The 57,281-nt window shown below is 62.7% G+C and carries 49 protein-coding genes, 2 tRNA genes and 1 pseudogene (2 of these 52 running past the window's edge); 19 read left to right on the forward strand and 33 right to left on the reverse strand.

What is annotated here, in order from left to right:
* The 17 genes from ACK4FJ_RS01715 to ACK4FJ_RS01795 form a co-directional block, all read right to left on the reverse strand.
* Positions 1-853: the 5' portion of an oxaloacetate decarboxylase gene (locus ACK4FJ_RS01715; protein ID WP_409763081.1), read on the reverse strand. 29 nt of this gene lie to the left of the window's left edge; 853 of the gene's 882 nt are visible here — the first part of the coding sequence; it begins with the start codon at positions 851-853; the stop codon falls past the left edge of the window.
* Positions 850-1,371: a 3-isopropylmalate dehydratase gene (locus ACK4FJ_RS01720; RefSeq protein WP_409763083.1), complete on the reverse strand. Its 522-nt coding sequence runs from the start codon at positions 1,369-1,371 to the stop codon at positions 850-852. The genes ACK4FJ_RS01715 and ACK4FJ_RS01720 overlap by 4 nt, the downstream gene beginning before the upstream one ends.
* Entirely contained in the window at positions 1,368-2,651 is a 1,284-nt protein-coding gene (locus tag ACK4FJ_RS01725; RefSeq protein WP_409763086.1) for a 3-isopropylmalate dehydratase large subunit, read from the reverse strand. Before ACK4FJ_RS01725 ends, ACK4FJ_RS01720 begins: the two co-directional genes overlap by 4 nt.
* Position 2,652: 1 nt before the next feature.
* Positions 2,653-3,354 carry an ABC transporter ATP-binding protein gene (locus tag ACK4FJ_RS01730; RefSeq protein WP_409763089.1) on the reverse strand — a complete coding sequence of 234 codons (702 nt, stop codon included), beginning with the start codon at positions 3,352-3,354 and terminating at the stop codon, positions 2,653-2,655.
* Positions 3,347-4,099 (reverse strand): ABC transporter ATP-binding protein, encoded by a 753-nt coding sequence (locus ACK4FJ_RS01735; RefSeq protein WP_409763092.1) that lies wholly within the window; start codon positions 4,097-4,099, stop codon positions 3,347-3,349. Before ACK4FJ_RS01735 ends, ACK4FJ_RS01730 begins: the two co-directional genes overlap by 8 nt.
* On the reverse strand, positions 4,092-5,072 hold the full coding sequence (locus ACK4FJ_RS01740) for a branched-chain amino acid ABC transporter permease (RefSeq protein WP_409763095.1): 981 nt from the start codon (positions 5,070-5,072) through the stop codon (positions 4,092-4,094). The genes ACK4FJ_RS01735 and ACK4FJ_RS01740 overlap by 8 nt, the downstream gene beginning before the upstream one ends.
* A gap of 5 nt (positions 5,073-5,077) precedes the next feature.
* Positions 5,078-5,950, reverse strand: coding sequence for a branched-chain amino acid ABC transporter permease (locus tag ACK4FJ_RS01745; protein ID WP_409763098.1), 873 nt, complete (start codon positions 5,948-5,950; stop codon positions 5,078-5,080).
* Between the two features lie 55 nt (positions 5,951-6,005).
* Positions 6,006-7,241: an ABC transporter substrate-binding protein gene (locus ACK4FJ_RS01750; RefSeq protein ID WP_409763101.1), complete on the reverse strand. Its 1,236-nt coding sequence runs from the start codon at positions 7,239-7,241 to the stop codon at positions 6,006-6,008.
* Positions 7,238-8,086, reverse strand: coding sequence for a GntR family transcriptional regulator (locus ACK4FJ_RS01755; RefSeq protein WP_409763104.1), 849 nt, complete (start codon positions 8,084-8,086; stop codon positions 7,238-7,240). Before ACK4FJ_RS01755 ends, ACK4FJ_RS01750 begins: the two co-directional genes overlap by 4 nt.
* A 254-nt stretch (positions 8,087-8,340) precedes the next feature.
* Positions 8,341-8,712 carry an oxalurate catabolism protein HpxZ gene (gene hpxZ, locus ACK4FJ_RS01760; RefSeq protein WP_409763107.1) on the reverse strand — a complete coding sequence of 124 codons (372 nt, stop codon included), beginning with the start codon at positions 8,710-8,712 and terminating at the stop codon, positions 8,341-8,343.
* 7 nt (positions 8,713-8,719) lie between these two features.
* The gene (locus ACK4FJ_RS01765; RefSeq protein ID WP_409763110.1) at positions 8,720-10,108 is read right to left on the reverse strand and encodes an AtzE family amidohydrolase; all 1,389 of its coding nucleotides are present in this window, start codon (positions 10,106-10,108) and stop codon (positions 8,720-8,722) included.
* 11 nt (positions 10,109-10,119) lie between these two features.
* Entirely contained in the window at positions 10,120-10,308 is a 189-nt protein-coding gene (locus ACK4FJ_RS01770; RefSeq protein ID WP_409763113.1) for a DUF4089 domain-containing protein, read from the reverse strand.
* Positions 10,305-11,345, reverse strand: coding sequence for an oligopeptide/dipeptide ABC transporter ATP-binding protein (locus ACK4FJ_RS01775; RefSeq protein WP_409763116.1), 1,041 nt, complete (start codon positions 11,343-11,345; stop codon positions 10,305-10,307). The genes ACK4FJ_RS01770 and ACK4FJ_RS01775 overlap by 4 nt, the downstream gene beginning before the upstream one ends.
* The gene (locus tag ACK4FJ_RS01780; protein WP_409763119.1) at positions 11,342-12,313 is read right to left on the reverse strand and encodes an ABC transporter ATP-binding protein; all 972 of its coding nucleotides are present in this window, start codon (positions 12,311-12,313) and stop codon (positions 11,342-11,344) included. The genes ACK4FJ_RS01775 and ACK4FJ_RS01780 overlap by 4 nt, the downstream gene beginning before the upstream one ends.
* Positions 12,310-13,194 (reverse strand): ABC transporter permease, encoded by an 885-nt coding sequence (locus ACK4FJ_RS01785; RefSeq protein ID WP_409763122.1) that lies wholly within the window; start codon positions 13,192-13,194, stop codon positions 12,310-12,312. Before ACK4FJ_RS01785 ends, ACK4FJ_RS01780 begins: the two co-directional genes overlap by 4 nt.
* Positions 13,191-14,201 (reverse strand): ABC transporter permease, encoded by a 1,011-nt coding sequence (locus tag ACK4FJ_RS01790; RefSeq protein WP_409763125.1) that lies wholly within the window; start codon positions 14,199-14,201, stop codon positions 13,191-13,193. The genes ACK4FJ_RS01785 and ACK4FJ_RS01790 overlap by 4 nt, the downstream gene beginning before the upstream one ends.
* Before the next feature lie 27 nt (positions 14,202-14,228).
* A complete protein-coding gene (locus tag ACK4FJ_RS01795; RefSeq protein ID WP_409763128.1) occupies positions 14,229-15,854 on the reverse strand; it encodes an ABC transporter substrate-binding protein in 1,626 nt (541 codons plus the stop codon).
* Positions 15,855-16,184: 330 nt separating this feature from the next.
* On the opposite strand from ACK4FJ_RS01795, the gene atzF reads away from it, so the two are divergent.
* Positions 16,185-18,014: an allophanate hydrolase gene (gene atzF / locus ACK4FJ_RS01800; protein ID WP_409763131.1), complete on the forward strand. Its 1,830-nt coding sequence runs from the start codon at positions 16,185-16,187 to the stop codon at positions 18,012-18,014.
* On the opposite strand, the gene ACK4FJ_RS01805 is transcribed toward atzF, so the two are convergent.
* The 3 genes and pseudogenes from ACK4FJ_RS01805 to ACK4FJ_RS01815 all read right to left on the reverse strand — a co-directional run bounded on the left by ACK4FJ_RS01805 (position 17,999) and on the right by ACK4FJ_RS01815 (position 19,760).
* Entirely contained in the window at positions 17,999-18,679 is a 681-nt protein-coding gene (locus ACK4FJ_RS01805) for a GntR family transcriptional regulator (protein ID WP_409763134.1), read from the reverse strand. The genes atzF and ACK4FJ_RS01805 overlap by 16 nt on opposite strands.
* Positions 18,680-18,757: 78 nt before the next feature.
* Positions 18,758-19,047, reverse strand: a pseudogene (locus tag ACK4FJ_RS01810) (cysteine hydrolase family protein).
* Positions 19,048-19,683: 636 nt separating this feature from the next.
* Positions 19,684-19,760, reverse strand: a tRNA-Arg gene (locus tag ACK4FJ_RS01815).
* A 265-nt stretch (positions 19,761-20,025) separates the two neighbouring features.
* Between ACK4FJ_RS01815 and ACK4FJ_RS01820 the strand changes: the two genes are divergently transcribed.
* Positions 20,026-21,252, forward strand: coding sequence for a hypothetical protein (locus ACK4FJ_RS01820; RefSeq protein ID WP_409763137.1), 1,227 nt, complete (start codon positions 20,026-20,028; stop codon positions 21,250-21,252).
* Between the two features lie 94 nt (positions 21,253-21,346).
* Here ACK4FJ_RS01820 and ACK4FJ_RS01825 read toward each other — a convergent pair whose 3' ends face one another.
* The 6 genes from ACK4FJ_RS01825 to ACK4FJ_RS01850 form a co-directional block, all read right to left on the reverse strand.
* The gene (locus tag ACK4FJ_RS01825; RefSeq protein WP_409763140.1) at positions 21,347-22,861 is read right to left on the reverse strand and encodes an ABC transporter substrate-binding protein; all 1,515 of its coding nucleotides are present in this window, start codon (positions 22,859-22,861) and stop codon (positions 21,347-21,349) included.
* The gene (locus ACK4FJ_RS01830; protein WP_409763143.1) at positions 22,858-23,919 is read right to left on the reverse strand and encodes a P1 family peptidase; all 1,062 of its coding nucleotides are present in this window, start codon (positions 23,917-23,919) and stop codon (positions 22,858-22,860) included. Before ACK4FJ_RS01830 ends, ACK4FJ_RS01825 begins: the two co-directional genes overlap by 4 nt.
* A 74-nt stretch (positions 23,920-23,993) precedes the next feature.
* Entirely contained in the window at positions 23,994-26,120 is a 2,127-nt protein-coding gene (locus ACK4FJ_RS01835; RefSeq protein WP_409763145.1) for an NAD(P)-binding protein, read from the reverse strand.
* 59 nt (positions 26,121-26,179) lie between these two features.
* Entirely contained in the window at positions 26,180-26,668 is a 489-nt protein-coding gene (locus tag ACK4FJ_RS01840; RefSeq protein ID WP_409763148.1) for a class I SAM-dependent methyltransferase, read from the reverse strand.
* Positions 26,669-26,676: 8 nt separating this feature from the next.
* Positions 26,677-27,132, reverse strand: a complete 456-nt coding sequence (locus ACK4FJ_RS01845) for a cyclic nucleotide-binding domain-containing protein (protein WP_409763151.1) — start codon at positions 27,130-27,132, stop codon at positions 26,677-26,679.
* A 39-nt stretch (positions 27,133-27,171) separates the two neighbouring features.
* Positions 27,172-29,826: an ABC transporter transmembrane domain-containing protein gene (locus tag ACK4FJ_RS01850; RefSeq protein ID WP_409763153.1), complete on the reverse strand. Its 2,655-nt coding sequence runs from the start codon at positions 29,824-29,826 to the stop codon at positions 27,172-27,174.
* A gap of 173 nt (positions 29,827-29,999) precedes the next feature.
* On the opposite strand from ACK4FJ_RS01850, the gene ACK4FJ_RS01855 reads away from it, so the two are divergent.
* From ACK4FJ_RS01855 to ACK4FJ_RS01905, 11 genes are read left to right on the forward strand one after another with little or no spacing between them, the layout of a single operon-like run.
* A complete protein-coding gene (locus ACK4FJ_RS01855) occupies positions 30,000-31,223 on the forward strand; it encodes a glycosyltransferase family protein (RefSeq protein ID WP_409763156.1) in 1,224 nt (407 codons plus the stop codon).
* A gap of 29 nt (positions 31,224-31,252) precedes the next feature.
* Positions 31,253-32,491, forward strand: coding sequence for a glycosyltransferase family 4 protein (locus tag ACK4FJ_RS01860; RefSeq protein WP_409763159.1), 1,239 nt, complete (start codon positions 31,253-31,255; stop codon positions 32,489-32,491).
* Between the two features lie 14 nt (positions 32,492-32,505).
* Positions 32,506-33,645 (forward strand): glycosyltransferase family 4 protein, encoded by a 1,140-nt coding sequence (locus ACK4FJ_RS01865; RefSeq protein ID WP_409763162.1) that lies wholly within the window; start codon positions 32,506-32,508, stop codon positions 33,643-33,645.
* Positions 33,642-34,232 (forward strand): histidine phosphatase family protein, encoded by a 591-nt coding sequence (locus tag ACK4FJ_RS01870; RefSeq protein ID WP_409763164.1) that lies wholly within the window; start codon positions 33,642-33,644, stop codon positions 34,230-34,232. Before ACK4FJ_RS01865 ends, ACK4FJ_RS01870 begins: the two co-directional genes overlap by 4 nt.
* A complete protein-coding gene (locus tag ACK4FJ_RS01875) occupies positions 34,229-35,383 on the forward strand; it encodes a glycosyltransferase family protein (protein WP_409763167.1) in 1,155 nt (384 codons plus the stop codon). The genes ACK4FJ_RS01870 and ACK4FJ_RS01875 overlap by 4 nt, the downstream gene beginning before the upstream one ends.
* On the forward strand, positions 35,380-36,195 hold the full coding sequence (locus ACK4FJ_RS01880) for a polysaccharide deacetylase family protein (RefSeq protein ID WP_409763170.1): 816 nt from the start codon (positions 35,380-35,382) through the stop codon (positions 36,193-36,195). The genes ACK4FJ_RS01875 and ACK4FJ_RS01880 overlap by 4 nt, the downstream gene beginning before the upstream one ends.
* Positions 36,192-36,698 carry a hypothetical protein gene (locus ACK4FJ_RS01885; protein WP_409763173.1) on the forward strand — a complete coding sequence of 169 codons (507 nt, stop codon included), beginning with the start codon at positions 36,192-36,194 and terminating at the stop codon, positions 36,696-36,698. The genes ACK4FJ_RS01880 and ACK4FJ_RS01885 overlap by 4 nt, the downstream gene beginning before the upstream one ends.
* Positions 36,695-38,602 carry a dipeptide ABC transporter ATP-binding protein gene (locus ACK4FJ_RS01890; protein ID WP_409763176.1) on the forward strand — a complete coding sequence of 636 codons (1,908 nt, stop codon included), beginning with the start codon at positions 36,695-36,697 and terminating at the stop codon, positions 38,600-38,602. Before ACK4FJ_RS01885 ends, ACK4FJ_RS01890 begins: the two co-directional genes overlap by 4 nt.
* Positions 38,599-40,503 carry an ABC transporter substrate-binding protein gene (locus tag ACK4FJ_RS01895; RefSeq protein ID WP_409763179.1) on the forward strand — a complete coding sequence of 635 codons (1,905 nt, stop codon included), beginning with the start codon at positions 38,599-38,601 and terminating at the stop codon, positions 40,501-40,503. The genes ACK4FJ_RS01890 and ACK4FJ_RS01895 overlap by 4 nt, the downstream gene beginning before the upstream one ends.
* Positions 40,504-40,518: 15 nt before the next feature.
* Positions 40,519-41,544, forward strand: a complete 1,026-nt coding sequence (locus ACK4FJ_RS01900) for an ABC transporter permease (protein WP_409763182.1) — start codon at positions 40,519-40,521, stop codon at positions 41,542-41,544.
* A gap of 7 nt (positions 41,545-41,551) precedes the next feature.
* Positions 41,552-42,715, forward strand: coding sequence for an ABC transporter permease (locus ACK4FJ_RS01905; protein ID WP_409763185.1), 1,164 nt, complete (start codon positions 41,552-41,554; stop codon positions 42,713-42,715).
* On the opposite strand, the gene ACK4FJ_RS01910 is transcribed toward ACK4FJ_RS01905, so the two are convergent.
* Positions 42,712-43,569, reverse strand: coding sequence for a class I SAM-dependent methyltransferase (locus ACK4FJ_RS01910; protein ID WP_409763188.1), 858 nt, complete (start codon positions 43,567-43,569; stop codon positions 42,712-42,714). The genes ACK4FJ_RS01905 and ACK4FJ_RS01910 overlap by 4 nt on opposite strands.
* 26 nt (positions 43,570-43,595) lie before the next feature.
* Positions 43,596-44,429, reverse strand: a complete 834-nt coding sequence (locus ACK4FJ_RS01915; protein WP_409763191.1) for an MBL fold metallo-hydrolase — start codon at positions 44,427-44,429, stop codon at positions 43,596-43,598.
* A 125-nt stretch (positions 44,430-44,554) separates the two neighbouring features.
* On the opposite strand from ACK4FJ_RS01915, the gene ACK4FJ_RS01920 reads away from it, so the two are divergent.
* Positions 44,555-45,310: an enoyl-CoA hydratase/isomerase family protein gene (locus ACK4FJ_RS01920; RefSeq protein ID WP_409763194.1), complete on the forward strand. Its 756-nt coding sequence runs from the start codon at positions 44,555-44,557 to the stop codon at positions 45,308-45,310.
* Positions 45,311-45,316: 6 nt separating this feature from the next.
* Here ACK4FJ_RS01920 and ACK4FJ_RS01925 read toward each other — a convergent pair whose 3' ends face one another.
* The 5 genes from ACK4FJ_RS01925 to carA are packed head-to-tail and all read right to left on the reverse strand — an operon-like array spanning position 45,317 to position 51,851.
* Positions 45,317-46,009 carry a response regulator transcription factor gene (locus tag ACK4FJ_RS01925; RefSeq protein ID WP_409763197.1) on the reverse strand — a complete coding sequence of 231 codons (693 nt, stop codon included), beginning with the start codon at positions 46,007-46,009 and terminating at the stop codon, positions 45,317-45,319.
* A 12-nt stretch (positions 46,010-46,021) separates the two neighbouring features.
* Positions 46,022-46,882: an alpha/beta hydrolase gene (locus tag ACK4FJ_RS01930; protein ID WP_409763200.1), complete on the reverse strand. Its 861-nt coding sequence runs from the start codon at positions 46,880-46,882 to the stop codon at positions 46,022-46,024.
* 28 nt (positions 46,883-46,910) lie between these two features.
* Positions 46,911-47,384, reverse strand: a complete 474-nt coding sequence (greA, locus tag ACK4FJ_RS01935; RefSeq protein ID WP_409763203.1) for a transcription elongation factor GreA — start codon at positions 47,382-47,384, stop codon at positions 46,911-46,913.
* Between the two features lie 30 nt (positions 47,385-47,414).
* A complete protein-coding gene (gene carB, locus ACK4FJ_RS01940) occupies positions 47,415-50,648 on the reverse strand; it encodes a carbamoyl-phosphate synthase large subunit (protein ID WP_409763206.1) in 3,234 nt (1,077 codons plus the stop codon).
* Positions 50,649-50,675: 27 nt separating this feature from the next.
* Complete coding sequence (gene carA / locus ACK4FJ_RS01945; RefSeq protein ID WP_409763209.1) at positions 50,676-51,851, reverse strand: glutamine-hydrolyzing carbamoyl-phosphate synthase small subunit; 1,176 nt, start codon at positions 51,849-51,851, stop codon at positions 50,676-50,678.
* A gap of 316 nt (positions 51,852-52,167) precedes the next feature.
* Here carA and ACK4FJ_RS01950 point away from each other — a divergent pair, with 316 nt between their 5' ends.
* The 5 genes from ACK4FJ_RS01950 to ACK4FJ_RS01970 form a co-directional block, all read left to right on the forward strand.
* Positions 52,168-52,626, forward strand: a complete 459-nt coding sequence (locus tag ACK4FJ_RS01950) for a GatB/YqeY domain-containing protein (protein WP_409763212.1) — start codon at positions 52,168-52,170, stop codon at positions 52,624-52,626.
* A gap of 70 nt (positions 52,627-52,696) precedes the next feature.
* Positions 52,697-54,523 (forward strand): DNA primase, encoded by a 1,827-nt coding sequence (dnaG, locus tag ACK4FJ_RS01955; RefSeq protein ID WP_409763215.1) that lies wholly within the window; start codon positions 52,697-52,699, stop codon positions 54,521-54,523.
* Between the two features lie 61 nt (positions 54,524-54,584).
* Complete coding sequence (gene rpoD, locus ACK4FJ_RS01960; protein ID WP_409763218.1) at positions 54,585-56,639, forward strand: RNA polymerase sigma factor RpoD; 2,055 nt, start codon at positions 54,585-54,587, stop codon at positions 56,637-56,639.
* Between the two features lie 75 nt (positions 56,640-56,714).
* Positions 56,715-56,791, forward strand: a tRNA-Ile gene (locus ACK4FJ_RS01965).
* A 274-nt stretch (positions 56,792-57,065) separates the two neighbouring features.
* Positions 57,066-57,281: the start of a hypothetical protein gene (locus ACK4FJ_RS01970; RefSeq protein ID WP_409763221.1), read on the forward strand. It continues 285 nt past the right edge of the window; only the first 216 of its 501 coding nucleotides appear in the window; the start codon lies at positions 57,066-57,068; the stop codon falls past the right edge of the window.

A 57,281-nucleotide genomic window follows, 5' to 3' on the forward strand; every position in this document is an offset into this window, starting at 1 on the left:
CATACTGGCGGCCCTGGGCCAGCAATTCTGGCGTACCGATCAGGGCATTGAGAGCGGCGAAATCCAGCATCTGGTCGCGGAACGGCGCCGTGGTGCCGTTCTGCTTCAGCGATGCGAAATAGGCTGTCATGCAATGGGCCAAAGCACGGGTCAGGCCACCTGGGAAGATCACCAGACGATAACCGATCTCGGCCAGGTCGGTGGCCGAGAGCAGCGGCGTCTTGCCGCCTTCCACCATATTAGCCAGCAGCGGCACGCGGTTGCCGAAACGGCTGGTGATGGTGCGCATCTCGTCCACGCTCTGCGGTGCTTCGACGAACAACATGTCGCAGCCGGCTTCCATGTAGCGCGCGGCGCGCTCCATCGCAGCATCGAAGCCTTCCACGGCGATGGCATCGGTACGGGCAACGATCAACGTCTGGTCGGATGTCCGGGCATCCAGGGCGGCCTTGATCTTGCCGACCATCTCGGCCGGAGACACCAGCGTCTTGCCATCCAGATGACCGCAGCGCTTCGGACTGGCCTGATCCTCAAGCTGGATGCCGGATGCGCCGTTGCGCTCGAACAGCCGCACGGTGCGCTGCACGTTCAGCGCATTGCCAAATCCGGTATCAGCATCGACGATGATGTCGGTCTCTACCCGCTCGCGGATGGCGCCCAGCGTGTCGGCTACCTCCGTCATCGAAACCAGACCGATATCCGAGCGACCGAACCGGGTATAGGCAATGCTGGCGCCGGATAGGTACAGCGCCTCAAAACCTGCCTGGGTGGCGACCAGCGCGCTCAGGCCATCATAGACACCCGGCGCGACGACGATCTCGCCGCTCCGCAAACGTTCGCGCAGCTTACTCATGCCTGCGCCTCCTTTGACCGTTGAATTTTCAGTTTCTTTTCCAGATGGGGCAGCAGACCGCCATCGGCGATCATCTGCAGCAGATGCGCCGGCAGCGGTTCGCAGGCATAAGTCTTGCCGGTTTCGATATCGCGCAGCTCGGCACGATGAGCATCCACTGCCAGAACAGAGTCGGCGCGAATCTTGCCGGCTTCCGGGCAGACCAGCGCCAGCAGGCCCAGATTGAGGGCGTTGCGATAGAAGATCCCAGCAAAGCTGGGGGCCACCACGGCGCCGACACCCAGTTCGCGAAGCGCCATCACCGCCTGCTCGCGCGATGAACCCATGCCGAAATTGCGCCCGCCCACCACGATATCGCCGGGCTTCACCTCCCTGGCGAAGCGCGGTTCCACCGCTTCCAGGCAATGTTTCGCCAGTTCGGCCAGCGGGCTTTTCATATACAGGCCGGGCGCCAGCACGTCGGTGTCGATATTGTCGCCGAATTTCCAGACCCGGCCGGTGTTACTTGTCGCCGTCATGACAGGAATTCCCGCGGATCGGCGATGCGTCCGGCCACGGCCGAAGCCGCGACGGTATAGGGCGAACCGAGATAGACCTTCGACGAACCGGCTCCCATGCGGCCCTTGAAGTTGCGGGCCGTGGAGGCGATGCAGGTCTCGTTCTCGGCCAGCACGCCGGCGCCATAGCCGGCACAGGCACCGCAGCCAGACGACAGCAGGATGGCGCCGGCTTCGGTCAGCGTCGCCAACGTGCCATCGGCGGCGGCCTCCGCCGTGGTGCGCGCCGAGGCCGGCGCAATCAGCAGCCGCGTGCCGCCAGCCACCTTCCGTCCCTTCAGCACGCTGGCCGCCATGCGCAGGTCATTGATCTTGGCCCCCGTGCAGGCCCCGATATAGGCCTGGTCGACGGGCACATTTCCGTGTTCGGTGACGGCCGCGCTGTTGGCCGGGCTGTGTGGCGCCGCCACCATGGGCGACAGGCCGGCGGCGTCGAAATCATGGCGTTCGGTCGCCAAGGCATCCTTGTCCGTCTGCCAAGTGGCAAGATCGATGTCGGACGCGGGCACGCCGACGCCCATCAGGTAGTCCTTCGTCACGGCATCGGGCGCAATCATGCCGGCCTGGGCGCCCAGTTCCGCCGCCATGTTGGACAGCGTCATGCGCTCCTGCATGGCCAGCGTGGCGATGGTGTCGCCGGCATACTGAATGGCCTGATAGCGGCCGCCATCCATGCCCAGCCTCGCGCACATGGCCAGGATCATGTCCTTGGCCACGACGCCAGGGCCGAGTTTGCCGGACCAGTGCAGCAGGATGGTTTCCGGCACACGCAGCCAGATTTCACCGGTGACCAGAACGCCGCACATCTCGGTGGCGCCGACGCCGAACATATAGGCCCCGAAGGCACCGCCGGTGGGCGAATGGCTGTCGCCGCCGACCACGAACATGCCCGGCCGCAGATGGCCGCGCTCGGGCAGCACCACATGGCAGATGCCCTGCATGTCGTGGAACTTGGTCACGCCGGCGGCCTTCACCCATTTGCGGGTGAGATCGAGAATGCCGGCGCTCTCGGCATCTACCGCCGGCACGTAATGGTCGGAAATCACCACCACACGATCAGGGTCCCAGAGCTTCGCCTGCAAACGCTCCAGCATTGGCGCCACGCGGCGCGGTCCACCGGAATCATGCATCATGGCGAGGTCGACCCTAGCGGTGACCACCTCGCCCGGCCGCACGCTTTGCAGGCCTGCCGCACGGGCGACCAGTTTCTCGGCGAGAGTCATGGGATGCGTGCCGGTCATGTCACATCCCCAGATACGAGGCCTTCAGCCCCGGATCGTTCATCAGCACCACGGCCGGACCGGACAGCGCGATCAGACCATGCTCCAACACAAAGGCGCGATGCGCGATGGCCAGAGACTGAACCACATTCTGCTCCACCAGCAGGATGGACAGGCCATCGCGGTTGAGTTGCTGGATCAGGCCGAACATCTCCTCCACCAGTAGCGGCGACAGGCCGAGAGAAGGTTCATCGAGGATCAGCAGTTCCGGCTCGGCCATCAGGCCGCGACCGATGGCCAGCATCTGCTGCTCGCCGCCCGACAATGTGCCGGCCAACTGGCCCATGCGCTCCTTCAGGCGGGGAAACACGCCATAGACGCGCTCCAGATTGGCGGCGCGGTTGGCGCGGCCACGGCGATAACTGCCCAATTCCAGGTTTTCCTGAACGCTCAGATTGGGAAAGACGCGCCGCCCCTCCGGCACCTGGATCAGGCCAGCGCTGACGATACTGTCCGCGCTGGCGCCGGTGATGTTCGTGCCCATGAAGCGGATCTCGCCCGCCATCGGCCGATACAGGCCGGACAGGTTGTTGTTCAGTGTCGATTTCCCGACGCCGTTGGCACCCAGCAGCGCAACGATTTCGCCCTTTGCCAGATCGAGATCGATGCCGCGCAACACCGCGACTTCGCCATAGCCGGCCTGCAGACCTCGCACCTCAAGCATGATGCGCCTCCGCCGGCTGAGCCTGCATGCGCGCCGCCGCACCATGGCCGAGATAGGCTTCGATCACCTGGGGATCGGCCGCGATCTGCGCCGGCGTGCCACTGGCGATCAGGCTGCCATTGTTCAGCACCCAGGCATGATCCGACAGATTCATCACGGCGCGCATGACATGCTCGATCAGAAGGATGGTGACGCCCGACTGACGAATGCCGCGGATCACCGGAATGATCTCGTCGATTTCGGCCGGATTGAGGCCCGCCATCACCTCGTCCAGCAGGATTAGTTTGGGGTCGGTCGCCAGCGCCTTGGCCAGTTCCAGCCGCTTGCGCCCGGCAACGGTGAGCGCGGCGGCGGGCTTGTCGAGCTGCGGCCCCAGGCCGACGCGATGGGCAATCGCTTCGGCATGCTCCAGTGCCGCACGACGGCCCGCACGATGCAGATGGGCACCGACAGCGATATTCTCGCGCACATTCAGACCGGCAAAGGGCTGCACGATCTGGAAGGTGCGCGTCACGCCCAGCAGGCAAATCTTTTCCGGCGTCAGGCCAATCAACGAACGATCTTCGAAGCGGATGTCGCCGGCATCGGGTTTATGGAAGCCGGAAATCTGCGCAAAGATGGTGGTCTTGCCGGCACCGTTCGGCCCAATCAGGGCCGAGATGCTGCCGGCCTGCACCGTGAAGCTGACATCGTTCGTGGCGACCAGGCCGCCGAAGCGCTTGGCGAGATTTCTGATCTCAAGCATGGGCGCCCCGCTTGAACAGGCGGCGCAGGGAACCGATGCCGAAACTCGCCTTGCCCAGGCCGAACAGGCCGTTGGGCAGAAACAGGACCATCACCACCAGCAGCAGACCGTAAAGCACAAGATTGAGCCCTGGTGCCTCGCCGAAGACCAGCCGGCCGATTTCGGCGATGGCGTGCAGGGCGAAGGCGCCAAGAACCGGGCCGAAGATAGTGCCCAGCCCACCGATGATCGGGACCAGCAGGGCCTCTACCGACATGGCCGGGCCGTAGGCGATGTTTGGGTCGATATAGAGAAAAAGCTGCACATAGACCGCGCCGGCCGAACCAGCGATGGCCCCCGATGCCGTAATCGCCAGCAGCTTGGTATTGAACGGGTCAACACCCAGCGCGCGTGCAGCATCCTCGTTTTCGCGTACCGCCATCAGGCGGGCGCCAAAGCGGGCATTCTGCAGCCACCAGGTAAACAGCAACCCGGCGACAACGAGCAGCAGCAGCAGCCAGAAGAAACCGGCCTTGGATTCGAACTGCATCTGGGCAATGCCCGGCTGCAGCGGCACCAGGAGACCCACGCCGGCGCCGGTGAAGGCAAAGGTGTTGGCCAGGATGCGGAAAACTTCCGCGAAGGCCAGCGTCACCAGTGCGAAATACGATCCGCGCAGGCCGTAACGGAAGACCAGCCAGCCGGTGCCGGCACCGACGATGCCGGCCGCGATGGCCGCCAGCACGAAACCGGCCCAGGCGTTGATGCCGAACTGGATCTGCATGATCGCCGTGCAATAGGCGCCCGTGCCAAAGAACAGCGCATGGCCGAAGGAAAACTGCCCGCCATAGCCGCCCAGCAGGTTCCAGGCCTGGCCGAGATAGGCATAGAACAGGGCCAGCGTCAGCCAGGTGAGCCAGAAATCCGACTGGATCACGAATGGCAGCGGCAGCAGCGCTGCGAGAAAGACCAGAATAGCCGTCAGGTTGCGCATGTCGTTCAGGCCTTCTGCCCCAGCAATCCGGTCGGCCGGAACAACAGGACGATAATGAAGATCAGGAAGATGCCGAGCTGCCCCAGGCTTTCGCCCAGGAACAGGCCGCCCAGGCTTTCGGTCACGCCGATGATCAGGCCGCCCAGCAGCGCGCCGACAAAGCTGCCCATGCCGCCCAGCACGACCACGGTGAAGGCGACCAGAACGAAGGCATGGCCGACCTGCGGACTGACATAGAAGCTGGGCAGCAGCAGGCAGGCGGCAACACCAAGGCAGGCACAACCGATGCCAAATGACATGGCAAAGATATGCTCGACATTGATGCCGACCAGCTTGGCGCCCTGCCGTTCCTTGGCCAGCGCCCGGATGGCGCGGCCCAGGTCGGTGCGGGCCATCAGAAGCCACAGCAAGGCTGCCACCACCAGCGCCCCGATGAAGGCGATTACTTTCGGCACCGGAATGAAGGCTACGCCGAAATCAAACACCTCAAAGGAATACGGTGTTTCGATGGTGCGTGTGTCTGAACGCCAGAAATAGAGCGCCAGATTCTCGATCACCACCGAGAGGCCCAGGGTGACCAGCAGGATATTCTCGTCCTTGCCGTGGCTGGCCTGACCGATCACGAAACGCTGCAGCCCATAGCCGATGCCGAACAGGGCCACTGCCGCCACGGGCAAGGCCAGATAGGGATCGATGCCGAACAGGCTGTGCAGGAAGAACACGCCATAGAGCGCCAGCATCAGCAGGCTGCCATGGGCGAAGTTGATGATATGCAGCACGCCATAGATCAGCGTGAGGCCCAGCGCGATCAGGGCATAGATCGCCCCGGTGGTCAGGCCGTTCAGGATCGCCGGCAGAAGGATGGAAAATTCAAGCATACCGTCACGCGGGAAAAAGGGCGGCGGGGCACGTCCCTGCCCCGCCGCCTGGGGATCAGGCCTTCGGCGCCGGGAAGACCGGCTTGGCGTTGGCGAACTCCTTGGGGAAGATCACCTTGATGTCCTTGCCAAGCACCTGGGTATTGACCGGGGCGGCGCCGACATTCTGGCCGTTCACGAACTTGGTCGGGCCATAGGGCATGAAATGGTTGCCCCAGCCGGAAGCGGCCAGCGCCTGGGTCACTGCGCCGCGATCGGCCGAACGCGACCGCTCCAGCGCATCGGCCAGCAGGCGCACGCATTCGTGGTTGAGGAACACCTCGTAGGAGAAGAACGCCTTCTCGGCTTCAACCTTTTTCTTCAGTTCCAGCGCCACCGGATTGCGCGGATCGAACCAGTGGTTGCAGTCCATGATATATTCGGCCGCATCGGGGAATTCCTGGACAAAACGATACTGCGACGCAGCACCGCCCAGCACGGCATAGATCGCCTTCGGGCGGATTTTCTGTTGCCGCAGGGTGCGCGCCAGCAGCGCGAATTCGTTGTAGTAGTTGGACGGGATCAGCAGGTCCGGATTGCGGCCCTTGATCTTCAGCGCGATGTTGTTGAAATCGCGCGTCGGGTTGGCATGCGGGATGGTCTCCAGCACCTCGAAGCCCATGGCCGGCAGTTTTTCGTTCAGCGTCTTGGCCATGCCGGCGCCGAAGGCCGATTCCTCATGGACGATCATCACGGTCTTAGCCGGCTTGCCGGCCTGGTTGTTCAGCGCAACCAGGTTCTCGATCGCGGTATCGACGATCTTGCCCAGGCCCGGGCCGAAGCGGAAGGTATTGGTCAGGCCGCGCGTCACCACCTGATCGACCACGCCGACATCGACGACATGGGGAATGCCGTGCTTGGCGGCCGCCTGGGTGGTGGCCAGCGCAATGCCGGATGCGAAGGGGCCGACGATGGCGGTGACGCCGGCCTCATTCAGTTTTTCGACCTCGGCTGCGCCGACATCGGGCTTGGACTGGGCATCGGCATAGATCGGCTCCAGCTTGGCGCCGCCCATCGAGGCGATGCCGCCATTGGCATTGATGGTGTCGATCGCCAACTTGGCGCCCAGGCGGCATTGCTGGCCCGACGGCGCCAGCGGACCGGTCACCGGGTGCAGGATGCCGACCTTGATGGTCTTGGGCTGTGCCTTCAGGATGGCGGGAAATCCGCCGATGCCGGCTGCGGCGGTGACGGCGGTGCCAGCCAGAAAGCGGCGGCGGGATACGCGGAATCCAGTCTTACCATTCGTCATTTTCTTTTCTCCCTGCGGATGGAACGTGGCGACCTCTTTCCCCCTGCCGCCGGCGCCACGCGGGCCGACCAGGTGTTTTGCTCCTCGCCGCGCACGCGGTCGAGGCTCATACGGAACTGGTAGCGGTCTGGCCGGTACAGGCCGACGATGTATTCAACCGGGCGGCCGTCAGCATCCTGCACCACGCGGCCGATCCGCAGCAGCGGCGCCCCCACCACGGTTTTTAGCAGCGGGGCCACCAGGGCATCGGCGAGGGAAGCCGAAATCGTCTGCTCGGCACCGCCGATCGTGACGCCGGACTGTTCCAGAAGCGCGAGCAGCGGTTGGTGCGACAATTCCTTGCGCGAGAATTTGCGACCGATATCGGCAGGAACATAGGTCGTCAGATACGAGAAAGGACCGACATCAAGCGAGCGCACGCGTATGGCGCGCTGCACCTCCTCGCCGGCCTTGATCCGCAACGCAACCGCTACATCCGGCGGCGCCGGTTCATAGCCGAATTCCACCAGGTTCACCTGGGTCTTCAGGCCCATCGCCAGCAGGTTTTCCAGCAGGCCTTCCACGCCGGCGCGAATCGGCGGCGGTTCATTGCGCGCGGTAACATGCGTGCCGCGGCCACGGCCCCGGGTGACAAGGCCTTCGGCTGCCAACTCCGCCAGCGCACGACGGGCCGTTATGCGGGAGACATTGAATTGCCGCGCCAGTTCTTCCTCGCCCGACACCAGCGCGCCCGCCTCGAGGCGGCCATCGAGGATCTGGCTGCGCAGGATCAGGAATATCTGATGGTAGAGCGGCGTCGGCAAACGCTCGTCGATCACCGTGTAATAGCCTGACTTGACCACCATCCACTCCATAAGTCTGATTGTTATACTGATATGACATTCTTGGAGAGTCAAGACTATTGGGCGGCAGCCCAATTCCTCCCATCATCAAACGGCTAAACCGTTTTCTGCTCATAGATTTATGGTGAATGGTTCTCGCGCTCAGCAATCATCCGATCACGTCTCGCGCAATACTACCGCGATCTGAACAATGAATACGCACTGTCAAGCATCATCCAGACCAGTCAGCACTTCTATGGCTGACGGCTTGATGCGCTTTATAACAGGCTCACATGTGCCGAGACGACGCGCCAGCCCTCGGGCAAGCGCAACCATGTCTGGCTCTGCCGGCCGGTCTTCGTGCTGCCGGTACGGCGGAACTCCGTGTTGGCCACGGCAAAATTCGGGCCATAGGTGGTGATCACCGTATTGAAGATTTCGCGCTCCAGTCCGGCTGGTGAGCGGCCTGCTCGAAACGCCTTGATCTGATCATAGCCGTACAGGTTCTCAGTCACGCCGTAGCGGACGGTATGCGGACTGTTGCAGAACAACTCGTCCAGAACAGCCACGTCATTGCTGGTCAGCGCCTCTTCATACCGCATGAAAGCGGCTGTCACCTCGGCAAGCACGTCGGGGATATTCACGTCCATAGCATCCTCACACGGCTTTCGATGCGGCAATTCCAATGGCTTCCAACCGGCGTGCAACACGCAGGGCCAGGTCCTCGCGCCATGGGGCGGCGATAATCTGCACGCCAATCGGCAGTTGGCCTTCCCGCTCAGCCCAGGGTGCTGCCACTACCGGCAGGCCAACGGCAGAGATCGGCTGGGTGAACAGGCCCAGATTGGCCCGCACCGGCATCTCCAACCCATTCAGGGCCATCATTACTTGGCCCAGTTTCGGCGCGGTGCAGGGCGTGGCCGGCGCCAGGATGACATCCACGTCGCGGAACACCTCCATGACGCGGGCGTGGTACCAGCGACGGAAACGATGGGCCTGCACCAGCCAGTCGGACGGCATCATCAGCCCGGCCAGGAAACGGTCGCGCGTAGCCGGGTCGAAATCGTTCGCCCGCACCTTCAGCCGTTCGCGATGCAAATTGGCTCCTTCGGCCGCCGTGATGACATAGGCCGCCGCGCGCCCCCGTGCTGCTTCCGGCACTGTCACGCGGCACGTGCAGCCCAGCGCCCTGGCGAAAGCCGCGACGGCATCATGGACCTCCGGTTCCCCGGTGCTGATGAAATAATCGTCGGCCACGGCAATGCGCAGTCCGTCGATGCCCGCATCAAGTTGCGGCAGCGCAGGCTCGACCGGCTTTTGCGCGCAGGCGGAATCGGCGGCATCGGGTCCCTGCATGGCGTCATAGGCCAACGTGAGGTCGGTGACCGAGCGGGCCATCGGTCCGAGATGGTCGATATCGGCCACGAACAGGAAACTGCCATGGCGGCTGATCCGGCCAAATGTAGGCTTGAGGCCGAACAGCCCGCACAGGGAGGATGGCACGCGGATCGATCCGTTGGTATCCGATCCAAGGCTGAGCGGCACCATGCCGCTGGCCACGGCCGTGCCTGACCCGCCTGACGATCCTCCCGACATCCGTGTCGGATCATGCGGGTTCCGTGACGGACCGTAATGCACGTTCTCGCCGGTGAAGTCATAGGCGTATTCGCCCATGTTGAGCGCGCCGACCAGGATGGCGCCGGCCGCTTCCAGACGCTGTACCAGCGTTGCATCGGCCTGGGCCGGAGGGAGATCGCGGTTGATCTTGGATCCCGCCAGGGTCGGCAGGCCGGCCACATCGAACAGGTTCTTCACCGCAAACGGCACGCCCGCCAATGGGCCGGGATCGTCGCCAGCCTTGCATATGGCATCTATCCGCGCCGCCCTGGCACGGGCCCGGTCAAACGTAACATCGATGAAGGCGTTGAGAGCAGGATTGACCGCTTCGATGCGACGGATTGCCACCTCCACTGCATCGCCAGCCGTGGCCCGGCCACCGCGGATCGCGGCCACAATCTCATGCCCCTTGCTCTGCCAGTCGATCATCTTTGCACGCCTCAGGGCAAGAACCGCGAGGCAGGTTCGGTATCGTCGGGCAACGGAAAGGTCAGGACAGCCTGGGCAATCTGGTGCGACCGCTTCAGATTATCGACCACTCCCGGCTTCCAGGCATCTTCCAGAGACAGGCCAAGCGCCGCGGCGGCGGCTTCCATAAAAACCTCGGCATCGAAGGCAGATTTGCTCATGCAATATCCTCGATCTGGCTGGCGGTGAGCGGAAAATGGCAGGCCACGGCATGCTCCGTGCCGACGGTTTGCAGCGTCGGCATGCTGGCTTCACAGGTCGGCTTGCCGTTCGGGCAGCGTCCGTAAAAACGACACACCGTCGGCGAGGGATCAATCGGGCTGCGCGGTTCGCCCGTTATGCGCAGCCGCGGCACAGTATGGCCTGGCTCAAAATGCGGAATCGCAGACAACAGCGCCTTGGTATAGGGATGCGCGGGATTGCGAAACACCGCTTCGGCCGGCCCGGATTCGACGATCTTGCCCAGATACATCACCATCACGCGGTCGCAGAGCAGGCGCACGACGTTCAGATCGTGGCTGACGAACAGATAGCTCATGCCAAGCCGCGTCTTGATGTCATCAAGCAATTGGAGGATCACCACCTGCACCGAAACATCCAGTGCCGCGGTCGGTTCATCGAGGATCAGCAGATCGGGTTCCACGGCGATGGCCCGGGCGATGCCGACACGCGCCTTCTGGCCACCCGAGAGCTGATGCGGGAAGCGGCTGAGCAGTTCGACCGGCAGACCGCACATCGTTGCCAGGTCTTCTACGCGCTGCTTCAACTGCATATGGGACAGTGGCCGCAAGCGACGGATCGGATCGGCGATGGCGGTAAAAGCCGTGAAACGCGGATTGAGGCTGTCAGTGGCGTCCTGGAACACCATCTGGATACGCGGTCGGTAGGCGGAGCGACCGAACTGTCGGGCCGGCAAGTGGCCTATCTCCTCGCCGTTCAGCCGGATGCTGCCATCGGTGAGGTCGAGCAGACGGGTCAGCAGCCGCACCAGAGTGGATTTGCCACAGCCGCTCTCGCCGACGAGGCCAACAGTTTCACCCCTGGCTACGGCGATGCTGACATCATCCACCGCGTGCAGCTGCGATACCGGTCGAGCGCGGCCCGCCAAACGCTGCAACAGGCTGCTACGCCGGCCGACGGCAAAATGTTTGTGCAGCGACTGGGCATCCAGCAGCAGATTATCCTTAATCTCGGTCATAGCGGATTCCAGCAGGCGACAAGGCTGCCCGGTTCATCGCCCAGCACACGTGGCAGCGCCTGGCTGCAGCGGTCCTGCCGCCGCTCGCAGCGGGCTTCGTAGCGGCAGGCAGGAATGTCGGGCCGGCGCAGATCCGGCAGGTTGCCCGGAATTGAGGCGAGTCCGCTCAAACTGGCGGCCGGTCGCGGCGTGGCGGCGATCAGCCGCGCCGTATAGGGATGACGCGGATGGGCAAACAGCTCTGCCGTCGGCGCCGACTCCACAATATGCCCAGCATGCATGACGACGATGCGGTCGCAATACTCCGCCGCCATGCCCAGATCGTGCGTGATCAGCAGGGTGGCCATGCCCTGCGCGGTACCAAGCTCGGCAATCAAATCCATAATTGCCGCCTGAGTGGTGACATCAAGGCCCGTGGTCGGCTCATCTGCGATCAGCAGTTTTGGCGCACAACTCAGGGCAATAGCGATCATGATACGCTGGCACATCCCGCCGGAAAGTTCGAAAGGATATGCCTTTGCCCGGCGCTCCGGATCGGGGATGCGCACACGCGCCAGCATCTCGATGGCGCGCTTCGCCGCATCCCGGCGGGTCACGCCACCATGCTGCAGCAGAACATCGGCGATCTGATCACCGACACGCCGGATCGGGTTCAGTGCAACACGGGGATTCTGGAAGATCATCGACATCTCGCGACCGCGGATTTCCTGCAGCGCTTCTTCTTTGGCGTTCAACAGGTCGAGGCCGCCGAAGGTTGCCGCACCACCGGTCACACGACCGGCAGGATCGAGGATGCCCATGATGGTATAGGCCGTGACCGACTTGCCCGAACCGGACTCGCCGACAATGGCCACCATCTCGCCCTTGGCGATGTCGAATGCCACCTGCTCCAGCGCCTTGACCACGCCGCCGCGGGTACGGAATTCGACCGCAAGATTGTCGACGGAAAGTACCGGTACAGCGCTCATGTGCGCCCCGTTTTCCAAATGGTCGGCGCACTCATGTGCGCCTCCGGGGATCGACGATGTCGCGCAGACCGTCGCCCAGCAGGTTGAAGCAGAACACCGCCGTCATCAGCGCCAGGCCCGGGAACAGGGGCCACCCACCATTCGCCCGAGATCATGAAGGCAGCGCCCTCGGCCACCAGGATGCCCCATTCCGGCGTCGGCGGCGCAATGCCCAGGCCAATGAAGGATAGGCCAGCCGCATTGAGGATCGCATAGCCCATGGTGAGCGAACATTGCACCATCAGGATCGGCAGGATGTTGGGCAGTATCTGCAGCAGCAGGATGCGCGCCTCTGAATTCCCAGACAGACGGGCCGCCTCCACAAAACCGGCATTGCGGCGAATATTCGCTTCGGCACGCGCTACGCGGATATAAAGCGGCGTGTTGATGATGGCGGTTGCCAGTACGATGTTGCCGACCGTATTGCCCAGAGCGGCAACAATGCCCATGGCCAGCACGAACAGCGGAAACGCCATGATGGTGTCCGACAGTCGGCCGATCACGCGGTCGACCCAGCCGCCGAAGAATCCGGCCGCGATGCCAGCCAGTGCGCCGATGGCGAATGTCAGGATCACCGAGGCGAAAGCAATACCCAGATCCAGCCGGGTGGCGACCAGCACACGGCTGAAGATGTCGCGTCCCAGTGCATCCGTGCCGAACCAGTGCTGCGCCGACGGCGGCTTCAGCGCCATGGCGGCGTTGGTGGCCAATGGGTCGTAGGGCGCAATCCAGGGGCCAAGAATGGCACAAAGGATGATGAAGCCGAACAGTCCAAAAGCAAACAGCGTGACCGGATTCTCGGTCAGCACGTAGCGGATATGGCCCAGCGTCGCGCCCATCATTCAAACCCGACGCGGGGATCGATCACGATGTAGAGAATGTCGATCGCCAGATTGAGTGCCACGTACATCAGCGCCATGGTCAGCACGAAGCCCTGGATCGGTGCGTAGTCCGACGCGATCAGTGCCTCGATGGCGAAGGTACCGATGCCGGGCCAGGAGAATACCTTCTCGACCAGCACATTGGCACCAAGCAGGAAGGAAAACACCATACCCAGCGTCGTAATGACCGGCAGCATAGCGTTGCGGAAGGCATAGCCATACACGATCTTGGCCTTTGGCAGACCAGAGGCGCGCGCCGTGCGGATGAAGTCGCTGCCCAGGACCTCCAGCATGGCGGCACGGGTCATGCGTGCCAGGGGGGCCATGGTGAAGATGGCAAGCGTCGCCACCGGCAGAATCAGTTGTTTGAGTGCGGCGAAAAAAGTCTCGCCATCGCCCTGCAACAGGGTGTCGACGAGATAGAAACCGGTGACATGCGTGGGTGTGGAATAGAAGATATCTAGCCGGCCCAGCGGCGCCGGCGCCCAGCCAAGCTGGTAATAGAGCACATAGACCAACAGCAGACCGGTGAAAAAGGCCGGCAGGCTGACGCCAGCCGTGGCGACCACCCGGCAGGCATGATCGACCAGTGACCCCGGCCGCGTTGCCGCCAGCACACCCAGCGGCACGGCGACAAGCACCGAAACCAGCAGACCCAGCAGGGTCAGCTCCAGCGAAGCCGGCAGGCGGGTCGCGATCTCGGTCAATACCGGCTGGCCGGTGGCGATCGAGTTGCCCAGATCGCCCTGTGCCAGTTCTTTTAGATAGATGACGAACTGCTCCATCAGGTTCTTGTCGAGGCCAAGGCTTTTGCGCACTTCCGCGATTGCCTCAGGCGTGGCGGCTGGCCCGGCGAAGTAAGCCGCCGGGTCGCCCGGCAGGGCACGGGTGAGGAGGAAAGTGACTATCACCACGCCGATCACGCTCGGGATCGCCGTCATGATCCGTTTGCCGATCAGCCCCAACATCACTGCTCCTCACCCACGCTTCTGCGATCACATCTTTTCAATGCTGCGGAAATCGAGCTGCCGGTGGAACCAGTAGGTATAACCCACAATGTTCTTCTGCATGCCCACATCGAGAATCTGCTGGTAGAGCGGGATGCGCGGCACCTCGTCCATCGACAGCTTGATGAAGGATTTCACCGTCTGCTCGTATTTAGCCGGATCATGCTCGTAACGGGCTTGGTCGATCAGCTTGTCCATTGCAGGGTTCTGATACGACATGGTGTTGAACACCGCATTCTGGCCGTGATAGCCCCAGAAGAAGAAGTAATCCAGGAAATTCAGCCAACCGCCAAAGCTGGCGATGTGGATCGGCCGGTTCTTCTGCAGCATGGCATTGCGAAAATTCGCACCGGGAATCTTCTCGATGGTGGTCTTGATGCCGATCTTACCCAGCGCTTCCTGCAGAAGGATGGCCTCTGGCTCAGAGGCGGTAGCATCACCCAGGTCGATGGAGATGGTGGTCTCGAAACCGTTCGGATATCCGGCTTCCGCCAGCAGGGCCTTGGCTTTCTCCAGATCGGTCTTGTAGGGGAAAGGCTGCGGCCAGCTGGCATCCTTGGGCACACCGGCTGGCGCCCCCGACATCGGAATGCCGCGTCCGTAGATCGCCGACTTGTATATCTGTTCATAGGGCACCGCATAGGCGATGGCCTGGCGCACCTTCACATTGTCGAAGGGCTTCATCGTGGTTACGAGGCCTATGTACTTCAGCGAATTCTCGATCGGCACGCCGACCACCTTGTATTTCCCCGAACCCCCCTCAGCGAGAATTTCGGCGGAATCCTTCTGCGGCATGTCGACTGAAATATCCGCGTCCCCGCGTTCCATCAGGGCGCGACGATTGCCGGCCGAGGGCACCTCGCGCAGAATCACGCGCTTGATGCCGGATGGCTTGCCGCCCTTCCAGTCGTCAAACCGGGTCAGTACGGTTTCCTGGCCGGGCGTCCATTTCTCCAGCTTGAAAGCGCCACTGCCGGCATCGTTGGTCTTCATCCATTCCATCGCCCAGGGATCTTTTTCAGTGGCATGCTGCTTGGCGAGCTTGGAATTGAAGATCGCCGGCACCACCACGGCCATGTCCGGCAGCGACAGTTTGTCCTTCTTGGGCAGGTCGACACGGAAGGTATGATCGTCGACCACGACGAACTGCTCGGGCTTCTCCAGGCTGCCGGCCTTCATCTGAAAAGTGGGAAACCCGCCGACGCTGACTGCGCGGTCGTAGGACCATTTCACATCATGGGCCGTAACCGGGCTGCCGTCGTGGAATTTTGCATCCTTGCGAAGCTTGAAGGTGACCGACTTGCCGTCCGCCGCGATGCTGTAGCTCTCGGCCAGCTCCGGCTCGATCTTGCTGTAGTCATAGGACAGGGTGCCATCGGGCAGTGTCTTGCGCCCGAAGGTGACCAGACGGTCGTACATGTTCCAGGCCGCCACGTAGGAGCGGAAGCTGGTGCCGACGCCATGGATGTCGAGGCTGTTCGGGCCATTCTCGACCAGCACGACCAGCGTTTCCTTGCGCGATTGCGCCATGGTTGGCGCGGCAAAATAGGTGGATGCGAGAGTCGCAGTCGCGACCAGAGCAGATGACGCGACCAAAAACAGACGACGATGCATGGCAGGTTCCCCCGTTCCCTTTGAGATACCTGCTGCACTGCAACGGCTGTGCCATGGTTGCGCTGTTGATGTCGTTGCGGCGGTAATGGTCTGAAAGCCAACAGAGAATCCTCATTGCTGGAAACGGGGGGATCTGCCGCGTCCGTTCAGAGGTGGAAATTATGATTAAATATTATGCAAATTAAAAAAGCATTCGGGTTAAATTAGGAGCAATTTTTCCTTTTAATACTTCGATTTTTCAATGATTTATATTTTAATCGCCCCGGCATACCTGTTGCATGCAGTATACGCAAAAGCCTGATTTATCGCCGCTCTTCAAAGGATTCATCAATGAGCGCCAAAACATCGTCTCTGCCCTGCCCGCTGGATTTTGCCAGCCTGAGCGCTGCCTACAGCGCCGGGCGCCTGCGGCCCAGCCAGGTGATCGCGGCGATCTTCGACGACATCGCGGCCCGTGGCAAAGATGGCGTATGGATATCGTTGTCTGACCGCGACGCGGCGATGGCACAGGCAGCGGTACTCGAAACAAAGGGTCCTTCGGCGGAACAACCGCTCTGGGGCATTCCCTTCGCCGCGAAGGACAACATCGATGCTGCCGGCCTGCCGACCACGGCAGCCTGTCCCGACTTCGCCTATATGCCACCGCAATCGGCCACGACGGTGGCGCGGCTGATCGCAGCCGGCGCCATCCTGATCGGCAAGACGAACCTGGACCAGTTCGCCACCGGCCTGGTCGGCACGCGCACGCCCTATGGCGTGGCGCAAAATCCGTTCAACGCTGACTACATTCCGGGCGGCTCAAGCTCCGGTTCGGCCGTCGCAGTCAGCAGTGGTCTGGTTAGCTTTGCGCTGGGCACCGATACCGCCGGCTCAGGCCGCGTGCCGGCCGGCTTCAACAACATCGTTGGCCTCAAGCCCAGCATCGGCCTGCTCAGCGCCCATGGCGTGGTGCCAGCCTGCCGCTCGCTCGACTGCATCTCAGTCTTTGCTCTCACCGTTCACGATACCATGGCCGTGCTGCGCGCCGCCAGCGGCTTCGATGCCGCCGACGACTACAGCCGCGCTGCACCGCCGGGCTGGACCGCCAGCGTGCCCGCAGCACCAACCCAGTTTCGTTTCGGTCTGCCGCGCGGGGCCGACCTGAAATTCTTCGGCAACGCAGAGGCCGAGAAACTGTTCAGCCAGGCCGTGACCCGACTGCAAGCTATGGGTGGCGATCCGGTGGAGATCGACTACACGCCGTTTGCCGAGGCCGCCAGCCTGCTCTACCGGCCGGCTGGCGCAGCCGAACGCACGGCGGCCGTGGCAGATTTCATGACCACCCATGCCGAAGCCATGCATCCCGTTACGCGCCGAATTATCGAAAGCGGTAGGGACGCGAGCGGCGTCGATGTACATCGCATGCATTATCGCCTGCAAGCCCTGCGCCAGCAGACGGCGTCAGTCTGGCGCGACATCGACGTGCTGCTGGTGCCGACCAGCGGCACGATCTATCGCGTCGCCGAGATCGAGGCCGAACCGATCCAACTCAACGCCAACCTCGGCTACTACACCAACTTCGTGAATTACTTCGACCTGACGGCGCTGGCCGTGCCGAATGGATTCCAGTCCGATGGACTGCCAGCGGGCATCACGCTGATCGCGCCACGCTTCCACGAACCGGTCCTGGCCGCCATCGGTGCCGCCGCCCAGCGTGCCGCCAATCTGCCGCTCGGTGCCACCGGCCATGCGTTCCCCGATACGGCCATTGCGCCCACCACACCACCCTATCCTTTTGTGCCGCTGGCCGTGTTCGGCGCGCATCTGAGCGGCCAGCCACTGAACCATGAATTACAGACAATCGATGCACGGCTGGTCGGTCCGGCGCAGACCAGCGCCGATTACAAGCTCTACGCCCTGCCCGGCGCCGTGCAGCGCCCGGGCCTGGTCCGTACCGCCAGCGGCCAGGGCGCAAAGATCGAGTGCGAGGTATGGCTGCTGCCAACGGCTGGATTCGGCAGCTTCGTGGCCCGCATCCCCGGCCCGCTCGGCATCGGAGATGTGACGTTGGATGACGGCCGGGTGATCAAGGGCTTTGTCTGTGAGGCCGCCGGAATATCTGATGCCAACGACATCACCGGCTATGGCGGCTGGCGCGCCTATCGTCAGGCAGCCGACTGAGAGGCCTTGCCTTTCGGCCGGTGTTCCTCGACGAAATCCACCGAAGCCACAGTCACCTTCGAAACATGCTGGCGCATCGCCGTCTCGGCACCATCGGCATCGCCGCGCAGGATCGCCTCCACCACGTCGTCATGCTCGGCATGCGAACTGCTCAGACGGCCAATCACTCGAAACTGAGACTGACGATAGGGCATCACGCGCCGGCGCACCGCCTGTGCGGTTTCCTCCAGGAAGCTGTTCTTGCTGCCGCGATAGATCAGGGCGTGGAATTCCATATTGATGGCTGAATAGCCCGACATGTCGCCCTGCCGCACCAGGCGCAGGGACTGTTGATGAAGAGCTTCCAGGTCGCGGCGATCCTTGGCGGTCATGCGCAGGGCGGCAAAACGGGCGCAAGTGGCTTCCACCTCGGCCATCACCTCGAACATTTCCTCGATGCGCTGGCGGTCTGGCACCGCCACCACCACACCCTTGCGTGGCCGATGCTCCAGCAGGCCCATTGCAGTCAGCGCCTTGAACGCCTCACGCACCGGCGTACGTGACAGACCGACTCGCTTGGCCATTTCCACTTCGTCCAGCCGGGTTCCCGGCGCCAGTTCGCCAGAGACAATCTGCTCGGCAAGCGTCTCTCGAATCTGGTCTGCTAAGGTAAGGAACTGCGACATACGCGGCGACCAACGGTTGGGATTGTTGTGCCCGGGATTATAGACGAAAGGCTGAATTCGGCTGCAGATTTTTATGGGTCAACGCAGAGCTGCGACAATGACGTCAGTCGGTGCCGTCCAGCCAACGATCCCGCCCTGGGCACGGATCATGGCAAGCGCGGCGGCCTTGAATTCGGGAAAATAGCTTTTGGTGGCATCCTCGGCCAGCACGCAGGAAGAACCACGATCATTGGCCTCGCGCATGGTTGTCTGCACGCCGACTTCGGTGGTCACGCCGGCAAAGACCAGGTGTCCACTCCCAGCGACGTCAAAACGTCTCCCAGTTGCGTGGCATAGAATGCACCCTTGCCGGTTTTCAGGATCACCATCTCACCCGGCAGCGGCGCCAATTCGGGCAGGATGTCATTGCCCGGCTCGCCATCATGACGGTCGAGGTGATGGCAGCAGCGAGACTCGAAGCCGAGAGTACAATAGCCAGAGCGCTGGTCTCAGTAACGTCCAAGTTAAGGCGGCTGCCCCAGCGCAGTAGAGCCAGTGCGACCCACTGGGCAATCTCGCCTACAGCGATTGAGGATGGTCGAATTTTGCGATAGTCGCCTGGACGAACCGGCCAATGTCTTGAGCCGCTTTACCGTTTGCTGAGGCCACCTCGCTGCCCGCCAGTTCAGAAGGCACCGGCATGCAATGGGATCGCCCATACAAATATCCCCGTCACGACGCCCGCGACGCATTGATTCTCGATGATCTCGTAGATGGCTTCCATCCGACTCGCCTCTCCTTACAAGGAGAAGGGTAATCTGTTGGGTTCGACCGCGTCACGCACGGCTGGCGCACGCCCATATAGCCTTTAGATTAGCCCGGAATCTTTAAAGTCCACGAGCTCAGGCGCAGGCAGTTCGTTTAGCGAAAACTAGCCAGTGAGAAACTTTCTCACTCCATCAGATGAAACAGAGAAACCGAATATGAGGAGAAAGGCCTAAGCCATTAATTTTCCAAAAGGAAAATGGCGCGCTCGAAGAGATTCGAACTCCTGACCCCCAGATTCGTAGTCTGGTGCTCTATCCAGCTGAGCTACGAGCGCGCAGGCGGTGGGTACCGCAACGGGGGCGGAACCTACTCAATTCGCCGGAACAGCGCAAGGGTCTATCCCGGATTGCTTTGATCCGGCGCAACCCTCGGATTCTACTGGCAGAAGATGCTTGCGGGCGGTTCGGCGCCCTCCTACAATGCCGGGGTTCGCAAAAGGCTTGCGCGGCTGGCTGGTCCAGCGCCGTCGCCGGATGCGACGGGGGGCCCACCAGGCCAGCAGACCAGTGACGATAAACATCAACGCGAGATGGCGTGGCATGGCAAATCCTGTTCATAATGTGGCGTTCGGTCGCCGTATGCTGCTGGCCAGCACGGCATCCTTGGCCCTGCTGCTCTCCGGCTGCTCCTATGTGAGCGACGAACTCTGGCCTTCCCTCACCGGCGAAGACCCGGCCGGCGGCCCGGCCCCGGTCATGACCCAGCAGATTCCGCCCTCGGCCGCCGAGGCCAATCCGAATCCGGTTCTGGGCCAGTCCGGCCCTGCTCCTGCCCAGTCGGCCCCGCTGCAGCCCACTCTGGGCACCACCAATTTCGTCGTCCCGGGCGTCACCCCCGGCCAGGCCACCGGCACGTTCGTGGGCCAGAAGGTGCAGCAGATGCGCGGCGAACTGGCGCAGTTGCAGCAGCAAGTTACCCAGCGGAACCAGCAGTTGCAGGCCGTCCGCGCCAGCGCCACCCAGAATTCTCAGCGTTACCACGGCTTGGTCGCTGCAGTGTCGACCCGCCTGCAGATGGGCACCACGCCGGGCAACCCGATCCTGGTCAGCCAGTGGACCCAGGCCCAGACCGACCTGGACCGTATGGCCGCTGATGTGGGCAACATGAGCAACCTGGCCAACCAGGTGGCCGCCGACTCGGCGATGTCGACCTACCTGCTGCAGTCGATCAAGTCGACCTACAGCATCTCCGGCGCCATCGACGAAGACCATCGCCAGCTCGCCGTGCTGGAAGACGAAACCGCCAAGACCGTCGTGCTGATCGACCGCCTGCTGGGCGAACTGAGCCAGGACGTGGCGCGTCAGACCAATTACATCGGCGCCGAACGCACCAATCTCACCACGCTCTCGGCCGCGATCAAGCAGGGTGAACTGCTCGGCCCGGGCCTTGGCAACCGCGCCAACTTCTATGCCGGCGCGCAGCAATTCGCCGCCATCGACCAGAGCGCCGCGCCGGTGAGCACCGCTGGCCGCACGCCGCTGGTAGTGATCCGTTTCGACCGCGCCGATGTCCCCTACCAGCAGGCGCTGTACAACGCTGTGTCGCAGGCCATCGCGCGCAAGCCGAATGCCGTGTTCGACGTGGTGGCCGTGGCCGCCGGCGGCACCCAGGCCCAGACCGCCAGCAACCAGAACCAAGCACGCCGCAACGCCGACCGCGTGATCCGCTCGCTGGCCGATATGGGCCTGCCGGCGAGCCGCGTGAATGTCTCGGCCGGCAGCAACACCCAGGCCGCCACCAACGAAGTCCATGTCTTCGTGCGCTGACGCGCCACAGCAAACAGACTGACAAAGAAAAAGCCCGCCTTCCGGCGGGCTTTTTTGTTGCTGCGGCTATGGCGGGATTACTGCCAGGCGAGCCTCATTGCCATGCAACGGCCGTCAGATCGTTGACGAAGATCGGCGCATTCACCCAGAAGCCGGTCAGACCCTGCTTGTACACGCCCAGCCGCGGCAGGTTGTAGAGATAGACGTTCACCGCGTCCTCGGCCAGCAGGCGCTGCAGGTCCTGCAAGGCCTTGGTGCGCTCGGCCTTGTCCAGGGTCGAATTGGCCTTGGCGATCAGGTCGCGGGCCTTCTGGCTGTCATACTGATAATAGTAGTCGGGCTCGGCGTATTTCACGACGTCGTTCGGCTCGACATGGCTGACCACCGTCAGGTCAAAATTCTTGTTCCTGAACGTGCCATCCAGCCACTGTGCCCATTCGACATTCTCGATCTTGGCGTTGATGCCCACCTGCGACAGCATGGCCTGCACCACCTCGCCGATTGGCTTGGCATAAGGCGGCGGCGGCAGGCGCAGAGTGATCTCCAGGTTGTTGACACCCGCCTCCTTCAGCAGGGCCTTCGCCTTGGCCGGGTCGTAGGGATACATCTTGGTGAGATCGACATAAGCCGGATCATGCGGCGGGAAATGGCTACCGATCGGCTTGCCATAGCCGGCGGAAGCAGCCTCGATCACCGCGGCACGGTCGATGGCATAAGTGAGCGCGCGGCGCACGCGCACGTCATCGAACGGTTTGCGCTTGTTGTTGATGATCACCATGGTCTCGCCTTCGGTCGAGCCAGCCGTGACCTTGAAACGCTTGTCCTTCTCGAATTCACGCACGTTCTCGCCCAGGATGCCGATGGGCACGGCGTCGATGTCGCCGGCACGCATCGCCGCAACCAGAGCGCCCTGGTCGCCGATAAAGCGCATTTTCACGGTCTTGAGCTTGATCGCCCCGGGATTGCGATAGGCCTCGTTCGCGGCCAGGGTCACGGAATCGCCCTTCACCCATTCCACCAGCTTGTAAGGACCGGTGCCGACCGGCTTGGTGGCATTACTCGCTGCGCTTTCCGGCGCCGTGATCACGGCGGTGTTCTCACCCAGGCTGAACAGGAAGGTCGGATCGGCCTTCTTCAGCGTGATCGCCACTGTCTGCGGATTCGGTGTGGCGATGGATTCAATATTGGCGAATACGGCCTTGCGCTTGTTGGTGCTCTTCTCGCCGCCATAGGTCTCGAACGAGTATTTCACGTCGGCGGCATCGAAGGCCGTGCCGTCGCTGAACTTCACGCCGGATTTCAGCTTGAAGGTGAACACCTTCATGTCAGGCGATACGGTCCAGCTATCGGCCAGCAGCGGGCCCACTTCGCCGTTTTCCAGAATCTTGGTCAGGCCCTCGAAGATGTTGTAATGCACCACTTCGCCGATGGCCGCGGCCGGGGCAATGGTGGGATCCAGACCCGGCGGTTCCAAGGTCATGGCAAGCACCAGCGAGTCCTTCTTGGCCTGCGCCAGGGCCGCAGTCGGCATGGCAGCAATCGCTGCCGCCAGCCCCAGGTGCAGACCAAGCCCCAGCGTTGCAGATAGATAAGTCCAGCGTCGCGTCATTGTTTTCCCTCCTCCTGGCGTCGCAGCAGGGCTGCGGCACTATCTTCGTCTCCCAGCGGCACGGCCGACCACACACCCCGCGCCACGGCGCGGGCCATGCAATCGGCGGCGATGCTGCCGATCCGGGCGATCAGCCAGTTACGGCCCGCCGTATCGCTCTGATCCTGCCACGCGGCAGTGGCCAGCGCAAAGATGGTATCGCCATCCATCGGGGTATGGACCGGCCGTACCGCCCTGGCCAGGCCATCATGGGCCATGGCCGTCACCTGGCGCAGGCCGGTCTTGTCGAGCACGGCATTGGTGGCAACCACGCCAATGCAGGTATGGCCGCCGGGCTGTGCGGATGGTGGATTCGCAGCGGGGGCTGTAATGCGGGCTTCGGCGGCAATGCCGAGATCGACCCCGTCAGGAAAAGCAGTTTTCAGCCCGCCGAATTCGTCGCCCTGCTCCCAGGGCTGCGCCCAGAAGCCCCGATTGCCGGGCGTAAGCACGCTGCCAACCGGATTGGCGGCCACCAATGCCGCCACCACCAGGCCATCTGTCTCCCGCCAGGACGCGCTACCCAACCCGCCTTTCAGCCGGCCGGCCTTGGCGCCATAGCCGGCGCCCGTATTGCCAAGGGGAAAGGCGCCATCCGTGGCCGCCTCGCAGGCGGCATGGCCCAGGCGGCGATAGGGCGGTTCGCTCCCCCAGTTCTTGTCGCCGCCATTGGCAAGATCGAACAGGATCGCGCCCGGCACGATGGGCACGACATGGCCGTGAATGGAAAATCCGCGGCGGCGCTCAGCCAGCCACTGCATGACGCCAGAGGCGGCATCGAGCCCGAAGGCCGAACCGCCGGAGAGGCAAAGCGCATCGACGGCGGGCATGGCCGCTTCCGGCCGCAGCAGGTCGGTTTCGCGCGTGCCCGATCCACCACCCCGTACATCGACCGAACAGGCGGCGCGCCGGTCGGGCAGAAGCACGGTGACACCGGTGCGGATGTGCGTATCGACCGCATGGCCGACCCGCAGGCCGGCCACATCGGTGATCAGGTTCAACGGCCCCGGCGCGCCCATCCTGCCCTCTCCCATCGGCGATACGCTGCCGATGCTAGCCAAGGCGGATGGGCGGAACCAGTGCCAGAGCGCTGCTAGAGGTTGTCGGCCTTTGGCCCCTGGGAGAGTGGATAGCCATAGACCTTGTCCAGCGGCATCGCTGTCGGGTCGATGGCATGCACCGCCAGTTTGCCGCCCATGCAGGCGCCTTCGAAGCTGCCGACATTCAGGCCGGTATAGATCCAGTCGCCGGCCAGCACGAGATTGGCGAAGCCGGAATCCCAGGCTTTGAGGCGATACTTCGTGCTGCCCGGCGGCGATGTGACATAGCGTTCGCTGGGATCAATGTTGGGCTTCCAGAACTGCTGGTCCAGCCGCGCCACGCCCAGGGTAGTGGAATCACTTTTCAGGCAGACGAGTTGGCTGAAATCGAACCCGATCTGGTCGCCCGGCGGATTGACGGCGTTGGTGACCGACTTGGGCAGAAGCGCACCCATGCAGGCCTGCAGGTATTGCTGGGCCTGATACTTCACGCGGGCATATTCGCGTTTCGGGTAATCATGATCGCTGAAGGCCGGCTGGGCCCCGTATTGCGGCGATGCACCCGAGAAATAGAGCAGAGACTGCGGCGCGTTGTCGGCCGGCCATGTTTCCATCGGTATCAGATCGGAAAAATCCGCCACGCCGTCGATCGGATTGACGAAGGTGGCGCCGATCAGCCGGTCGTAATTCTTGAAATCGAAGGGCAGGCCCATCTGCTTCAGCGTGGGCTTCATCCATACCTGCAAGGTCTGGGTCTGCACCGTCTTCACGGCGTCCACCATCTGCGGCCATTTCGGGTTGGCCTGCATCAGCTGCGGCGCCAGGATCGGCAGGGTCGCGATCGACATCGCGGCGATCACGGTATCGAAATCCTCGCCGGCCTTAATTCGCTTTTCAGCCACCGGCTTCCAGGCCGACCAGTAGGATTCAATATCCACGTTGGCCGCCCTCATCGCATCGCCTTCGGCCAGCTGGTCGTAGAGCGGACGATCAGGCCATACCGGCAGCGTCTTGCCACCGAACTGGGCCAGCGGCAGCTCGATCAGAGGATCATAGCCTTTAGCCTTGTCTTTCGGGGTGGCCTGGACATCGAATACCACCTCTCCCGCGCCGTTCGGGCCCGCAGTGATTTCGCGCACCTTGTGGAAAAGCTCGAATTTGACGCCCAGCTTCCTGAGCAGCAGATAGAGCGGCGCGACCACGGTGTCGCCGGTGCCGGCGGCGAACAGCCAGCCGAATGAACCGAGATAGGCGAATTCACGCAGAGTCCAATGCAGATAGGCGCCGGCCGCCATGGCAGGCGGGCGGGTCGTATCGCCATCGGGATACTGGTACGACAGGTTCGGCGTGTTCATCGCCAGCGGTGAGGAAATGGTGAGCATCGAACCGCCATGGCGGGCGAACCATTCCGAGAAATTCTCGTCGTCGAGCTGATCGAACCCCTTGTTCAGCACGTCGTCCTTGATGATGCCGCGGATCATGGTCAGGAAATAATCCAGCGTGATGTAAAGATGGCGCAGGGCGTCGTTGCCCTCGACCAGCTTCTCCACCTGTCGTTTGAACCACAGCCAGAAATCATCCACCGCTTTCAGCAGCGTGCCGCCCTGCCCCTGGGCGATGGCTTCGGCCTCCTCCGACAGACGGTTCATCAGGCCTCGGGCGACGCTGAATTCCAGCGCCGCCGAAGGGATATGCGCGGCATGGCTATCGAACAGCTTGGCCAGAAACTCGACCAGCGCCTTGATCCAGTGCCTGAGCGTGGGCAGCGATTCCGGTTCCCATGGCTTCAGGTCATTGCGTGGTGTCGTGATCTTCCAGTTCACCCAGCGATAGTCGCGGAATTCCCAGCACAGGATCGAATCAATCGGATAGAAAGCCTCTTCAAAGGTGGCAAGCGGCATACCGGCCGGCCGATCCAGCAGCCGGTAGGCCTCGGTCATCATCGACAGCGTGTTGTAGTAGGAGCCGAGGAAACCATGGATGCCATGTTCCTCAATGCGGTTGCCGAATTCGGGATTGCGACCGGTGGCGCATTTACCGCCCAGGCGCCAGCCAATGCAGTAAACCGTGATGTCGTATTTCTCCTGCGCGTCTGGCTGGCTGGCCAGATAGAAGGCGCTCGTCAATGCAGATACACCGCCGCCCAGGATGGCGATTTTACGCTTTTTGCCGTCCGACATGATCCCCCGCTTGCCTGTTGTTGGCCCCATTGCTTGGGCGGGAGATTCGCAGCCTCCCGTCAGGTCCTTATATACATGAAGTAGCGGTCGGGCGGAATTGGCACCGGCATAGGTTGCGGCAACAGGGCCGGGTGATCCATCTTCTGGTCACTGAACAACATGCCACCCGGGGCAAGCAGGGATGGCAATACATTCGCCAACATGATTATCTGGCGGGCGTTTGCTTCCGGATCGCCCAGGCCGGCATCGCTATGGGCCAGGATTGCCCCTTCTCGATGGGTCGTAGCAAAAGCCGGCAGGGTCTCGGCGAACTCGCCCAGGATCAGACGATCCGCCGGCGGATAAGAGCGCGGGTTAGCATTGTTGGCACGGTCGAAAGCATAAATCCGATCCGGCCCCAGACGGCTGCGCAGATGATCGTAGGTGCGGCCGTTGCCAAGCCCGATCTCCAGCACCAAGCCTGCCTTGTCGCCGATGGCTTCCATAGCCCAATTCAAAACATCGCGCTGCGCCTGCAGGCGCCGGATAAAACTGTCAAGTCGGCTCATACCTGGGTTCAACCCTTCAACTTAGCCGACAGGCTGCGCAGATCGGCGGTGGTACGTTCCAGCCTTTGCGCCAACACACGCATGATTTCAATAGCGATCTGCGGGAAATCGGTAATCAGTCGGAAAAACAGGTCTTTTTCGATCCGCAGCGTGGTGACCTCGGTCGAGGCGATGACCGTGGCCGTGCGCGGCACGTCGCAGAGGATGGCGATTTCACCGACAAAATCATTCTGCTTGAGATGCGCCACCTTCAACTGCCCGCCTGGCGTATCGACCATGATATCCGCTTCGCCGCCGATGATGACAAAGGCAGCATCGCCTGGATCGCCCTGCCGAAACAGCACGTCGCCTGGCTTGTAGGTGAGGCGCTGGCTGGTGAACGCCAGCAGTTTCAGCTTGGAGGCCTCGATCTTGGCAAACAGCGGAATACGCCGCAGCAGTTCCACTTCCTCGTTCAGGCTCATGAGAAAACCTCCATCGACTGTGCGCCGTTCAGACCGGCATCAGGCCGGAGCCAGCATTTGCTGGAAACGGCCATGCTTTTCGCAGAGTTCGGCATAAGGCCCGCATTGCGTCACACGGCCGTGCTCGACCACCACCACCAAATCGAACTGCTCGCAATCCGTTGCCCGCTGCAAGGACCAGATCAGTCCTGCATCCTTGCGTGCCTCGACCACCGCTTTCACGACCTGGGCATGGCTGCGGGGATCCAGCGTGGCGGTGGCTTCCGACAGCATCAGCCAGTCCGGCCGCTTGACCAAGGCGCGCGCGATGGCCAGCTTCTGCCGCTGCGCTGCCGTCAGGCGAGCGCCGGCGATGCCGACCTCGAACTGCAGGCCGACCTCGATGATCGGTTCACGTAACTGCATCTGCTCGACCACATCGGCGATCACACGGCCGATCTTTTCCTGCGCCTGCGCCTGACCATACGCGACGCGGCCGAACAGGATGTTGTCGACGATGCTGGATGAAACCGTGAACTGGTCGGGATTGAAGAAAGCGATGGCATCGCGACGCTCGGCCGGCAGGGTCTCAGCGAATATCCTGCGCGCCTTGAGGATCGCATTCCGCTCGGCTTCGTTGAAATGCCCCAGACGATGGCGGGCCAGCACCAGCTTGAAGGGCAACGACATCAGACGCACGCGATCCGCGTCTGCGACCTGATCCAGAGCATCCGGCTTGGTACGTTGCAGCAGGTCCTTGTAATCAGGCAGGTCGTCTGAAGAAATGAAGCTGAACTGCTGGAAGAATTCATGATCCGGCGGCAGATCGGCGAACAATTCGACCATGGTGCCGGCGACTTCATAACCGATCTGCAGGAAACGCTGGCCCAGCCCAACTGCATCCAGCACGCTCAGCACATGCGGATCGCGTGCCAGGTTATCCTCTTGGTACGTGGCATCACGCGCCGTGCCGAACATCAGGTTTTCGGCCACGGTGGCATTGCTGTTATAGCGATTCGCATCCCAGTTCTCGACCAGATCGGCCAACGCACCGCTGCTGAGTTTCTCGCGGAAGGTCATACGGGCAGCCAGCACGCGCTCAGCCACATCGGGTTTTTTCTGCGGATCGATCGTGCCGCGCATGCCGATCTGATAGACATCCTCGTCGAATGCAGCGGTACGCAAGGCGGCAATTGCCACTGCTGCGATATCGTCCGGACCTTGGGCGCCGGCCGCGGCATAATCGGTCCAGTCCGCGTCGGGATCATAAGGTGAGTTGCCGGAAGCGAGCGCTTCACCCAATTCACGCTCAAAGCGCGAGCGCTCGGCACCGGAAAGCTCGCGCGAAACCATCGGCCGGTGGCGCAGGCCAAGGAACAAATTGCTGCCCAGCGTGGTATTGAAGATGTAGCTGGAGGGGCCGACATAGGCGAGACGGCGGCCGGCGACAGTTTCGGGTATATCGGCCAGATTGCGGTCGTTGATGAGTATCTTGCCGCGGCCCGGTGCGATCATCCGCGCGAGAAGTTGCAGCATCTCGTCCCGGCCGTGGTCGCCTACAACGGCCACCCGCGACGGCCAGGGTAGGCTGAGCGTCAGGTTCTCCAGGACCGGCTGGTCCTGGTCATCGCTCAGAACCACACCGGATATGGCGACAGGCCCGGCAAGCGAAACCGGCTCGGCCGGCTCGATATTCTGATCGTCTTCGCCGCGCAGACCGTCAGGCTCGAATTGGCTGATTACCTGCTCGTATTTCTGCTTAACATCCTCACGGGTCTGATAATGATTCAGCAGCTCCTTCCAAGGCGCGCCCATTTCCTTGTGCGCATTCACCGCCGCGATCACCGTACCCACATCCATATGCCCCTGGATGGTGAGGTAGCCGCCGATCGCGTAGAAAAAGAACGGACCAAGCTGCTGAATGAAGTTATTCAGAAACTTGATCATGAACTTGCGCTGGAATATTTCCACGCGAATCCAGTAGCTGATGCTCAGGCGGCGCGTGAACTCCGCCAGCATGGGATGGGCCGCGTCATGGGTGTGCAGTTCAGGAATGCCGCTGATTGTCTCGCCGATGCGATCCGACAATCGGCGCTGGTTCTTGATGCGCTCGCGGCCCAGGGCACGCACCTTGGCCTGCATCCTCGGCACGAAATAGAACTGGATCGGATAGAGCGACACGGCCGCCACTGCCATCAGAGGATTCTGGATCACCAAAAAGGTGAAAATCACCAGCAGCATGCCACCCTGGAAGATCGGCAGCGCGAAACTCTCGCCGATGAAGCCGCCGATCGGCTCCACCTCGGCAATCACCATCGGGATGATTTCGCCCTGGCTGGTGCGCCGAAAGGTTGGCAGCGGAAAACGCAGGATGCGGGCGTAAAGTTCGTAACGCAGGCGCCGCAGCATGCGTTCGCCTGCCACACCCTGGAAATAGTTGATGGCGTATTTGAAGCATTGCTGGACGATCACGAGCCCCAGAAAGCCGACACAGAGCAGGAGCAGATAATGGGGATGATCGAGTTGCAGCAGGCCCAGCCCGAGGACATCGATCGGAAAGCTGACGCCTTTCCCTTCGATGCCCTGGTTGACGATCGTCTTGGGCATGCTGAGGTAGTAATAATACGGAAAGAACGAAACCACCGACAGGACGGTGATGATGACCTGCTGCTTCAGACTGTATTTAAGGATGAAACTGTAGAGATTCTTGTCCACGGAACTTTCTCCGAGCCCGGCCAGACCTTAACCGATCCCCGGCGGCCCGCCAATCGCCGAGACGGAACGGGAACGTGCTAAGAATCACTATCGGCTCAGGGCCTTGGCCTGCCCTGCGGGGCTATGCCATAGTCCCGGCATCACACAGCTCCCATCGGGGAGGGGAATCCGGCATGGTTTCGCGCAGCGACGGCACCCGTGTGCTGATCTACAGCCACGACACCTTCGGCCTCGGCCATCTGCGCCGATGCCGGACCATTGCCCATGCCCTGGTCGAGCGCCATAAGGATATGTCCGTGCTGATCCTGTCGGGCTCGCCGATCATCGGCAGCTTCGATTTTCGCAGCCGAGTCGATTTTGTCCGCATTCCAGGCGTGATCAAGCTGCGTGACGGGCAATACACCTCGTTGAACCTGCCGATGGATATCGAGGAGACCCTGAAAATCAGGGCCGAGATCATCCAGCATACGGCCAAGGTCTTCGATCCCGACATCTTCATCGTGGACAAGGAGCCGCTGGGCCTGCGCGGCGAAGCCCTGGAAACCATGAAGATGCTCAAGGCCGGCGGCACCCGACTCGTGCTCGGCCTGCGCGACGTGATGGATGAGCCCAGCGCCCTGGCCCCGGAATGGGAACGCAAAAACGTCATGCCGGCGCTGAAATCCCTGTTCGACCAGATCTGGGTCTATGGCCTGCCGCAATTCTGCGACCCGCTGGAAGGCATCGCCCTGCCCGAGCGGGTGCGTCGCAAAGTGGTCTATACCGGGTATCTCCCGCGCTTTTCGCCCGAGGCCTCGCCCGAGCATCAGTTGCCGGAAATCACCCAGCGGCCCTTCCTGCTGGTCACGCCGGGCGGCGGTGGCGATGGAGAAGGCCTGATCGAATGGGTCCTGCGCGCCTATGAAAGCAACGAAATGCTGCCCTATCCGGCGCTGATCGTGCTGGGGCCTTTCATGCAGCGCGAACGCCGCGCCGATTTCCTTGGCCGGGTGGCCAAGCTGCCCCGTGTGGAAGCCATCACCTTTGATGCCCATATGGAGCACTTGGTGCAGAATGCCGTCGGTGTCCTGGCGATGGGCGGCTACAACACCTTCTGCGAAATACTCACGCTCGATAAACGGGCCATCATCGTGCCCCGCAAGCGCCCACGTATGGAGCAGTTTATCCGCGCCAGCCGTGCGCAGCAGCTTGGGCTGGTGCGCATGCTGGAGGATGACGGCGTCTACGATCCCGCCGTGATGGCAAATGCCCTGCGCAACCTGCCCCGCCAGCCGCAGCCATCCGAGATTGTCATTCCGGGCCTGCTTGAAGGCCTCGACAATCTAGACCGCCTTGTACAGCCCTGGCTGCGGCCGACTTCGGCGCTTGCCTCGAACGTGGTCGGCCTGCGCGGCTGATCCGCGCGAGAGTCAGTTCTCCATAGTCTATGTCCGAGTCCCCGCCTCATTCGGTTGCCTTCATCCTGAAAGGCTATCCGCGCCTGTCCGAAACCTTCATCGCCCAGGAAATCGCCGCGCTGGAAGCGCGTGGACTGGACATATTGATCGTTTCCCTGCGCCATCCCACTGATACCAAGCGCCATGCCGTGCACGGCCTGATCAGGGCGCCGCTGCTTTATCTGCCGGAATATCTGTACCAGGAACCAATGCGGGTGCTGCGCGGCTGGTGGCAAAGCCGCCGGCTGCCCGGCTATCGCGCCGCACTGGCGCAATGGTGGCGCGATCTCAAACGCGACCGCACGCCGAACCGCATCCGCCGTTTTGGCCAGGCGATGGTCCTGGCTGCAGAGTTGCCCGAACGATACCGCCACCTGCATGCGCATTTCATCCACACGCCTGGCTCGGTGACGCGGTATGCTGCCATGATGCTGGGCCTGCCCTGGTCGGCATCGGCCCATGCGCGCGACATCTGGATCACGCCGGAATGGGAGAAGCGTGAGAAATTGCGCGACTGCTGCTGGGCCGTCACCTGCACGGCCCATAACGTGACGCATCTTTCGGCGCTCAGCGATCCGGCCAAGGTGTCGCTGGTTTATCACGGCATCGATTTTTCGCGTTTCCCTGAGCCGCCGGCATGGCGGCCGCCGCGCGATGGCCGCGATCCGGGTGACCCCGTGCGCCTGGTTTCAGTGGGCCGTGCGGTGGAGAAGAAGGGTTTCGACATCCTGCTGACCGCCCTGGCCCAGTTGCCGAGTGACCTGTACTGGCATTTTACCCATATCGGCGGCGGCCCGCTGCTGCCGACCCTGAAAGCGCAGGCCGAAAGACTGGGCATCGCCGGGCACATCACCTGGCTCGGCGCGCAGGCGCAGGACGATGTGATCGTCGCCTATCGCGAGGCCGATATCTTCGCGCTGGCCAGCCGGCGTGATCGCGACGGCGATATGGATGGCCTGCCGAACGTGCTGATGGAAGCGCAGAGCCAGGCCCTGCCCTGTGCTGCCAGCGCCATCTCGGCTATTCCAGAGCTGATTATCGACGGGGAAACCGGGTTGCTGGTGCCGCCTGACGATGCCGGCGCACTGACCGTGGCGCTCAATCACCTGATCGTCGACCCGGTCCTGCGCGCCAGGCTGGGCCAGGCCGGTGCTCAACGTGTCCGCCGCAGTTTCGGCATGACGGCCGGCATCGATGCCCTGGTCCGCCGCTTTGGCCTAGCCTCCTGAACCGAGGCGGCCCGATGCGGATCGGATTTTACGCCCCCCTCAAGCCGCCGGACCATGTGGCGCCGTCTGGCGACCGCCGCATGGCGCGACTGTTCATTCAGCTGTTGCGCAATCTTGGCCATCAGGTGGACATCCTGTCGACCCTGCGCAGCTATAACCGCGACGGCGATGCGGCACGGGAAACCGATACGGCCATGGCTGCCGCACGCGAGGTTGAACGCCTGGGTATGGCATGGCAGACCGATCCGGCAACGCGACCTGACCTGCTGTTCACCTATCATGTCTATCACAAGGCCGCCGATTACCTGGGGCCGGCGCTGAAGCAGCGCTTTCGCCTGCCCTATGTGATCGCCGAACCTTCAGTGGCGCCGAAACGCGAGCACGGCCCCTGGGCAGCCGGTTATGCCCAGGCCGCCCGCGCCATCCATGCCGCCGATGCCCTGCTGCCAATCACCGCTCTGGACGGGGTTTGTCTTTCCGCCTTTGCCGGCGCCGAGAAAGTGCACGCCTTTCCGCCTTTCCTCGACCCCCGGCCCTTCGCTGCCGCCGCGACTGAGCGTGAAAGGCATCGCGCCACGACTGCGCAACGCTACGGGCTGGCACCAGAGCGACCATGGCTGCTCGCCGTCGGCATGATGCGGGCCGGGGACAAGATGGCCTCGTTCCTGCGTCTGGCCGAGATGCTGGCCCTGACGATCGATACGGACTGGCATCTCCTGCTGGTAGGCGACGGGCCGGAACGCGCCGCGGTCGAACAGGCCTTTTCCTTCGCCGCTGATCGCGTTCATTTTGCCGGCCAGCTGGAAGGTGGCGAATTGCCTGGGCTTTATGCGGCTTGCGATCTGTATGTCTGGCCTGCCATCAACGAGGCCTATGGCATGGCCCTGCTCGAAGCGCAGGCCGCCGGTCTGCCGGTATTGTCGGTCGATACACGCGGTGTGCCCGACATTGTGCGCCATGGCGAAACCGGCTGGCTGACGGCCGACGATAAACCCGCAACCCTGGCTGCTGCGTTGAGCAGCCTGCTGGGCGATGCCGCCCGACGCCATAGCATGGCCGAATCTGCGATCCAGCATGTCGGGACGCATCTTTCGATGGCGGCGGCGCAGCGGCGGCTGCAGGGTATTTTTGCCGGGCTGGGGTTGCCGGCATGATTCGCTTTGCCCTGCTGCGCCATGGCGCGACCGAATGGAACGCAGCTGGCCGGCTGCAGGGCCGCAGGGATATCCCGCTATCTGCCGCAGGCCTGGAACAATTCGCCGACCGCAGTCTGCCGCAGACTTACGGCACACGCGTCTGGTATTGCAGCCCGCTGCAACGCGCCCGCCAGACGGCATCAGCGCTGGGGCTACGGCCCGTTATCGAACCGGCCCTGATCGAGATGGACTGGGGTGATTATGAAGGCCACACCATTGCGGAATTGCAGGCCATGCACGGCCCGGCTTTTGCGGCGAATGAAGACCGCGGCCTCGATCTGCAGCCGCCCGGCGGCGAAAGCCCACGCCAGATTCAGGCCCGCCTGCTGCCCTGGCTGAAAAACCTGGCCGCCACCGGGCAGGATGCCGGCGCGGTGACCCATAAAGGCGTCATCCGGGCCATACTCGCGCTGGCCTTCGACTGGCCGATGCTGGGCAAGCCGCCGGTGAAACTGGATTGGCGCTGCCTGCAGGAATTTCGTATCACTGGTGCCGGTCGGCCCGAATTGCTGGCGGCCAATATTCCGCTGGAGCCGAAGACATGACCGCGTCGCGCGTGATGATCTATGTGCAGCATCTGCTGGGGGTCGGGCACCTGCATCGCGTGGCGGCAATTGCGCGGGCCTTCGCACGCCATGGTTGGGATACCCTGCTGGTCTCTGGCGGCATGCCCGATCCGACCCTTCATGGCTTGGAGGGCGTGCGGTTTGAACAACTGCCGCCGGCACGCGCCCAAGATGCCAGTTTCCGTATCCTGCTGGATGAATCCGGTACGCCGATCACTGACGAATGGCGCGCCATGCGCATCCAGAAACTGCAGGGTATCTTCGACCGCTTCGCTCCCGATGCGCTGCTGACCGAACTCTTCCCCTTCGGTCGCCGGCCGATGCGGTTCGAATTGCTGCCGCTTCTGGCCCACGCCAAGGCCCTGCCGAAGCGGCCCGCCGTGTTCTGTTCAGTGCGCGACATCCTGGTCGACCGCACCAAGCCCGAACGCGACCTCGACAGTATCGCATGGTTGCAGGATTATTACGACGCCGCACTGATCCATGGCGATCCGGCCTTCGTGCCGTTTGAGAAGACCTTCCCGCTGGCCGAGCGCATCGCCGACCGGCTGCATTACACCGGTTATATCGTCGAACGCCATACCATACCGCAGACCAATGCCGGCAAGGGCGAAGTCCTGGTCTCTGCCGGTGGCGGCGCAGTGGGCATGCCCTTATTCCATGCTGCGCTGGCCGCACGTCCGCTCTCCAAGGCATTTGACAAGCCCTGGCGGATACTGGTCAGCTCGCATGAAAAACCCGAAGCGGTGGACGATCTGCGCCGCATGGCGGGTGATGGCGTCATCATCGAAACCGTGCGACCCGATTTCTCCGGCATGTTGCGCCATTGCCTGCTATCGATCAGCAAGGCTGGCTACAATACGGTGATGGAAACCCTGGCCAGCGGCGCGCGCTCTGTGGTGGTGCCCTTTGCGGGCGGCGAGGAAACCGAGCAGGCTTTGCGCGCCAACCTGCTGGCAGAGCGCGGCCTGTTGCAGGTGTTGCGCGAAAGCGACCTCGATCCTGTCAGACTGGCACAGGCCATCGGCCTGGCCCTCACCGCCCCCCGCCCGACAGGCCCCGGCATCCGCCTGGATGGCGCCGATGAAACCGTCCGGCTGGTGCACGGCTTCGTAGGCCGGCGAACGTGACGAACCATCCCGCAGCCTGGGCCGAACTGACGGCGGAACTCGATCTGTGGGCCGCGGAAAACAGGCAGGCCCATTTCTGGTGGCGTGACGACGATGCGACAAAACCAAATTCAGCCCTCGACCGGCTGCTGGAGTTGCAAACCATCACGGGCGCACCCCTGGCTCTGGCCGTTATCCCGGCCCAGGCCGAGGCCGGCCTGACCGAGCGCCTGGTCGGTCTATCTGGCGTTGCTGCATTGCAGCATGGCTATATCCACCATAATCATGCATCGGCCGGTGAGAAGAAATCCGAATTTCCGGCCAGCCGGCCGCTGCGGGCACGACTGACCGATATCCGGCAGGGACAGGAAATCCTGGCTGCAAAGTTTGCCGCCCCGGCCCGCCAGCCGGTCTTTGTGCCACCCTGGAACCGCATGGCGCCCGATATGCTGCCCGGCCTGGCTGAACTGGGCTTCCAAGCGGTCTCGGCCTTCAAACCACGTCAAACTTACTGGGCCGCGCCAGGCCTTGCCTGGCTGAATACCCAGCTCGACCCCATCGACTGGCACGGCAATGACAACCCGGCGGCCACGGCGGCCTGCCTCCAGGCGGCTACTGGCCTGCTGCGCGCCATGCGCGGGGGCATAGTCCTGTTGCAACCTGTGGGCTTCCTGACCCACCACCTGCGCCACGATACCGTCCTGTGGAGCTTTGTGGCAGAGTTCATTGCCGCCATCGCGGCCCATCCGGCCGGCCGGTGGCTGGATACCACGGCGGCCCTGGCCATCGGCCGCCCGGCAGAAATCCCGCCCGCTGTAACGCGGACGTCATGACCCGGCTGTATTACCCCCTCTCCCGGCTCTGGCCGGACTACCTGCGGGCCGGCATCGGGTTCGCCATCTGCCTGGGACTGCTGTTGTTTGCCGAGCCTCAATCTGTCATTTTTGTACTATTGGTCGGATTGAGTTTGCTGCTGGCCTGGCTTGGCGCCGTCACCGCATGGCGCCAACAGATCGAGATCACGCTCGACGCGTCTGGGGCAGCACGATCCGACCGATGGGGTTTGGGGCGGCAGTTGGTCATGCCGTGGTCGGATCTTCGCAAAGTGACCCTGCGGTATTTTTCCACCCGCCGGGATCGCAGCGAGGGCTGGCTGCAGCTGACGATCGAAGGGGAAAACGGAATCTTGCGCGCTGACAGCGATCTGATCGGATTTCCGATCCTGGTCGAGCAGGCCGTCGCCGCCGCCACTGCGCGCGGCGTAGTCCTGAGCGAAGCAACGCGCCTGAATGCTGCGCGGCTGCCGGCCATTGCCCCAAAGGATGCGCGGCGATGACCAATGCCATGACCGGAAACGTGCTCGAGGTCAGGGATCTGCAGGTTCATTTCGACCTGCCCGAAGGTCTGGTCAAGGCTGTGGATGGCATCAGCTTCCAGATTCCGCAAGGCAGTACCGTTGCGCTGGTAGGCGAGTCCGGTTCGGGCAAATCGGTGGTCAGCCAGGCCATCATGGGCATCCTGCCACGCCTGGCCCGCATCGCCGGCGGCCAGATTCTGTACCGCGACCCGCAGAATGCGGAACAGGCAGCCATCGACATCGCCACCTTGCCGCAGGGTTCGCCGCAGATGCGGCAACTGCAGGGCGGGCGTATCTCGATCATTTTCCAGGAGCCGATGACGTCTCTCAGTCCGCTCCATACCATCGGCAACCAGATCACCGAATCCCTGCACCTGCATCGCAAGGTCAGTGACGCCGAAGGCAACGAACTGGCCACCGAGATGTTACGCCTGGTCGGTTTTCCCGATCCGCAGCGCGCCATGCGTACTTATGCCTTCGAATTGTCGGGCGGCCTGCGGCAACGCGCGATGATCGCCATGGCCCTGGTCTGCCGCCCTGCCCTGCTGATCGCCGACGAACCGACCACGGCGCTGGACGTTACCATCCAGGCACAGATCCTGAAGCTGTTGAAGGATCTGCAATCCGAACTCGGCATGGCGATCCTGATGATCACCCATGATCTGGGTGTGGTGGCCAACATGGCAGACGAGATCGTGGTGATGTATCACGGCAAGGTCATGGAGCGCGGCGGCCTGCACGACATATTCGGCGCCCCCCGGCACCCATACCTGCAGGCCCTGCTGAAAGCCGTGCCGCGTTTCGACATGAAGCCCGGCGAACGATTGATGCCGATCCGCGAGATCAAAGGCGAGATTGGCGCCCTGCTGCGCAGCGGCCGCAGCCACCAGCCCGACATCGCCGCCGGTACGCCATTGCTGGAAGTCGAACATGTCAGCAAGTCCTTCACCCTGCGCAAAGGCGGCCTGTTCGGCGGCGGCAAGATCAGCAACGTTCTGGCCGTGGACGATACCAGCTTCAACGTGCTGCGCGGCGAATGCCTTGGCCTGGTGGGCGAGTCCGGCTGCGGCAAAACCACGGCCAGTAAGCTGATCATGCGGGCGATGACGCCCGATAGCGGCAACATCCGCTTTCACGATGGCGACAGGCTGGTGGATGTGCACAGCCTGGAAGACGATGCCCTGTTCAACTACCGGCGCAAGGTGCAGTTCATTTTCCAGGACCCCTTCTCCTCGCTCAACCCACGCATGACGGTGTTCGATATCGTCTCCGAACCTCTGGTGATTCACCAGATCGGCGACGAGGACGAACGTTTCGAACGGGTCAAGGAACTGATGACGCTGGTCGGCCTCGATCCGCGTTTCCTGCGCCGCTATCCGCATTCTTTCTCGGGCGGACAGCGCCAGCGTATCGGCATCGCCCGTGCTCTGGCTCTGCAACCCGACTTGCTGATCTGCGACGAGCCGGTCTCGGCGCTCGACGTCTCGATCCAGGCGCAGATCCTTAATCTGCTGAAAGACCTGAAATCCGAACTCGGCCTGACCTATCTGTTCATCTCCCACAATTTGGCCGTGGTCGATTACATTGCCGACCGCATCGCCGTGATGTGCGCCGGCCGCCTGGTGGAGATCGCGCCGCGCGAGCAGCTTTTCTCCAATCCGGTGCACCCCTACACCAAGGCCCTGCTGGCAGCGGTGCCCAAGCCGGATCCATCCAGTCGGCTCGACCTCCACTTGCTGATGGAAGGCAAGGCCTCCAATCCCCAGGACTGGCCGCAGCCTTTCACCATCGACGGCCGGGCCAGGCCACACATGATCGAGATTGAACGCGGCCACCTTGTGCGCGCTGCCGATACCGCAGATTTCCGGGACCTCGTCGCATGAAGACCGTTTTCCGCCTCGCCTTCCTGGCTGCCGCCCTGGCCGCATCGCTGAACCCGGTCCGCGCCCAGACACCGGACCTGCAGGAAACGCCGATGTTCGCTGCCGATGTTGCGGCCGCCAAGCTGCCGCCGGTCGGCGAGCGGGTTCCGGCCGCGCCACTGATCGTCGAGTTCCAATCCCCACGGGAAGCCGGCCAGCCGGGAGGCGATCTGCGCACTCTGATCGGCCGGGCGCGCGACGTGCGCCTGCTGAACGTAATCGGCTATACGCGATTGGCAGTGTATGATGAGAAATTCCGCTTCGTGCCCGATCTGGCCGAGAAAATCGAGATCGAGGACGAACGCATCTTCACCTTCCGCCTGCGCAAGGGCCATCGCTGGTCGGATGGCCACCCCTTCACTGCGGAGGATTTCCGCTATTACTGGGAAGACGTCGCCAACAACAAGGAACTGAACCCGGCCGGCCCGCAGGCCAGCCTGCTGGTCGATGGCGAAAAACCCAAGGTGGAATTCCTGGACGAGACCACGATCCGTTATAGCTGGTCGAAACGCAACCCGGGCTTCATGCCGCGCATCGCCGGCACATCGGCTTTTTATATCTATCGTCCGGCGCATTACCTGAAACAGTTCCATACCAAATATGCCGATCCGCAGAAGCTGGCGGCACTGGTAACGGCCGAAAAGCGGCCCAACTGGGCAGCGTTGCATAACCGCATGGACAACATGATGGAGAGCGACAATCCGGACCTGCCCGGTCTGGATGCCTGGATCATGACCACGCGACCGCCCGCGATCCGCTTCGTGGCAACGCGCAATCCTTATTTCCACCGCATCGACGCCAATGGCCGGCAGTTGCCTTATATCGACCGCATCCTGTTCAGCCAAGCCGATGCCAAACTGATCCCGGCCAAGGCCGGAGCCGGTGAGGCTGACCTACAGTTCCGCAACATCACCTTCAACAACTTCACCTTCCTGAAGGAGAACGAGAAACGGGCGGGCTACAAGACCCTGCTCTGGCGTACGGCCAAGGGCTCGCATTTCACGCTCTATCCGAACCTGAATGCCAATGATCCGGTCTGGCGGGCGCTGCTGCGCGATGCACGATTCCGGCATGCCCTGTCGCTGGCGATCGACCGCCAGGCCATCAATGAGTCGCTATATTTTGGTCTGGCCATCGAATCCAACAACACCGTTCTGCCCGACAGCCCGCTGTTCAAGCCGGAATACCAGTCGACCAATGCCACCCTCGATGTGGCAACGGCGAACCGGCTGCTGGATAAAATCGGTCTGACCAAGCGCGACGGCAACGGTATCCGCCTGATGGCCAATGGCCGCCCGCTGGAGATTGTGGTGGAGACCGCCGGCGAGGATACCGAACAGACCGACGTGCTGGAGCTGATCGGCGAGAACTGGGCCAAGATCGGCGTCAAGCTGTTTGCCAAACCGAGCCAGCGCGATGTGGTGCGCAACCGGATATTCTCGGGCGAAGCTATCATGTCGGTCTGGAGCGGCCTGGAAAACGGCCTGCCCACTCCTGGCACAAATCCGCACGAACTCGCCCCCACTTCGCAATACGGCCTGCAATGGCCAAAATGGGGCCAGTGGCATGAAACTCGTGGGCAGTCCGGCGAACCGATCGACATGCCGGCGGCACGGGAGCTGTATGATCTTTACGAGGCCTGGATGGCTACGGGCGACGATGCCCAGCGCGAACGCATATGGCATCGCATGCTGACCATCCATGCGGAGCAGACCTTCAGCATCGGCGTGATCAGCGGCGTCTTCCAGCCGATCATCGCCAACAAGAAACTGGTCAACATCCCCAAGGAGGGTGTGTTCAACTGGGATCCCGGTGCCTTCGTCGGCCTGTACCGCACTGAAACCTTCTGGCTGCGGCCATAAGCGAAGATCAGATCGATGCTGCTGTATCTAGCCCGTCGCCTTTTGCTGATGATCCCCACCCTGCTGGTGATCAGCCTGTTCATATTCATCATCATTAAACTGCCGCCTGGCGATTACCTGACCAATCAGATCGCCGAACTGCGCGCCCAGGGCGAGACCAGCGCACTGGAACGCGCCGAATTCCTGCGCAGCCAATACGCGCTGGACCGGCCGCTGCTTGAGCAATACGCAATCTGGATGGGTTTCTGGCCCGGTCCGAACGGCTTCTCCGGCCTGCTGCAGGGCGACTGGGGTTGGTCATTCGAATACAATCGTCCGGTCGGTGAACTGATCGGGGACCGACTGGTGATGACAGCGGTGATCAATTTCTTCACCATCCTGTTCATCTACATCGTCGCCTTCCCCATCGGCGTCTATTCGGCCACCCGGCAGTATTCATGGGGTGATTACGGATTCACCCTGTTTGGCTATATTGGTCTGGCCACGCCGAATTTCCTGCTGGCGCTGGTGCTGCTGTATTACTCGAACCGCTGGTTCGGCGTTTCGATGGGCGGCCTGGTCGATCCAGAACTGATCGACACGCCATGGAATGCGGAAAAGATCGCCTCGCTGATGGCACATATGGTGGTGCCGGTGGTTGTGATCGGCACTTCGGGTACGGCGGCGATGATCCGTCGCCTGCGCGCCAACCTGCTTGACGAACTGCAGAAGCAGTATGTCACCACAGCCCGAGCCAAGGGCCTGCCGCCTCTGCGCCTGCTGGTAAAATACCCGATCCGCATGGCGCTGAACCCGTTCATTTCCGATATCGGCAACCTGCTGCCTTCCGTCGTGTCCGGCTCGGTCATCGTCTCGGTGGTGATGAGTCTGCCGACCGCCGGACCGATGCTGTTGGGCGCCCTGCAATCCCTGGATCAATACCTGGCAGGTTCCTTCCTGATGTTCCTCGCCCTGCTCACCGTGGTTGGCATGCTGATCTCCGATATCCTGCTGGCCCTGCTCGATCCGCGCATTCGCCTCACCGGCGGCATGGCAAAATAGGCCGGTCATGAGCGAGGCATCCCGCAAACCAGAACACTGGGTCAATCCCGCACCTTTCGATCCCTATTCGATCGAAAGCATGACGCCGGAGCAGGAGCGCTATTATCGCGCCTCGCAATGGCAGATGATGTGGTGGAAGTTCCGCCGCCACCGGCTGGGGCTGTGGAGCGGCGTGATCCTGCTGCTGATCTACGCTTCCACCCTGTTCTCGGAATTCATCGCGCCTTACAACCTGCAGACACGCAATCCGCGGGCGATCTATGCGCCGCCGCACGAGATTCACCTGTTCCATGAAGGCGAATTCGTCGGCCCGTTCGTCTATGGCCAGCGTTTCAAGATGAACACCGAGACGCTGAAACGCGAATATTTCCCCGACACCAGCCGGGTGCAGCCGCTGCGTTTCTTCTGCCAGGGCGATGCCTACGAATTCTGGGGCATGATTCCCATGCGCTTCCATTTCGTCTGTCCTGCCGAAGGTGGGCAGTTCTATTTCTTCGGCACCGATCGGCTTGGGCGCGACATATTCTCGCGCATCGTCTACGGCACACGCATTTCGCTCACCGTCGGCCTGATCGGCATCGCCATCAGTTTCCTGATCGGTATCGTGCTGGGCGGTATCTCGGGCTATTACGGCGGCTGGATCGACAGTTCGATCCAGCGCCTGATCGAGCTGATCCGCAGCCTGCCCGAATTGCCGCTGTGGATGGCGCTGTCCGCTGCCCTGCCGGTCACGTGGTCGCCGATCCTGGTTTATTTCGGCATCACCATTATCCTCGGCCTGCTCGACTGGCCGGGTCTGGCGCGTGCCGTCAGATCGAAGCTCTTGGCGTTGCGCGAGGAGGATTTTGCTACGGCGGCACGGCTGATGGGCGCCTCGCCCGGACGCATCATCGGGCGCCACCTGCTGCCCAGCTTCATGAGCCACCTGATTGCCTCGGCCACACTGTCGATCCCGTCGATGATCCTGGGTGAAACGGCACTGTCTTTCCTTGGTCTGGGCCTGCGGCCGCCGATCACCTCGTGGGGCGTTCTGCTCAACGAGGCACAGAACATCAACGTGGTGGCGCTATATCCATGGCTGATGACCCCGGCAATCCCGGTCATCATCGTGGTGCTGGCTTTCAATTTCTTCGGCGACGGCCTGCGTGACGCGGCCGACCCTTACCGCTAAGCCTGCTTTTCCAGCCACAGGCTGGCCGGCAGCGCCTCTTCCGCCTGTGGCAGGCGGCCGACAATGCTGCCATGCACGCGGTTGATCATGCGAGTCGCCACATAATGGCTGGCAAATAGCGGGCGGAACCCGCCGATGAGCATCGGCACCACCGCCTGCTGCTCGTTATAACCGCGCCAGGCCCAGCTTCGCGGATAATCGTCGGGCAGGAAGATGTCGTGGATATGCACGACCACGCCAGCAGGCAGCAGGGGCAGCACGCGGCTGAACAGCCAGTCCACATCGGTGCCGGGCATGAGGATATGGCTGGAATCGATGAACAGGATATCGCCGGGCTGCAACGTGGCGAAGATGGCCGGATCGGCCGTCTGCATCACTGCCGGCACGAAACGGATCGGCAGGCCAGCCAGTGTGGCACGCGGCTGCGGATCGATGGCGGTGATCGTCGTCTCCAGCCCGGCATCGGCCGCCGCGCGCGCTAGGAAACGGGTGGAATGGCCGGAGCCAACCTCGATGATGCGCGCGGGTTTCAGCCGCCGCACCAAGGTATAGGCGGCCACGGCATCCAGGGTCGGGAACCAGCTCTGATCAAAGCGCGGGCCGCTGCCACCCGCCTTGCGCTCCGCCGCGATGCGGCTCAGAGCCTCGGCATGGCTGTCGGCCTCCTCCAGCAGATTGCCAAAAGTCAGATCACTGGCCGCGAACAGGTCCGCTACGGGTTCATAAACCGGCTGGTGCGACGCCACGCTGTCGGCATAGCGATAGGGAATGAAAAAGCCCTGCCGCCTCAGTCCAAGCAGCGGAGCCGCCAGGGTCTGCAGCCCCATGCGAAGCCGGCGCCAGGATTTGCTCATCGAAAAATCTTCACGGCGGGGAATCTTCACGGCCGCAGGATCATGCCCTCGCGGGCCACGACCGAACCGGGTCGCGCGACTTCAAGTTCGGCGGCGACGCGATCCATGAAGGCATCGTCATGCTCGGGATCGTGATGGAATACGACGAAGGTCTTCACGCCGGCGGCATCGCAGAGTTTCGCGCCGGCCTGCCAGGTGGAATGGCCCCAACCCTTGCGACAGGCATATTCCTCGTCGGTATACATGGAATCATAGATCACGATATCGGCGCCATGGACCAGATCAAGGATATTCTGGTCCAGCCCTTCGGCCGGATGTTCAGTGTCGGTCAGGTAGCAGATCGACTTGCCGCCATAATCGACGCGATAGCCGGTGGCAAGGTCGGGATGGCTGAGGGGGCCGGTGCGGATAGTGACACCCGGCTTGGGATGCAGCACCTCGCCCTGGCGGAAATCATGGAAACTGAGGTTGGCCTGGAAGATTTCCAGCGGCACCGGAAAGAGCGGCGAGCACATCATCTGCTTCAGCACGCTCTTGATGCCATCGACCTCGGTGACATGGCCGGCATGGATACGGAAGGTATTGCGCGGATCGAAAGCCGGGCAGAAATGCGGCAGACCGCAGACATGGTCGTAATGAGTGTGGGTGAAGAAAAGATCGGCATCCACCGGTGCCTGCGCCTGCTGCAGGGCAATGCCGAGCGCACGAATTCCCGTGCCCGCATCGAAGAGGAAAAGATGCGAACCGCAGCGAATCTCCAGCGCCGACGTGTTACCGCCATAGCGCATCACCTCCGGCGAGCCTACGGCAATGCTGCCACGGACGCCCCAGAAGCGAACGTAAAACTCATCAACCCCCACTGTGGCCTCCTTTTTTATCCCGTCAGCGTCGTGGGATGGAGTGCCGTCTACATGTACCGACCCTTGCCGGTCGGCGGGGTCTGTGCGGAAATGCGACATAGGAAAGATTAAGGGCGGTTTGCGCGATGTCTCAAGCTTTTATTCCAGAAATCCAAGATTTCCGGGCGACCATCACATTCTGCAGGCCAGAAAAGCACAATGCCCTTGAGATCGGCGACCTAGAGGCGCTTGACGCAACGTTAACCGACATGGCGGCGCGGAGCGATATCCGCGTATTGCTGCTGCGCGCCGAAGGCAAGAGTTTCTGCGCGGGTGTGGATTTCGGCTCGGTGGCCGGCCACGACTGGCGCGACAACCCGCTGGAACGTGTGACGGATCGCCTTGAAAACATGCCCTTTCCAACGCTTTGCCTGCTGCAGGGCGGCGTCTATGGCGGCGGCACAGACCTGGCGCTGGCCTGCGATTTCCGCCTTGGGGCGCGCGGCATCAAGTGCTTCATTCCACCGGCAAAACTGGGCATCCAGTATCATCCGCATGGCCTGAAGCGGGCCGCGAGCCGTCTGGGGCTGAACGCAGCCAAGCGGCTGTTCCTCGCCACGGAAACCTTCGACGATGCCGAGATGCTGCGGTGCAATTTCGTTGATTGGTTGGTCGCACCGGAAGATCTGCATGCAAGAGGAGAGGCTTTGGCCGCCATTCTATGCGGACTGGCGCCGCAGGCCGTGCGCGGCATGAAGCAGAGCCTGAATGAGATTGCCGGCGGCCTGTTCGACGAGCGCGCCGCACGGGACCGCGCCGCCGCAAGTTTCCGCACAGAGGATTTCCAGGAGGGCCGCCGCGCGATGGCCGAGAAGCGCCCGCCCGTCTTCACCGGGCGGTGATTGCCTTCACGGCTGCAGGCGGTAACCGCCGGGATCGGTGATCAGCAGCCGCGCCGCGCCGGGATCACGTTCAATCTTCTGGCGCAGGCGATAAATATGGGTCTCCAGCGTGTGGGTGGAAACGCCGGCATTGTAGCCCCAGACCTCGGCTAGCAGGGTTTCGCGCGGCACCGGTTTCAGGCCGGCGCGCAGCAGGTATTTCAGGATCGCGGTTTCCTTTTCGGTCAGCCGCACCTTCTTGCCCGCCTTCTCGTTGTCGAGCAGCAGCTTGCTGGCCGGGCGGAAGGTATATGGCCCGATGCCGAACACGGCATCCTCGCTCTGCTCGAACTGGCGCAACTGCGCGCGAATGCGAGCCAGCAGCACCCCCAGCTTGAAGGGCTTGGTGACATAATCGTTGGCCCCGGATTCCAGGCCCATGATCGTGTCGGCCTCGCCATCGGCGGCGGTGAGCATGATGATCGGGGCCCGCACGCCCTTCTCGCGCAGCTTGCGGCACAGGTCGCGGCCATCCATGTCAGGCAGGCCCACATCGAGTAGCATAAGGTCGAAGTGTTCGCCCGGCACCAGCGCCAGCGCACTGCCGGCGTCGTTCACGCAAACAGCCGAGAATTCCCGGGTGGTTTCCAGTTGCTCGGCCAGCAGGGATTGCAGGGTACGGTCGTCGTCGACCAGCAGCACACGCTTCTGTCCGCTCATTCCCCCTCCTCCTCAGCCCAGCATGCCTGCCATGATGGCCTGCAGATCGGCGCCCGGCTGGGCCATGCCATGTACGATATCGAAATGATGCCGGTCCGGCGCTGTGATCGCGGTCACCTTGCCGCCACGCAGCCTGTAGGCCGTCACGAAATCGTGTTGCTGTTCAAGGAAAGCCGGCGTCTCGGCGCCGCCCACGGCGCAGACCAGCGGCGGCAGCGGCCGCGCCCAGCCCGCCACCAGCGGCAGCGGAGAATTGCGCAGAGCAACCACGTCATCCATGCCCAGACGGTCGTTCAGATAGCAATGGCGGATCGGCATCAGATCGTAGAGACCGGAAATGCTCAGGCCACCCTTCACCAGGTCGGCCGGGGCCGCACCATCCAGCTTCTCCCATTCAGTCAGCGCCGCCATGGCAGTAAGATGCCCGCCAGCGGAATGGCCGCTGACGAAGATGCGGCTGCGGTCGAAATCCAGCGGAGCCGCCTCGCGCCACAGCCACAGCAGGGCGCGGCGGATCGAGGCCACGATACGATCCATGTCGGCCTCGGGCGCCAGCGGATAATTCAGGATCGCCACATTCGCCAAAGGAGAATCTCCTGGGCCGGCAATACCGTTGGCAATGAAGCTGAACGACGATTTATCGAGCGCCTGCCAGTAGCCGCCATGGATGAAAACCATAAGCGGCTTGCCGGGTTCGGATGCCGTGAACAGGTCCAGCGTTTCGCGCGGATGCGCGCCGTAGGCCAGGTCCAGCCGGCAGGGCAGCGCCTGCCGTGCCGTAACGCTTTCGGCCGCCCAGCGGTCGATATCCTGCTGGTGCGTCGGCACTGCCGCACGATTGTTGTACAGCCGGTCGAGAGTCGCGCGATCCATCGGGACTCCCATCGTCCTGCCTCGTATCCTACTTGTACTCGACCGAGACGATCTCGTAGGCCTTGGCGCCACCCGGCGTGGTCACTTCGACGGTATCGCCCTCGGCCTTGCCTACCAGCGCGCGCGCCAGCGGCGCGGTGATCGAGAGCAGGCCAGACTTGATATCGGCCTCGTCGGCACCGACGATCTGGTAGGAGCTTTCTTCGCCGCTGTCTTCATCGGCCAGCACAACCGTGGCGCCGAATTTCACCTTGTCGCCCGACAGTTTGGAGACGTCGATCACCTCGGCCCGGCGCAGCTTGTCCTCTAGCTCGAGGATGCGCGTCTCGATCCAGCCCTGGCGCTCTTTCGCGGCATGGTATTCGGCGTTCTCCGACAAATCGCCATGCTCGCGCGCTTCCGAAATGGCGCGGATGACAGCCGGACGCTCCACCGTCTTCAGATTCTTCAGCTCGGCCTCCAGACGCTGGTAGCCGGTCGCGGTCATCGGAATCTTCTGCATAATTCCCCTTCCTGTCTGACCGTGAAAAAATCAAAAATAGGCCTGCAATGGCACTACCGCAAGGCTTCCTGCCCGCAGCGCCTCGATGGCGCGCACGGCCGCCTTGGCGCCGGCCACGGTAGTGAAGTACGGAATCTTGTTCATCAGAGCCGTACGACGAAGGTCGAAACTATCCCGGATCGAGGCTACGCCTTCCGATGTGTTGAAGACGAGCTGGATTTCACCGTTCTTCATGGAATCCACCACATGCGGGCGGCCTTCCATAACCTTGTTGATGCGCTTCACCGTGATGCCGTGTTCTTCGAAGAAGCGCGCCGTACCCGCCGTTGCCACAACCTCGAAGCCCATGTTGACCAGGCGGCGGGCAGCTTCCACCAGAGCTGGCTTGTCGCCGTCGCGCACCGAGATGAACACGCTGCCGGTCAACGGCAGGACAGTACCAGCGGCGATCTGGGCTTTCGCAAAGGCGGTACCGAAATCGCGGTCGATGCCCATCACCTCGCCGGTCGACTTCATCTCGGGGCCGAGGATGATGTCGACGCCGGGGAAACGCGCGAACGGGAACACGGCTTCTTTCACCGCGATATGGTCGTTTCTGGTTTCATGCAGATTGAAGCTGGCCAGTTTCTCACCCGCCATCACGCGCGAGGCGATCTTGGCCAGCGGCTGACCGATGGCCTTGGCTACGAAAGGCACGGTGCGCGAGGCACGCGGATTGACCTCCAGGATGTAGACCACCCCGTCCTTCACCGCATATTGCACGTTCATCAGGCCAACGACGTTGAGCGCACGCGCCAGGGCCTCGGTCTGCTGCTTGATCTCGTCGATGATCGCCGGGGCCAGGCTGTAGGGCGGCAGGGTGCAGGCGCTGTCGCCGGAATGGATGCCGGCTTCCTCGATATGCTCCATCACGCCGGCAACGAACTGCGTCTCGCCATCGGCCAGGCAGTCGACGTCCACCTCGATGGCATCCGACAGGTAGCTGTCGATCAGCACCGGGGAGGAACCCGACACTTTCACCGCCTCGGTCATGTAGCGTTCGAGCTGTGCGCTGTTGCGCACGATTTCCATGGCGCGGCCGCCCAGCACATAGGACGGGCGGATCACCACCGGATAACCGATCTTGGCCACCACGGCGCGCGCTTCGTCTTCGGAGCGCGCTATGCCGTTGGCGGGCTGCTTGAGATTGAGTTTCTGCAGCAGCTGCTGGAAACGTTCGCGGTCCTCGGCCAGGTCGATGGCATCCGGCGAGGTGCCGAGGATCGGCACATTCGCAGCCTCCAGGCCGGCGGCGAGTTTCAGCGGCGTCTGACCGCCGAACTGCACGATCACGCCCAGCAGTTTTCCCGTCGACTGTTCGACGCGCACGATCTCAAGCACGTCCTCCACGGTCAGCGGCTCGAAATACAGGCGATCCGAAGTGTCATAATCAGTCGAAACGGTTTCCGGGTTGCAGTTGACCATGATGGTCTCGAACCCGGCGTCCTTCAGCGCATAGGCGGCGTGCACACAGCAATAATCGAATTCGATGCCCTGGCCGATGCGGTTCGGTCCACCGCCCAGGATCATCACTTTGGTGCGATCCTGTGGCTGCGCCTCGCATTCCGCCTGCGCGCCAAATTCGTAGGTCGAATACATGTAGGGCGTGCGGCTCTCGAATTCCGCCGCGCAGGTATCCACCCGCTTGAAGACCGGCGTGACGCCCAGCTTGCGCCGCTGCGCCGCCACATCGGCCTCTTTCTGGCCGGCCAGTTCGGCCAGCCGGGCATCAGAGAAGCCCATGCGCTTCAGGCTCAACAGGCTGTCGGCATCCTTGGGCAGACCTTCCTTGCGGATGCGCTGCTCGGTGCGCACGATCTCGGCGATCTGCTCCAGGAACCAGGGATCGTATTTGCAGGCGGCCTGCACCTCAGGCACGCTCAGGCCATGGCGGAAGGCCTGCGCGATCACCAGCAGGCGGTCGGGCGTCGGCCGCGCGAGCGCCGCGACGATGGCTTCCTTGCCGTCAGACTCCTCGGCATCGGGGATCACGACTTCGTTCAGGCCGGTGAGGCCGGTTTCCATCGAGCGCAGCGCCTTCTGCAGGCTTTCCTGGAAGCTGCGCCCCATCGACATCGCCTCGCCCACCGACTTCATCGAGGTGTTCAGCAAGCGATCGGTGCCGGGGAACTTCTCGAAGGTGAAGCGCGGCATCTTGGTGACGATGTAATCGATAGTCGGCTCAAACGACGCCGGCGTCACGCCGGTGATGTCGTTCATCAGTTCGTCCAGCGTGTAGCCGATGGCAAGCTTGGCCGCCACCTTGGCGATGGGGAAGCCCGTCGCCTTGGACGCCAGCGCCGACGAGCGCGACACGCGCGGGTTCATCTCGATCACCACCATGCGGCCATCGGCCGGGTTGACCGCGAACTGCACATTCGAACCGCCGGTCTCCACGCCGATCTCGCGCAGCACCGCCATCGAGGCGTCGCGCATGATCTGGTATTCCTTGTCGGTCAGCGTCAGTGCCGGCGCGACGGTCACACTGTCGCCGGTATGCACGCCCATCGGATCGATATTCTCAATCGAGCAGATGATGATGCAGTTGTCCTTGCGGTCGCGGACAACCTCCATCTCGTATTCCTTCCACCCCAGCACCGATTCATCGATCAGCACTTCCGTGGTGGGCGAGGCATCGAGGCCGCGGGCGACGATCTCGTCGAATTCCTCGCGCGTATAGGCAATACCGCCACCGGTGCCGGCCAGCGTGAACGACGGCCGGATCACCGCCGGCAGGCCGACAGTGGCGAGCAGCGCGCGGGCTTCCTCCAGCGTATGCGCAGTGCCCGAACGCGGCATGTCGAGCTTCAGGCGGTTCATCGCCTGACGGAACTGCTCGCGATCCTCGGCCATCTCGATGGCCTCGCGGGTGGCGCCAATCATCTTGACGCCGAACTTCTTGAGCACGCCCTGCTCGTCCAGCTTCATCGCGGTATTCAGCGCGGTCTGGCCGCCCATGGTGGGCAGCAGCGCGTCGGGCCGCTCTTTCTCGATCACCTTGGCGACGATCTCGGGCGTGATCGGCTCGATATAGGTGGCATCCGCCAGGCCCGGATCGGTCATGATCGTGGCCGGGTTGGAATTGATCAGGATGACGCGATAGCCCTCTTCCCTCAGCGCCTTGCAGGCCTGCGTGCCGGAATAGTCGAATTCGCAGGCCTGGCCGATCACGATGGGACCGGCGCCGATGATGAGGATGCTTTTGATGTCAGTACGTTTGGGCATGATCCACCTGGAAGCGGCGCCGGCTGCTCAGCCGCGCTGCCGCTCCATCAGTTTGACGAAACGATCGAACAGGTAATGGCTGTCCTGCGGGCCGGGCGAGGCTTCGGGATGGTATTGCACCGAGAAGACCGGCTTGTCGGTCAGCTTCAGGCCTTCGTTGGAGCCGTCGAACAGCGAGACATGGCTGCGCACCACATTCTTCGGCAGGCTTTCTTCCACCACGCAGAAACCGTGATTCTGGCTGGTGATCTCCACCTTGCCGGTTTCCAGGTCCTTCACTGGATGGTTGGCGCCGCGATGGCCACGCTCCATCTTCGCGGTCTTGCCGCCCAGCGCCAGTGCCAGCATCTGGTGGCCGAGGCAAATGCCGAAGACCGGCTTGCCGCTGTCGACCAGCGCCTTGATGGTGGGCACGGCATAGACGCCGGTAGCGGCCGGGTCGCCCGGGCCGTTGGAGAGGAACACGCCGTCGGGCTTGTGCCGCAGCACGTCTTCCGCCGTGCTGTTGCCCGGCAGGACGGTGACCTTGCATCCGGCGGTGGCGAGCGACCGCAGAATGTTGCGCTTGATGCCGAAATCGAGCGCGACGACGTGGTATTTCGGCGCGGTCTGCCTGCCGTAACCCTGGCCCAGCTGCCAGCGGGTCTCGTCCCAGCTATAGGTCTGGCGGCAGCTCACCTCGGCGGCGAGGTCCATGCCTTCCAGGCCGGGCCAGTCCTTCGCCTTGGCATGCAGCGCAGCGAGGTCGAACTTGCCGTCTTTCGCATGGGCGACAACGCCGTTGGGCGCGCCCAGGTCGCGGATGCGCCGGGTCATGGCGCGGGTGTCGATGCCCGATACGCCGACCAGGTTGCGCAGCTTCAGCCAATCGTTCAGGTGGCTGTCGGCGCGGAAATTCGACGGTCCGGTGATCGGCGCGCGCAGGATCAGGCCGCGGGCGGCGATGCCCTGAGTCTCGATATCCTCGGGGTTGGTGCCGACATTGCCGATATGCGGAAAGGTAAAGGTGATGATCTGGCCGGCATAGGAGGGATCGGTGAGGATTTCCTGGTAGCCGGTCATCGAGGTGTTGAAGCAGACCTCGCCGACCGCGTCGCCCTCGGCGCCCAGGCCATGGCCCCAGAACACGCTGCCATCCGCCAGCACCACAACGCCGGTATAGCCCGGGCCAGGGGGTGCGGCGTATTTCAGTGTCTCGGCCATTGGGGGCTCCATCAAACTCTAATCAGGCAAACTCAAATCAGGCAGGCTGCAGGCCGCAAAAAACCACCGGAGGGCGATACGGGGAACCCGGCTCCGGCGGTACGGCACAGCTGTTCTACGGTGATTTCGGCGGCGGCGGGCGCCGCGTCAACCGAGGCCGGACCATACCAAAACGCCCGCCAGCGTCAAGGCCGGGCTTACGCCTAAAAGTGCAGAAAAATCATATATTTATTCCTTTTGCGAGTCGTGCCCGCTTGGGCTATGCTGCGCGCCTTTCAAAAACCGCTCCGATTCCGTTACCGCTGGGGGACATACGATGCTGCGCGAGACGCTCAACCAGGCGCTCAAGGATGCCATGAAGGCGAAGGATGCCCAGCGCACCGCCACCCTGCGCCTGATCCTCGCCGCCCTGAAGGACCGCGACATCGCCGCCCGCACCTCTGGCGACGACCGCACCGGAATCCCGGAAGACGCCATCCTGTCTCTGCTCCAGACCATGGTGAAGCAGCGCCGCGAATCGATCACGATGTACGAGCAGGGCGGACGCCAGGACCTGGCCGACAAGGAGAAGTCCGAGATCGCCGTGATCGAGAGCTTCCTGCCCAAGCAGTTGTCGGAGGCCGAGGTCGAGGCCGCCGCCCGGGCCGCCATCGCCGAAGTCGGTGCCCAGGGCATCAAGGACATGGGCAAGGCCATGGGCGTGCTGAAGGCCAAATATGCCGGCCAGATGGACTTCGCCAAGGCTGCGGCTATTCTTAAAAGCCAGCTGAGCTGAGGGCTGCCGAGTCGCCCGAGTCGGGTCGTTCGGGTAGACGGAAACAGGCAGAATCGGCGCAGGGAGAAGCATGGCGTTCCCCGATTCCTTTCTTGAGGAACTGCGCAACCGGCTGCCGTTGTCCGGTGTGATCGGCCGCTCGGTGCGGCTGATCAAGCGCGGCCGCGAATTCACCGGCCTCTGCCCCTTCCACAACGAAAAGTCGCCCTCCTTCACGGTCAACGACGACAAGGGTTTCTTTCATTGCTTCGGCTGCGGCGCCCATGGCGACGTGATCGGCTTCGTCATGCGCAACAGCGGCCTCGCCTTCCCCGAAGCCGTCGAACAACTGGCGCAGGAAGCCGGTCTGGCCGTACCCCAGGTCCGCCCCGAAGACCGCCAGAAGGCCGATCAGGTCGCCACCCTGGGCAAGGCCATGGAAGAGGCCGCCAAATGGTTCCAGGCCCAGTTGCAGGCCGGCGTGGGTGCCGAGGCGCGCGCCTATATCCAGAAACGTGGCCTGAAGCCGGAAACCGTCGAGCGTTTTCGTCTGGGCTACGCGCCGCAGAGCCGCACGGCATTGAAGGAGGCCTTGCTGGCGCGCGGCCTGCCCGAGCCGCTGCTGGTCGAGGCCGGCCTTCTGATCAAGCCCGAGGATGGCGGCCCCAGCTACGACCGTTTCCGCCATCGTGTGATGTTCCCGATTGGCGACCGGCGCGGTCGCGTGATTGCCTTCGGCGGGCGGGCGCTGGACCCCGATGCGCCGGCGAAATACCTGAACTCGCCGGAAACCCCGCTCTTCCACAAAGGGCGCAATCTTTACAACCATGCGCTGGCCCGCGAGGTGGCGCGCGAAAGCGGCACTGTGGTGGTGGTGGAAGGCTACATGGACGTGATCGCGCTGGCCCAGGCCGGCATCGAGCATGCCGTGGCCCCGCTGGGCACCGCGCTGACCGAAGAACAGATCGCCCTGCTCTGGCGCCTGAGCGCCGAGCCGATCCTGTGCTTCGACGGCGACAATGCCGGCATCCGGGCCGCCATGCGGGCGGCCGACCGCGCCCTGCCCCTGCTGGAACCCGGCCACTCCTTCCGCTTTGCCATCCTGCCGGGCGGCCAGGATCCGGACGATCTGGTGCGCAGCCAGGGCCGCCAGGCCATGGAAGAGGTTTTGGCCGCCGCCCTACCCATGGCCGACATCCTCTGGCGCAAGGAAACCGAAGGCCGGCCGCTGGACACCCCGGAGCGCCGGGCCGCCCTGGAGGCTGCCCTGTTCGGCCTGGCCGGCCAGATCCGGAACCCGGCTGTCCAGAATCACTACCGCGACCATTTCCGCAGCCGCCTGCGCACCCTGTTTGCCCCGCCGCCCCGGACCTGGACCCCGCGCAACCGGCCAGGCTTCCCTAACGGAAGGCTGCCGCAGCCCGAGGGATTCCGCGGCCCCATGACCTCCAGCCTGGAAAGGACGGAAAAGGCCCTGCTGGCCGCCGTTCTGGCCCATCCCTGGCTGCTGGAGGAACACGGAGAGGCTTTTGGCGCCCTGGCCTTCCCGCCGGGGCCGCTTGACAGCCTTAAGAGCCGGATTCTAGAAGAAGCCTCCCGCCATCCGGGTCTTGACGGCGAGGCCTTCGCAACCCATCTCAGGCAGCGAGGACTCGGCGCTCAGCTCGACCTTGTGACTGGCGAGGCCGGGCGGATTCTGGAGCCGTTTGCGCGCAGCGAAACCCCACCGGACAAGGTAGAGCGAGGGTGGTGGCAGGCCGTGCAGCGTTACCGGTTGGCGGAACTGGAACAGGAGCTGGCGGCGGCGGAGGCTGAGCTGGCGAACAATACCAATCCCGAGGCATGGCAGCGCTTCATGGCCCTGAAGGCAGAGGTCGGTTCGGCGCGCAGCCAGGTTTCGGCATCGGATACGGATTGAGCCGTTCCCTCAACGGGGCGGCTTTGTGTTTTTTACGAGATAGGAAGAGTTAGGAACCGGCATGGCGAAACAAGCAGCGGCCCCTGACGCCTCGGAAGCGCCCGAAAAGGAAGAGACCGTCGACACCCCGTTGATCGACGCGTCGATGGCAGCCATCAAGCGCATGCTGGCCAAGGCCAAGGAGCGCGGCTACGTCACCTATGACGAGATCAATGCCGTGCTGCCGCCGGAGCAGGTTTCCTCCGAGCAGATCGAAGACACCATGGCGATCCTGTCCGAGATGGGCATCACCATCGTGGAATCCGAGGAACAGGAAGAAGCGCCCGCCGAAAAGGAAGAGGCCGAGCTGGACGGCGAGGCCCCCGAGGGCGAGACCGCGCCGGCCAAGGCCGAGGTGGATCGCACCGACGACCCGGTGCGCATGTACCTGCGCGAGATGGGTTCGGTGGAGCTGCTCTCCCGCGAGGGCGAAATCGCCATCGCCAAGCGCATCGAGGCCGGCCGCGAGAAGATGATCGGCGCGATCTGCGAAAGCCCGCTGACCATCCAGGCCATCGTGAAATGGCGCGACGACCTGGTGGACGGCAAGATTCTGCTGCGCGACGTGGTCGATCTGGAAGCCACGCTGGGCGGCGGCGCCGGTCCGGATAACGCCGCGCTGGAAGGCGTCGAGGAAGAGGAAGCGGCCGCAGCCGCTGCTCCGCCGCCGAAGGTCGAGGCCAAGCCGGCCAAGGCCGAGGCCCCTGCCCCGGTGAAGGTCGAGAAGAAGAAGACCAAGGACGCCGCCGAACCGGAGGCCGAAGCCGCCCCCGCGCCGGAGGAGCTGGACGAGGAAGACGAGGCCAACCTGTCGCTGGCCGCAATGGAAGCCCAGCTCAAGCCACAGGTGCTCGAAGCCTTCGACGCCATCGCCAAGCATTACAAGAAGCTGCAGAAGACGCATGAAGAGCGCCTGCAGGCCGCCCTTGTGCATGCCGATATCGACGCCAAGAAGGACAAGTCCTATCTCAAGCTGAAGCATGAGATGGTGCGCCTGATGGAATCGGTGCACCTGAACAACACCCGCATCGAGATGCTGGTGGAGAACATGTACGGCCTGAACAAGCGGCTGATGATGCTGGAGGGCCGCCTGCTGCGCAGCGCCGAGAGCTTCAAGATTCCGCGCGACGAGTTCCTCAAGCAGTATGAAGGCCAGGAGCTCGATCCGAACTGGCTGGCCAAGGTCGGCAAGCTGAAGACCCATAAGGGCTGGGCCCGCTTCGGCGAAGCCGGCCCGAAGGAAGTCGCTCCGATCCGCGAGCAGATCGCGGCGATTGCCACCGAATTCGGCCTGCCGATCTCGGAATTCAAACGCATCTACAAGCAGGTGCGCGAAGGCGAGCGTGAAGCGGCCGTCGCCAAGAAGGAGATGGTCGAAGCCAACCTGCGCCTCGTCATTTCCATCGCCAAGAAATACACCAACCGCGGCCTGCAGTTCCTCGACCTGATCCAGGAAGGCAATATTGGCCTGATGAAAGCGGTCGATAAATTCGAATACCGCCGCGGCTACAAGTTCTCCACCTACGCCACCTGGTGGATCCGGCAGGCGATCACCCGCTCGATCGCCGATCAGGCCCGCACCATCCGCATCCCGGTGCACATGATCGAGACGATCAACAAGCTGGTGCGCACCAGTCGCCAGATGCTGCACGAGATCGGCCGCGAGCCGACCCCGGAAGAGCTGGCCGCCAAGCTGGGCATGCCGCTGGAAAAGGTGCGCAAGGTGCTCAAGATCGCCAAGGAGCCGATCAGCCTCGAGACGCCTATCGGCGACGAGGAGGATTCGCATCTGGGCGATTTCATCGAGGACAAGAACGCCGTCCTGCCGGTGGATGCCGCCATCAACTCGAACCTGCGCGAAACCACCACGCGGGTTCTGGCCACGCTCACCCCGCGCGAGGAACGCGTGCTGCGCATGCGTTTCGGCATCGGCATGAACACCGACCACACGCTGGAGGAAGTCGGCCAGCAGTTCTCGGTGACGCGCGAGCGTATCCGCCAGATCGAGGCCAAGGCCCTGCGGAAGTTGAAGCATCCGAGCCGCTCGCGTAAATTGCGCTCGTTCCTGGATACGTAAGACCAGCGCCCCGGAACCCCGGGGCGTTCGTTTTCCCGGGAGCGCTTTTCGGGCGGTTTCCGCCCGGAACAGGTGGGGCCTGTAGCTCAACTGGTTAGAGCCGGCCGCTCATAACGGTCTGGTTGCAGGTTCAAGTCCTGCCGGGCCCACCATTTCCCGCCTCCCCCCATGATGTCGGTGACGGCATAAAATGGCACCCAGGCCCATTACCCGTCACTAGTGCCAATTTATACCGCTCTGCCCCAATCCAATAAAACGGTAATGAGTTTGTCGGCAACATCGGCGGGGCAGACCTGCTAGCTGCGAGAACTTTACTTCGAACATCGGGTATGATACCCATTCTTAAAATGGGCATCATACCCGATCTAAGAATGGGTGCCGCACCCGATCTCAGAATGGGCGGCATACCCATTCCGAGGGAAGCAATTGCAGACCATCAAAACGCATGAAGTTCATAAACTGACCGGTCTCTCGGTGCATCAGCTCCGGGAGTGGACTGTTCGCCGCAAATTGATCCAACCCGATGTGCCCGCCCTCAAAAGAGGACAGGAGGCGGAATTTACGTGGCAGACCATCCTTCTTTTAAGGCTAGCTCTGGTTCTGCGCGATCACTTCCACGTTCAGTTACAGGTACACCGTCAG

Source organism: Ferrovibrio sp. (assembly GCF_046297595.1).
GTDB lineage: Bacteria > Pseudomonadota > Alphaproteobacteria > Ferrovibrionales > Ferrovibrionaceae > Ferrovibrio.

Coding starts and splice junctions, on each gene's coding strand:
- ACK4FJ_RS01720 (WP_409763083.1), bottom strand. CDS start 1,371: ATGACGGCGACAAGTAACACCGGCCGGGTCTGGAAATTCGGCGACAAT.
- ACK4FJ_RS01725 (WP_409763086.1), bottom strand. CDS start 2,651: ATGACCGGCACGCATCCCATGACTCTCGCCGAGAAACTGGTCGCCCGT.
- ACK4FJ_RS01730 (WP_409763089.1), bottom strand. CDS start 3,354: ATGCTTGAGGTGCGAGGTCTGCAGGCCGGCTATGGCGAAGTCGCGGTG.
- ACK4FJ_RS01735 (WP_409763092.1), bottom strand. CDS start 4,099: ATGCTTGAGATCAGAAATCTCGCCAAGCGCTTCGGCGGCCTGGTCGCC.
- ACK4FJ_RS01740 (WP_409763095.1), bottom strand. CDS start 5,072: ATGCGCAACCTGACGGCTATTCTGGTCTTTCTCGCAGCGCTGCTGCCG.
- ACK4FJ_RS01745 (WP_409763098.1), bottom strand. CDS start 5,950: ATGCTTGAATTTTCCATCCTTCTGCCGGCGATCCTGAACGGCCTGACC.
- ACK4FJ_RS01750 (WP_409763101.1), bottom strand. CDS start 7,241: ATGACGAATGGTAAGACTGGATTCCGCGTATCCCGCCGCCGCTTTCTG.
- ACK4FJ_RS01755 (WP_409763104.1), bottom strand. CDS start 8,086: ATGGTGGTCAAGTCAGGCTATTACACGGTGATCGACGAGCGTTTGCCG.
- hpxZ (WP_409763107.1), bottom strand. CDS start 8,712: ATGGACGTGAATATCCCCGACGTGCTTGCCGAGGTGACAGCCGCTTTC.
- ACK4FJ_RS01765 (WP_409763110.1), bottom strand. CDS start 10,108: ATGATCGACTGGCAGAGCAAGGGGCATGAGATTGTGGCCGCGATCCGC.
- ACK4FJ_RS01770 (WP_409763113.1), bottom strand. CDS start 10,308: ATGAGCAAATCTGCCTTCGATGCCGAGGTTTTTATGGAAGCCGCCGCC.
- ACK4FJ_RS01775 (WP_409763116.1), bottom strand. CDS start 11,345: ATGACCGAGATTAAGGATAATCTGCTGCTGGATGCCCAGTCGCTGCAC.
- ACK4FJ_RS01780 (WP_409763119.1), bottom strand. CDS start 12,313: ATGAGCGCTGTACCGGTACTTTCCGTCGACAATCTTGCGGTCGAATTC.
- ACK4FJ_RS01785 (WP_409763122.1), bottom strand. CDS start 13,194: ATGATGGGCGCGACGCTGGGCCATATCCGCTACGTGCTGACCGAGAAT.
- ACK4FJ_RS01790 (WP_409763125.1), bottom strand. CDS start 14,201: ATGTTGGGGCTGATCGGCAAACGGATCATGACGGCGATCCCGAGCGTG.
- ACK4FJ_RS01795 (WP_409763128.1), bottom strand. CDS start 15,854: ATGCATCGTCGTCTGTTTTTGGTCGCGTCATCTGCTCTGGTCGCGACT.
- atzF (WP_409763131.1), top strand. CDS start 16,185: ATGAGCGCCAAAACATCGTCTCTGCCCTGCCCGCTGGATTTTGCCAGC.
- ACK4FJ_RS01805 (WP_409763134.1), bottom strand. CDS start 18,679: ATGTCGCAGTTCCTTACCTTAGCAGACCAGATTCGAGAGACGCTTGCC.
- ACK4FJ_RS01820 (WP_409763137.1), top strand. CDS start 20,026: ATGGCAAATCCTGTTCATAATGTGGCGTTCGGTCGCCGTATGCTGCTG.
- ACK4FJ_RS01825 (WP_409763140.1), bottom strand. CDS start 22,861: ATGACGCGACGCTGGACTTATCTATCTGCAACGCTGGGGCTTGGTCTG.
- ACK4FJ_RS01830 (WP_409763143.1), bottom strand. CDS start 23,919: ATGGGCGCGCCGGGGCCGTTGAACCTGATCACCGATGTGGCCGGCCTG.
- ACK4FJ_RS01835 (WP_409763145.1), bottom strand. CDS start 26,120: ATGTCGGACGGCAAAAAGCGTAAAATCGCCATCCTGGGCGGCGGTGTA.
- ACK4FJ_RS01840 (WP_409763148.1), bottom strand. CDS start 26,668: ATGAGCCGACTTGACAGTTTTATCCGGCGCCTGCAGGCGCAGCGCGAT.
- ACK4FJ_RS01845 (WP_409763151.1), bottom strand. CDS start 27,132: ATGAGCCTGAACGAGGAAGTGGAACTGCTGCGGCGTATTCCGCTGTTT.
- ACK4FJ_RS01855 (WP_409763156.1), top strand. CDS start 30,000: ATGGTTTCGCGCAGCGACGGCACCCGTGTGCTGATCTACAGCCACGAC.
- ACK4FJ_RS01860 (WP_409763159.1), top strand. CDS start 31,253: ATGTCCGAGTCCCCGCCTCATTCGGTTGCCTTCATCCTGAAAGGCTAT.
- ACK4FJ_RS01865 (WP_409763162.1), top strand. CDS start 32,506: ATGCGGATCGGATTTTACGCCCCCCTCAAGCCGCCGGACCATGTGGCG.
- ACK4FJ_RS01870 (WP_409763164.1), top strand. CDS start 33,642: ATGATTCGCTTTGCCCTGCTGCGCCATGGCGCGACCGAATGGAACGCA.
- ACK4FJ_RS01875 (WP_409763167.1), top strand. CDS start 34,229: ATGACCGCGTCGCGCGTGATGATCTATGTGCAGCATCTGCTGGGGGTC.
- ACK4FJ_RS01885 (WP_409763173.1), top strand. CDS start 36,192: ATGACCCGGCTGTATTACCCCCTCTCCCGGCTCTGGCCGGACTACCTG.
- ACK4FJ_RS01890 (WP_409763176.1), top strand. CDS start 36,695: ATGACCAATGCCATGACCGGAAACGTGCTCGAGGTCAGGGATCTGCAG.
- ACK4FJ_RS01895 (WP_409763179.1), top strand. CDS start 38,599: ATGAAGACCGTTTTCCGCCTCGCCTTCCTGGCTGCCGCCCTGGCCGCA.
- ACK4FJ_RS01900 (WP_409763182.1), top strand. CDS start 40,519: ATGCTGCTGTATCTAGCCCGTCGCCTTTTGCTGATGATCCCCACCCTG.
- ACK4FJ_RS01905 (WP_409763185.1), top strand. CDS start 41,552: ATGAGCGAGGCATCCCGCAAACCAGAACACTGGGTCAATCCCGCACCT.
- ACK4FJ_RS01910 (WP_409763188.1), bottom strand. CDS start 43,569: ATGAGCAAATCCTGGCGCCGGCTTCGCATGGGGCTGCAGACCCTGGCG.
- ACK4FJ_RS01920 (WP_409763194.1), top strand. CDS start 44,555: ATGTCTCAAGCTTTTATTCCAGAAATCCAAGATTTCCGGGCGACCATC.
- ACK4FJ_RS01925 (WP_409763197.1), bottom strand. CDS start 46,009: ATGAGCGGACAGAAGCGTGTGCTGCTGGTCGACGACGACCGTACCCTG.
- ACK4FJ_RS01930 (WP_409763200.1), bottom strand. CDS start 46,882: ATGGATCGCGCGACTCTCGACCGGCTGTACAACAATCGTGCGGCAGTG.
- greA (WP_409763203.1), bottom strand. CDS start 47,384: ATGCAGAAGATTCCGATGACCGCGACCGGCTACCAGCGTCTGGAGGCC.
- carB (WP_409763206.1), bottom strand. CDS start 50,648: ATGCCCAAACGTACTGACATCAAAAGCATCCTCATCATCGGCGCCGGT.
- carA (WP_409763209.1), bottom strand. CDS start 51,851: ATGGCCGAGACACTGAAATACGCCGCACCCCCTGGCCCGGGCTATACC.
- ACK4FJ_RS01950 (WP_409763212.1), top strand. CDS start 52,168: ATGCTGCGCGAGACGCTCAACCAGGCGCTCAAGGATGCCATGAAGGCG.
- dnaG (WP_409763215.1), top strand. CDS start 52,697: ATGGCGTTCCCCGATTCCTTTCTTGAGGAACTGCGCAACCGGCTGCCG.
- rpoD (WP_409763218.1), top strand. CDS start 54,585: ATGGCGAAACAAGCAGCGGCCCCTGACGCCTCGGAAGCGCCCGAAAAG.